The sequence below is a fragment of the Pseudarthrobacter sp. NPDC058362 genome, assembly GCF_042723515.1.
GTDB lineage: Bacteria > Actinomycetota > Actinomycetes > Actinomycetales > Micrococcaceae > Arthrobacter.
Window position 1 is genome coordinate 1 of sequence record NZ_JBHXIW010000010.1, and the last position, 56,583, is coordinate 56,583.

The 56,583-nt window shown below is 66.4% G+C and carries 53 protein-coding genes and 1 tRNA gene (1 of these 54 only partly in view); 38 read left to right on the forward strand and 16 right to left on the reverse strand.

What is annotated here, in order from left to right; all coding sequences use genetic code 11:
* Window positions 1-386: 386 nt before the first annotated feature.
* The 12 genes from ACFWIX_RS15280 (at window position 387) to ACFWIX_RS15335 (ending at window position 12,351) form a co-directional block, all read left to right on the forward strand.
* The gene (locus ACFWIX_RS15280; RefSeq protein ID WP_377216984.1) at window positions 387-2,063 is read left to right on the forward strand and encodes a hypothetical protein; all 1,677 of its coding nucleotides are present in this window, start codon (window positions 387-389) and stop codon (window positions 2,061-2,063) included.
* 3 nt (window positions 2,064-2,066) lie between these two features.
* Window positions 2,067-3,056 carry an HAD-IIA family hydrolase gene (locus ACFWIX_RS15285; protein ID WP_377216985.1) on the forward strand — a complete coding sequence of 330 codons (990 nt, stop codon included), beginning with the start codon at window positions 2,067-2,069 and terminating at the stop codon, window positions 3,054-3,056.
* A 9-nt stretch (window positions 3,057-3,065) separates the two neighbouring features.
* Window positions 3,066-3,347 carry a hypothetical protein gene (locus ACFWIX_RS15290; protein ID WP_377216986.1) on the forward strand — a complete coding sequence of 94 codons (282 nt, stop codon included), beginning with the start codon at window positions 3,066-3,068 and terminating at the stop codon, window positions 3,345-3,347.
* Window positions 3,347-4,162, forward strand: coding sequence for a TlyA family RNA methyltransferase (locus ACFWIX_RS15295; RefSeq protein WP_377216987.1), 816 nt, complete (start codon window positions 3,347-3,349; stop codon window positions 4,160-4,162). Before ACFWIX_RS15290 ends, ACFWIX_RS15295 begins: the two co-directional genes overlap by 1 nt.
* A gap of 13 nt (window positions 4,163-4,175) precedes the next feature.
* A complete protein-coding gene (locus tag ACFWIX_RS15300) occupies window positions 4,176-5,192 on the forward strand; it encodes an NAD kinase (protein WP_377216988.1) in 1,017 nt (338 codons plus the stop codon).
* A 4-nt stretch (window positions 5,193-5,196) separates the two neighbouring features.
* A complete protein-coding gene (gene recN / locus ACFWIX_RS15305) occupies window positions 5,197-6,936 on the forward strand; it encodes a DNA repair protein RecN (RefSeq protein WP_377216989.1) in 1,740 nt (579 codons plus the stop codon).
* A 134-nt stretch (window positions 6,937-7,070) separates the two neighbouring features.
* On the forward strand, window positions 7,071-8,831 hold the full coding sequence (locus tag ACFWIX_RS15310; RefSeq protein WP_377216990.1) for a CTP synthase: 1,761 nt from the start codon (window positions 7,071-7,073) through the stop codon (window positions 8,829-8,831).
* A gap of 25 nt (window positions 8,832-8,856) precedes the next feature.
* On the forward strand, window positions 8,857-9,519 hold the full coding sequence (locus ACFWIX_RS15315; protein ID WP_377216991.1) for an NUDIX domain-containing protein: 663 nt from the start codon (window positions 8,857-8,859) through the stop codon (window positions 9,517-9,519).
* On the forward strand, window positions 9,519-10,508 hold the full coding sequence (gene xerD, locus ACFWIX_RS15320) for a site-specific tyrosine recombinase XerD (protein ID WP_377216992.1): 990 nt from the start codon (window positions 9,519-9,521) through the stop codon (window positions 10,506-10,508). Before ACFWIX_RS15315 ends, xerD begins: the two co-directional genes overlap by 1 nt.
* Window positions 10,505-10,987: an 8-oxo-dGTP diphosphatase gene (locus tag ACFWIX_RS15325; RefSeq protein ID WP_377216993.1), complete on the forward strand. Its 483-nt coding sequence runs from the start codon at window positions 10,505-10,507 to the stop codon at window positions 10,985-10,987. The genes xerD and ACFWIX_RS15325 overlap by 4 nt, the downstream gene beginning before the upstream one ends.
* A 90-nt stretch (window positions 10,988-11,077) precedes the next feature.
* Window positions 11,078-11,467 (forward strand): RNA polymerase sigma factor, encoded by a 390-nt coding sequence (locus ACFWIX_RS15330; RefSeq protein ID WP_377216994.1) that lies wholly within the window; start codon window positions 11,078-11,080, stop codon window positions 11,465-11,467.
* 2 nt (window positions 11,468-11,469) lie between these two features.
* Complete coding sequence (locus ACFWIX_RS15335; protein WP_377216995.1) at window positions 11,470-12,351, forward strand: hypothetical protein; 882 nt, start codon at window positions 11,470-11,472, stop codon at window positions 12,349-12,351.
* Between the two features lie 66 nt (window positions 12,352-12,417).
* On the opposite strand, the gene ACFWIX_RS15340 is transcribed toward ACFWIX_RS15335, so the two are convergent.
* The 6 genes from ACFWIX_RS15340 to ACFWIX_RS15365 all read right to left on the reverse strand — a co-directional run bounded on the left by ACFWIX_RS15340 (window position 12,418) and on the right by ACFWIX_RS15365 (window position 19,218).
* Entirely contained in the window at window positions 12,418-13,557 is a 1,140-nt protein-coding gene (locus ACFWIX_RS15340; protein ID WP_377216996.1) for a bifunctional 2-methylcitrate synthase/citrate synthase, read from the reverse strand.
* 63 nt (window positions 13,558-13,620) lie between these two features.
* A complete protein-coding gene (gene prpB, locus ACFWIX_RS15345; protein WP_377216997.1) occupies window positions 13,621-14,523 on the reverse strand; it encodes a methylisocitrate lyase in 903 nt (300 codons plus the stop codon).
* A complete protein-coding gene (locus ACFWIX_RS15350; protein WP_377216998.1) occupies window positions 14,524-16,044 on the reverse strand; it encodes an MmgE/PrpD family protein in 1,521 nt (506 codons plus the stop codon).
* A 10-nt stretch (window positions 16,045-16,054) separates the two neighbouring features.
* Window positions 16,055-16,693: a GntR family transcriptional regulator gene (locus tag ACFWIX_RS15355; protein WP_377216999.1), complete on the reverse strand. Its 639-nt coding sequence runs from the start codon at window positions 16,691-16,693 to the stop codon at window positions 16,055-16,057.
* Window positions 16,694-16,879: 186 nt separating this feature from the next.
* On the reverse strand, window positions 16,880-17,596 hold the full coding sequence (locus ACFWIX_RS15360; RefSeq protein ID WP_377217000.1) for a response regulator: 717 nt from the start codon (window positions 17,594-17,596) through the stop codon (window positions 16,880-16,882).
* Window positions 17,593-19,218: an ATP-binding protein gene (locus tag ACFWIX_RS15365; protein ID WP_377217001.1), complete on the reverse strand. Its 1,626-nt coding sequence runs from the start codon at window positions 19,216-19,218 to the stop codon at window positions 17,593-17,595. Before ACFWIX_RS15365 ends, ACFWIX_RS15360 begins: the two co-directional genes overlap by 4 nt.
* A 152-nt stretch (window positions 19,219-19,370) precedes the next feature.
* Here ACFWIX_RS15365 and ACFWIX_RS15370 point away from each other — a divergent pair, with 152 nt between their 5' ends.
* The 10 genes from ACFWIX_RS15370 to ACFWIX_RS15415 all read left to right on the forward strand — a co-directional run bounded on the left by ACFWIX_RS15370 (window position 19,371) and on the right by ACFWIX_RS15415 (window position 28,959).
* Window positions 19,371-20,717, forward strand: a complete 1,347-nt coding sequence (locus ACFWIX_RS15370) for a cation:dicarboxylate symporter family transporter (RefSeq protein ID WP_377217002.1) — start codon at window positions 19,371-19,373, stop codon at window positions 20,715-20,717.
* 240 nt (window positions 20,718-20,957) lie between these two features.
* Window positions 20,958-21,857: a ParA family protein gene (locus tag ACFWIX_RS15375; protein ID WP_377217003.1), complete on the forward strand. Its 900-nt coding sequence runs from the start codon at window positions 20,958-20,960 to the stop codon at window positions 21,855-21,857.
* 7 nt (window positions 21,858-21,864) lie between these two features.
* A complete protein-coding gene (locus ACFWIX_RS15380; RefSeq protein WP_377217004.1) occupies window positions 21,865-22,689 on the forward strand; it encodes a segregation and condensation protein A in 825 nt (274 codons plus the stop codon).
* Window positions 22,686-23,345, forward strand: coding sequence for an SMC-Scp complex subunit ScpB (locus tag ACFWIX_RS15385; RefSeq protein ID WP_377217005.1), 660 nt, complete (start codon window positions 22,686-22,688; stop codon window positions 23,343-23,345). The genes ACFWIX_RS15380 and ACFWIX_RS15385 overlap by 4 nt, the downstream gene beginning before the upstream one ends.
* Window positions 23,346-23,455: 110 nt before the next feature.
* Window positions 23,456-24,640: a pseudouridine synthase gene (locus ACFWIX_RS15390; protein ID WP_377217006.1), complete on the forward strand. Its 1,185-nt coding sequence runs from the start codon at window positions 23,456-23,458 to the stop codon at window positions 24,638-24,640.
* A 3-nt stretch (window positions 24,641-24,643) separates the two neighbouring features.
* Window positions 24,644-25,753, forward strand: coding sequence for a prephenate dehydrogenase (locus ACFWIX_RS15395; RefSeq protein ID WP_377217007.1), 1,110 nt, complete (start codon window positions 24,644-24,646; stop codon window positions 25,751-25,753).
* The gene (gene cmk, locus ACFWIX_RS15400; RefSeq protein WP_377217008.1) at window positions 25,753-26,466 is read left to right on the forward strand and encodes a (d)CMP kinase; all 714 of its coding nucleotides are present in this window, start codon (window positions 25,753-25,755) and stop codon (window positions 26,464-26,466) included. The genes ACFWIX_RS15395 and cmk overlap by 1 nt, the downstream gene beginning before the upstream one ends.
* Before the next feature lie 31 nt (window positions 26,467-26,497).
* A complete protein-coding gene (locus ACFWIX_RS15405) occupies window positions 26,498-27,178 on the forward strand; it encodes a lysophospholipid acyltransferase family protein (protein ID WP_377217063.1) in 681 nt (226 codons plus the stop codon).
* A gap of 10 nt (window positions 27,179-27,188) precedes the next feature.
* Window positions 27,189-28,739, forward strand: coding sequence for a ribosome biogenesis GTPase Der (gene der, locus ACFWIX_RS15410; protein ID WP_377217009.1), 1,551 nt, complete (start codon window positions 27,189-27,191; stop codon window positions 28,737-28,739).
* 146 nt (window positions 28,740-28,885) lie between these two features.
* A tRNA-Pro gene (locus ACFWIX_RS15415) sits at window positions 28,886-28,959 on the forward strand.
* Between the two features lie 83 nt (window positions 28,960-29,042).
* Here the strand turns inward: ACFWIX_RS15415 and ACFWIX_RS15420 are convergent.
* Window positions 29,043-29,912 (reverse strand): Fpg/Nei family DNA glycosylase, encoded by an 870-nt coding sequence (locus ACFWIX_RS15420; protein ID WP_377217010.1) that lies wholly within the window; start codon window positions 29,910-29,912, stop codon window positions 29,043-29,045.
* A gap of 169 nt (window positions 29,913-30,081) precedes the next feature.
* Here ACFWIX_RS15420 and gcvH point away from each other — a divergent pair, with 169 nt between their 5' ends.
* The 5 genes from gcvH (at window position 30,082) to ACFWIX_RS15445 (ending at window position 33,166) form a co-directional block, all read left to right on the forward strand.
* On the forward strand, window positions 30,082-30,468 hold the full coding sequence (gene gcvH, locus ACFWIX_RS15425) for a glycine cleavage system protein GcvH (protein ID WP_377217011.1): 387 nt from the start codon (window positions 30,082-30,084) through the stop codon (window positions 30,466-30,468).
* A 152-nt stretch (window positions 30,469-30,620) separates the two neighbouring features.
* On the forward strand, window positions 30,621-31,094 hold the full coding sequence (locus ACFWIX_RS15430) for an FHA domain-containing protein (RefSeq protein WP_377217012.1): 474 nt from the start codon (window positions 30,621-30,623) through the stop codon (window positions 31,092-31,094).
* Between the two features lie 23 nt (window positions 31,095-31,117).
* Window positions 31,118-31,834, forward strand: coding sequence for a MerR family transcriptional regulator (locus tag ACFWIX_RS15435; protein ID WP_377217013.1), 717 nt, complete (start codon window positions 31,118-31,120; stop codon window positions 31,832-31,834).
* The gene (locus tag ACFWIX_RS15440) at window positions 31,834-32,337 is read left to right on the forward strand and encodes a bifunctional nuclease family protein (RefSeq protein ID WP_377217014.1); all 504 of its coding nucleotides are present in this window, start codon (window positions 31,834-31,836) and stop codon (window positions 32,335-32,337) included. The genes ACFWIX_RS15435 and ACFWIX_RS15440 overlap by 1 nt, the downstream gene beginning before the upstream one ends.
* A 235-nt stretch (window positions 32,338-32,572) precedes the next feature.
* Complete coding sequence (locus ACFWIX_RS15445; RefSeq protein ID WP_377217015.1) at window positions 32,573-33,166, forward strand: MerR family transcriptional regulator; 594 nt, start codon at window positions 32,573-32,575, stop codon at window positions 33,164-33,166.
* A gap of 95 nt (window positions 33,167-33,261) precedes the next feature.
* Here ACFWIX_RS15445 and ACFWIX_RS15450 read toward each other — a convergent pair whose 3' ends face one another.
* A complete protein-coding gene (locus ACFWIX_RS15450) occupies window positions 33,262-34,071 on the reverse strand; it encodes a ParA family protein (protein ID WP_377217016.1) in 810 nt (269 codons plus the stop codon).
* 315 nt (window positions 34,072-34,386) lie between these two features.
* Between ACFWIX_RS15450 and ACFWIX_RS15455 the strand changes: the two genes are divergently transcribed.
* Window positions 34,387-37,782: a pyruvate carboxylase gene (locus ACFWIX_RS15455; RefSeq protein WP_377217017.1), complete on the forward strand. Its 3,396-nt coding sequence runs from the start codon at window positions 34,387-34,389 to the stop codon at window positions 37,780-37,782.
* A 78-nt stretch (window positions 37,783-37,860) separates the two neighbouring features.
* Here ACFWIX_RS15455 and ACFWIX_RS15460 read toward each other — a convergent pair whose 3' ends face one another.
* On the reverse strand, window positions 37,861-39,678 hold the full coding sequence (locus ACFWIX_RS15460; protein ID WP_377217018.1) for an AMP-dependent synthetase/ligase: 1,818 nt from the start codon (window positions 39,676-39,678) through the stop codon (window positions 37,861-37,863).
* Window positions 39,679-39,856: 178 nt separating this feature from the next.
* Here ACFWIX_RS15460 and ACFWIX_RS15465 point away from each other — a divergent pair, with 178 nt between their 5' ends.
* Window positions 39,857-40,930 carry an ROK family glucokinase gene (locus ACFWIX_RS15465; protein WP_377217019.1) on the forward strand — a complete coding sequence of 358 codons (1,074 nt, stop codon included), beginning with the start codon at window positions 39,857-39,859 and terminating at the stop codon, window positions 40,928-40,930.
* 12 nt (window positions 40,931-40,942) lie between these two features.
* Here ACFWIX_RS15465 and ACFWIX_RS15470 read toward each other — a convergent pair whose 3' ends face one another.
* The 3 genes from ACFWIX_RS15470 to ACFWIX_RS15480 are packed head-to-tail and all read right to left on the reverse strand — an operon-like array spanning window position 40,943 to window position 42,991.
* Window positions 40,943-41,431 (reverse strand): hypothetical protein, encoded by a 489-nt coding sequence (locus ACFWIX_RS15470; RefSeq protein WP_377217020.1) that lies wholly within the window; start codon window positions 41,429-41,431, stop codon window positions 40,943-40,945.
* Window positions 41,418-42,206: an alpha/beta hydrolase gene (locus tag ACFWIX_RS15475; RefSeq protein WP_377217021.1), complete on the reverse strand. Its 789-nt coding sequence runs from the start codon at window positions 42,204-42,206 to the stop codon at window positions 41,418-41,420. Before ACFWIX_RS15475 ends, ACFWIX_RS15470 begins: the two co-directional genes overlap by 14 nt.
* A complete protein-coding gene (locus ACFWIX_RS15480) occupies window positions 42,203-42,991 on the reverse strand; it encodes an alpha/beta hydrolase (RefSeq protein ID WP_377217022.1) in 789 nt (262 codons plus the stop codon). Before ACFWIX_RS15480 ends, ACFWIX_RS15475 begins: the two co-directional genes overlap by 4 nt.
* A 112-nt stretch (window positions 42,992-43,103) precedes the next feature.
* On the opposite strand from ACFWIX_RS15480, the gene ACFWIX_RS15485 reads away from it, so the two are divergent.
* A complete protein-coding gene (locus ACFWIX_RS15485; protein ID WP_377217023.1) occupies window positions 43,104-43,832 on the forward strand; it encodes a lysophospholipid acyltransferase family protein in 729 nt (242 codons plus the stop codon).
* 62 nt (window positions 43,833-43,894) lie between these two features.
* Window positions 43,895-45,289, forward strand: a complete 1,395-nt coding sequence (locus ACFWIX_RS15490; protein WP_377217024.1) for a class II 3-deoxy-7-phosphoheptulonate synthase — start codon at window positions 43,895-43,897, stop codon at window positions 45,287-45,289.
* A gap of 45 nt (window positions 45,290-45,334) precedes the next feature.
* Here the strand turns inward: ACFWIX_RS15490 and pknB are convergent, their stop codons facing one another.
* Together pknB and ACFWIX_RS15500 are read right to left on the reverse strand one after the other, a co-directional pair.
* Window positions 45,335-47,323, reverse strand: coding sequence for a Stk1 family PASTA domain-containing Ser/Thr kinase (gene pknB / locus ACFWIX_RS15495; protein WP_377217025.1), 1,989 nt, complete (start codon window positions 47,321-47,323; stop codon window positions 45,335-45,337).
* Between the two features lie 92 nt (window positions 47,324-47,415).
* Window positions 47,416-48,786 (reverse strand): LysM peptidoglycan-binding domain-containing protein, encoded by a 1,371-nt coding sequence (locus ACFWIX_RS15500; protein ID WP_377217026.1) that lies wholly within the window; start codon window positions 48,784-48,786, stop codon window positions 47,416-47,418.
* Window positions 48,787-49,030: 244 nt separating this feature from the next.
* Here ACFWIX_RS15500 and ACFWIX_RS15505 point away from each other — a divergent pair, with 244 nt between their 5' ends.
* Window positions 49,031-49,384, forward strand: a complete 354-nt coding sequence (locus ACFWIX_RS15505; RefSeq protein WP_377217027.1) for an Rv2175c family DNA-binding protein — start codon at window positions 49,031-49,033, stop codon at window positions 49,382-49,384.
* Between the two features lie 76 nt (window positions 49,385-49,460).
* On the opposite strand, the gene ACFWIX_RS15510 is transcribed toward ACFWIX_RS15505, so the two are convergent.
* Together ACFWIX_RS15510 and ACFWIX_RS15515 are read right to left on the reverse strand one after the other, a co-directional pair.
* Window positions 49,461-50,555 (reverse strand): polyprenyl synthetase family protein, encoded by a 1,095-nt coding sequence (locus ACFWIX_RS15510; protein WP_377217028.1) that lies wholly within the window; start codon window positions 50,553-50,555, stop codon window positions 49,461-49,463.
* Complete coding sequence (locus ACFWIX_RS15515; RefSeq protein ID WP_377217029.1) at window positions 50,552-51,073, reverse strand: hypothetical protein; 522 nt, start codon at window positions 51,071-51,073, stop codon at window positions 50,552-50,554. Before ACFWIX_RS15515 ends, ACFWIX_RS15510 begins: the two co-directional genes overlap by 4 nt.
* A 140-nt stretch (window positions 51,074-51,213) precedes the next feature.
* Between ACFWIX_RS15515 and dinB the strand changes: the two genes are divergently transcribed.
* From dinB to ACFWIX_RS15545, 6 genes are all read left to right on the forward strand, one after another.
* Window positions 51,214-52,392 carry a DNA polymerase IV gene (gene dinB / locus ACFWIX_RS15520; protein WP_377217064.1) on the forward strand — a complete coding sequence of 393 codons (1,179 nt, stop codon included), beginning with the start codon at window positions 51,214-51,216 and terminating at the stop codon, window positions 52,390-52,392.
* Between the two features lie 267 nt (window positions 52,393-52,659).
* Window positions 52,660-53,034, forward strand: coding sequence for a DUF3040 domain-containing protein (locus ACFWIX_RS15525; protein WP_377217030.1), 375 nt, complete (start codon window positions 52,660-52,662; stop codon window positions 53,032-53,034).
* 379 nt (window positions 53,035-53,413) lie between these two features.
* Window positions 53,414-53,842 carry a division/cell wall cluster transcriptional repressor MraZ gene (gene mraZ, locus ACFWIX_RS15530; protein WP_009358613.1) on the forward strand — a complete coding sequence of 143 codons (429 nt, stop codon included), beginning with the start codon at window positions 53,414-53,416 and terminating at the stop codon, window positions 53,840-53,842.
* Between the two features lie 163 nt (window positions 53,843-54,005).
* Entirely contained in the window at window positions 54,006-54,995 is a 990-nt protein-coding gene (gene rsmH, locus ACFWIX_RS15535) for a 16S rRNA (cytosine(1402)-N(4))-methyltransferase RsmH (protein ID WP_377217065.1), read from the forward strand.
* Window positions 54,992-55,645, forward strand: coding sequence for a hypothetical protein (locus ACFWIX_RS15540; RefSeq protein WP_377217031.1), 654 nt, complete (start codon window positions 54,992-54,994; stop codon window positions 55,643-55,645). Before rsmH ends, ACFWIX_RS15540 begins: the two co-directional genes overlap by 4 nt.
* Before the next feature lie 42 nt (window positions 55,646-55,687).
* Window positions 55,688-56,583, forward strand: partial view of a peptidoglycan D,D-transpeptidase FtsI family protein gene (locus ACFWIX_RS15545; protein WP_377217032.1) — the 5' portion only. It continues 907 nt past the right edge of the window; the window shows 896 of its 1,803 coding nt (coding positions 1-896); it begins with the start codon at window positions 55,688-55,690; its stop codon lies beyond the right edge, outside the window.

A 56,583-nucleotide genomic window follows, 5' to 3' on the forward strand; every position in this document is an offset into this window, starting at 1 on the left:
GCACCCGGGAGGGTGTGGGAGAGTAGGTCACCGCCGGACACACACCTGGTCGAGGCCCCAACCACACGGTTGGGGCCTCCCACATTTAAACCCACACCCTCTCTCACATCCCGCAACGAATCAAATAAGCCTCCCGCACATTCCGCGCCCAGCCGGGCAACCCTCCCGCACATCTGTTGCCCTTCAGGGCAGTCCCAGCCATGTGAAGATGGCCACGATGCGGTCCCTGGCGTTCGGTTCGTAAGCCGCCGAGGGCGTGCTCCCCTAGAATTGATGGAGATGTACGGACTTCGAAGCGCTTGATTTCGGGTTGCGTAGGAAAACGAAACACGGATACGAGCGGCTGCAGTTGCGCCAGTAGTCGGCTCTCAACAGGAGGAATCCACATGGCTGAGCACAACGGCGGCAACCGCAGGAATGACCGCGGGCCCTTCCGCGACAACAACAACTCCGGCGGAGAGCCGCGTGGTTTCCGCGCACGCAACACCCGCGACGGATCCGACTCCGCGGGCCGGCCCGAGCGTGGCGGCAAGCCCTTCGGTGACCGTGACCGTAAGCCGTTCGGTGACCGGCCCCGTCGGGATGAGGGTGAGCGTCGTAGCTTTGGCGGCGGCGGCGGCGGCGGTGATCGTGACCGTAAGCCGTTTGGTGACCGTCCGCGCCGCGATGAAGGGGAGCGTCGTAGCTTCGGTGCGGGTGACCGTAAGCCGTTTGGTGACCGGCCCCGTCGGGATGAGGGTGAGCGTCGTAGCTTTGGCGGCGGCGGCGGTGACCGTGACCGTAAGCCGTTCGGTGACCGTCCGCGCCGCGAAGACGGCGACCGCCGGACCTTCGGTGCAGGGGAGAACCGGAAGCCTTTCGGCGACCGGCAGGACCGCGGACCCCGCAACTTCGACCGTTCCGCCGATCGTTCAGCTGACAGGGGCCCGGACCGTGGTTTCAGCCGCGGCCCCGCACGCGACGGTGACGGCCGGGACAACCGCTACTCCCGAGACAACACCCGTGACTCGGGCCCCCGCGGTTACGGCCGCCAGGAGGACCGCCCCGCACGGGTCCCCAACGTGCGTGACCTCCGCAGCGCCAACCGGCCGGACCGCGAGCGTTCGCCGGAAATCGATGAGGACGTCACCGGCAAGGAACTGGACCGCGCCACGCAGCACCAGATCAAGACACTCGAGGCGAAGAGTGCCGAATGGGTTGCCCGCCACCTGGTGATGGCCGGCCGCCTGATCGATGAAGAGCCTGAACTGGCCTTCCAGCACGCACTGGCCGCAAGCCGCCGTGGCGGCAGGCTCGCAGCCGTCCGCGAAGCCGTGGGCCTCACTGCCTACGCTGCCGGGCACTACGGTGAGGCGTTGCGGGAGTTCCGCACCTACCGGCGGATCAGCGGCTCCAACGTCCACGTCCCGGTGATGGCGGACTGCGAACGCGGCCTGGGCCGGCCCGACCGTGCGCTGGACGTGGCACGCTCGGAGGAAGCCCAGGACCTGGACGCGCCCGGCAAGGTCGAGCTCGCCATCGTGGCAGCCGGTGCCCGCACCGACCTGGGACAGCTGGACGCAGCGGTCGCCGAGCTGGAAATACCGCAGCTCGACATCAACCGGGCCTTCTCCTACAGCCCCCGCCTCTTCCGTGCCTACGGTGACGCCCTCGCCGCTGTGGGCCGCGAAACTGAGGCCGACAAGTGGAAGAAGCAGGCCGTCGTCGCCGAAAACGCGCTGGGCCAAGGCATCGACGAGGAACCCGACATCATCGACCTCGGTTGGGACGAGGAAGAGGAAGCACGGGAGGAAGCGGAACGTCGCCGGCTGCTGGCAGGTGCCAACAAGACGGCGGACACCCAGGCTGCGGCCCCCGCTGACGCAGAAGCAACGGACGACGCCGGCACTTCGGTAATTGCCGAAGCTTCCAGTGCCGCTTCACCGGCCGACGTCCAGGACGACAACATCGACGACGCCGAAGCCGACTTCTTCGTCTCCGATGACGCGGAGTCGGACCAGGATTCGGCGGAAGAGGACGAAGACCAGGACGACGCCTCCAACGCTGACCGCAACGAGGACTGAAAGATGGCGGACGTCCCCCTGATTGCCCGCTTCGACGCCCTGCTCGCGGACCTGGACGGCGTCGTTTACGCCGGCCCGCACGCCATCGCGGGTGCTGTGGAGTCCCTGCAGCAACTGTCAGGACTGGGCATCGGCCTGGGCTACGTGACCAACAACGCCTCGCGCTCTCCGGCGCAGGTGGCGGCACATCTGCGTGAGTTGGGCGCCCCGGCGGAGGACCAGCAGGTGGTCAGTTCCTCCCAGGCTGCTGCGGAGCTGCTGGCATCGCTGCTGGCGCCCGGCGCCCGCGTCCTCATCACCGGCAGCGCAGCGCTGGCGCGCGAAATAGAACTGGTGGGACTTTTGCCGGTCCACAGCCAGGATGAACAGCCGGTGGCCGTCGTCCAGGGCTTCAACCCTGAGCTCGGTTGGAAGGACCTGGCCGAGGCAGCCTATGTGGTCTCCGCCGGTGCCCTCTGGGTTGCCACCAACACGGACATGTCCATCCCGCAGGCCCGCGGGATTGCCCCCGGCAACGGAACACTGGTGGCTGCGGTCGCCGCCGCGACGGGGCAGCAGCCCAGGGTTGCCGGTAAGCCGGAAGCCCCGCTGTTCCACGCTGCCGCTAAACGCCTCGGGGCAGAACGCCCGCTGGTGGTGGGGGACAGGCTGGACACGGACATCCTGGGCGGTAACAATGCGGGCTTTGCCACCGTAGCGGTCCTGACCGGCGTCGACACCCGTGAGAGTATCCTCGCGGCCCGGGCGGCTGAACGCCCGGCGTACATCATCGAAAACCTGCCTGACCTGTACCGGCCGTACCCCGAGGTGACGCATGAGGACGGCACCTATTCCTGCGGTGATGCAACGGCCAGGGTCGCCAACGGCGCCGTCGGCATCATCGGCCGGCAGGATGACCTGAATGCCTGGCGCGCTGCCTGCGCTGCCTGGTGGGCAGCGACGCCGGACGCCACTGCGCCACACGCGCCCAAGCTGGCGTGGCTTGATCATTAGACTGGTTGGATGACTGAGCTGACCGAACCTGAAGATTCCGCAGCAGCCCAGCCGTCCCGGGAGTGGCCCGCAGCGGAGCGCGCCGGGCTTTCGGCCGGAGCAGGAGTGACAGACCAGGTGGTGGCCGAAGCCATCAAGCGACTGGAGGCAGTGCCGCATCTGCCGGTGGCGGACCAGGAAGCAGCGTATAACGAGCTTCACGACGACCTTCTGGCAGCCCTCAACGCGGACCCTGCCGACCCAGCCGATTCAACCGGCCCGGCCGGCACCGTCGCGGACGGCGGCGCCTGATGCCGCTCCGGCTCGACCAGGCACTGGTGGCCCGGGGCCTGGCCCGGTCACGGACCCACGCTGCAGCGCTGATCGCCGAAGGCAGGGTCAGCTCGGCCGGACAGATCCTGGCCAAGGCCTCCCTGCAGGTTGATGAGGCCAGGGACCTTTCCGTTCAGCACGACGATCAGGACACGTACGCCAGCCGCGCAGGACATAAACTGGCCGGCGCCCTTGACGCCTTCCCCGGGGTCTCTGCCGAAGGCAAGCGCTGCCTCGACGCCGGCGCGTCCACCGGAGGTTTCACCGACGTCCTCCTGAGGCGGGGCGCCGCGCACGTGGTGGCGGTCGACGTCGGACACGGCCAGTTGGTGGCCCGGCTGCGGGAAGATCCCCGCGTGGAAGTCCACGAGGGCCTGAACGTCCGCTACATGACGTCCGGGGACATCGGGGGCCCGGCGGAACTTACCGTGGCCGACCTCTCCTTCATTTCGCTGACGCTCGTGGTCCAGCCACTGGCCGACTGCACCCTGCCCGGCGGTGACCTGGTCCTGATGGTCAAGCCCCAGTTCGAAATCGGCAAGGACCGGCTGGGCCGTACGGGCGTAGTGACGTCGGAGCGGGAGCGCCGGCTGGCCGTTGAAAAGGTGGCCGGGGCGGCGTTCGATGCCGGACTGGACCTGTGCGGACTGGCGGCCAGTCCGCTTCCCGGCCAGGACGGAAACGTTGAATACTTCCTGTGGATAAGACGCAGGATGAGCCGGGACCTGCCTAAGATCGAAGAGCGGGAGGCAGCTGTGTCTGCTCTGCTTGGACGAATCTGGCCGAACCACTAGAGAGCGGAACCGAATGAGCAGGCGTGTACTGGTCCTTGCCCACACCGGCCGCGAGGAATCGCTGAAGGCTGCCTGGGAGGCGTGTGCCCTCCTGCATGCCTCCGGAATCGTGCCCGTGATGCAGGAGTCGGAGCTCCAGGACATGGAGCGGTTTTTTGGACACCTCGCGCAGCCGGTGGAGATCCTGCATGACCACGTCCGGCTTCCCGACGTGGAGCTGGTCATGGTGCTCGGAGGTGACGGCACCATCCTGCGCGCAGCGGAACTGGTCCGCGAGGTGGACGTCCCGCTCCTGGGCGTGAACCTTGGCCACGTGGGGTTCCTGGCCGAAAGCGAGCGGGCTGACCTTGCCCAGACGGTCGAATGGATTGCCAGCCGCGAGTACACGGTGGAAGAACGAATGACCATCGACGTCCAGGTGTGGGTGCGCGGCCAAAAGATCTGGCACACCTGGGCGCTGAACGAGGCAGCCATCGAGAAGGCCAACCGGGAACGGATGATCGAGGTGGTCACCGAGGTGGACGAGCGTCCGCTGACCTCCTTCGGCTCGGACGGCATCGTACTGGCCACGCCGACCGGTTCCACGGCCTACGCCTTCTCCGCCGGCGGCCCGGTGGTGTGGCCCGAGGTCGAGGCCCTGGTGATCGTCCCGATAAGCGCGCATGCCCTTTTCGCCAAGCCCCTGGTGGTCTCACCACGGTCAAAGCTGGCCGTGGAAGTCCTGGGCCGCACCGATGCGCAGGGCGTGCTCTGGTGCGACGGGCGCCGGTCGGTGGACCTGCCGCCGGGCTCCCGGGTGGAAGTCACCAAATCCGCCACACCCGTACGGCTGGCACGCACGCACCAGACGCCCTTCTCGGCCCGGCTGGTGCGCAAATTCGAACTCCCCATCCACGGCTGGCGCGGGCCAGTGCCTAAGGCCGAGGCCATTACCACCGGCCCCATCCCTGTGGTCCGGACCCCGCGCCCCATGCCCCCGCTGCAGGCCACCCACCCGGACGCAGACACCGACCCGTCAACCGCGAAGTGAACCAATGCTTGAAGAACTGAGAATCCGCGACCTGGGCGTCATCACCGACGCAACCCTTCCGCTGGGACCCGGGCTCAGCGTGGTAACCGGCGAAACGGGTGCCGGCAAGACCATGGTGGTTACCGCCGTCGGACTCCTGCTCGGGGCCCGTGCAGACGCCGGCGCCGTGCGCAGCGGAGCCAAGAGCGCCAGTGCCGAGGCGGTCGTAAAGCTCGAGGCGGGCCACCCCGCCGTCGTACGCGCCCTGGAGGCGGGAGCCGAGGCGGAGGAGTACGACGGCGCCGCGGAGCTGATCCTCGCCCGTCGCCTCGGTGCCGACGGACGCAGCCGGGCTTTCCTGGGCGGCCGCGCCGCGCCGGTGGGCGCCCTGGCGGAGGTGGGCGAATCGCTGGTGGTGGTTCACGGCCAGTCGGACCAGATCCGCCTCAAGGGGGCGGTGGCCCAGCGGGGTGCCCTGGACAAGTTCGCCGGGGACGCGCTGGCCGGGCACCTGGCTGCCTACCAGGAGCTGTACGCCTCCTGGAAGGCAAACCAGGCGGAACTGGACACGTTGCGCAGCGAAGCCCGGGACCGCCTTCGTGAGGCAGAGTCCCTTCAGGCGGCCTTGGCCGAAATCGACGAGGTTGATCCGCAGCCCGGCGAGGACGAACTCCTGAAGGCCGAAGCCGTGAAGCTGGCCAACGTGGAGGAGCTCCGGATCGCGGCGAGCACCGCCCATCAGGCCCTCATCGCCGAGGATTTCGGCGAGGCGGAGGACGCCACCACCCTCATCGACGCTGCCAAGCGCACCCTGGAGCACGTAGCGGAGCACGACGCCGAACTCGGTGCCGCTGCCGCGCGCCTCGCCGAGGTGGGCTTCCTGCTCAACGACATCGCCACCGAGCTGGCCAGCTACCAGGCCGGGCTTGACACCGAAGGCCCGGAGCGGCTGGCCGAGATCGAGGACCGGCGTGCCGCGCTGGCCAAGCTGGTCCGGAAATACGCGCCGAGCATTGATGAAGTGCTGGAATGGGCGGAGACCAGCCGTGCCCGGTTCGACGAACTGCAGGATGATTCCAGCCGGATCGAGGCCCTGGATGCGGAAGTGGTCCGGGCGGAAGCCGAGCTGAAAAAGCAGGCGGCGGCCATCAGCAAAATCCGGACGAAAGCCGCGAAGGACCTCTCCTCCCGGGTCAGCGCCGAGCTGACCGCCTTGGCCATGGCGGATGCCACGCTCGTGATCAACCTCGAACCGACGGGCCAGCTGGGCCCGCATGGCGCGGACGACATCGGATTCCTGCTGCAGCCGCATGCCGGGGCCCCCGCCAGGCCGCTGGGCAAGGGGGCGTCCGGCGGTGAACTTTCCCGCGTGATGCTGGCCATCGAAGTGGTGCTGGCAGCCGTGGACCCTGTGCCCACTTTTGTCTTCGATGAGGTCGATGCGGGCGTAGGCGGCCGGGCCGCCGTCGAAATCGGCCGGAGACTGGCCATGCTGGCGCGCCACGTGCAGGTGCTGGTGGTCACCCACCTTCCCCAGGTGGCGGCGTTCGCGGACCAGCACATCACCGTCACCAAGACATCTGTCCGGGGGGCCGACGGCGGCACCTCCAGCGGGTTCACCTCCAGTGATGTGCGCCTCCTCGACGGGCCCGAACGGGTCCGGGAACTGGCCCGCATGCTCGCCGGCCAGGAGGACTCGGAGTCGGCGCGGGCACACGCGCAGGAACTGCTGGACGACGCAAAACTCCTGCCACAGCGCGCCTGACCGGCCCGAACGTGGGTCCGCCGGTATCCGGATCGGCGAGCCCGCTGGGCGGGCGGCCCTTGCCCAACGCACGCCGGGCCTGCAGACTTGGACGTTTGGGGGAACAGTGTCCCCGTCCGTGGAAGGCTCATTTGATGATAGGCTCGAATTCCGTGGTGCAGCGATCAAATTCCCGTGTAAATTCCCGGTTCCCGGGCTCGTCCAAGACGACCAAGCACATCTTCGTAACCGGTGGTGTGGCGTCCTCGCTCGGTAAGGGGCTGACGGCTTCGAGCCTCGGCCACCTCCTGCGGGCGCGTGGCCTGTCTGTAACTATGCAGAAGCTCGATCCCTACCTCAACGTGGATCCCGGCACGATGAACCCCTTCCAGCACGGCGAAGTCTTCGTCACCGACGATGGCGCCGAGACTGACCTGGACATCGGACACTACGAACGCTTCCTGGACGAGAACCTCGAAGGCTCGGCCAACGTGACCACCGGCCAGGTGTACTCCACCGTGATCGCCAAGGAACGCCGCGGCGAGTACCTCGGGGACACTGTCCAGGTCATTCCGCACATTACCGATGAGATCAAGCGCCGCATGCGCCTGCCCGCCGAGGGCAAGAACGCCCCGGACGTCATCATCACCGAAATCGGCGGCACCGTGGGCGACATCGAGTCCCAGCCGTTTCTTGAGTCCGCCCGCCAGGTGCGCCAGGACATCGGCCGGACCAACGTGTTCTTCCTCCACGTTTCACTGGTGCCCTACATCGGACCGTCCCAGGAGCTGAAGACCAAGCCCACGCAGCACTCCGTGGCCGCGCTGCGCTCCATCGGCATCCAGCCCGAGGCCATCGTCATCCGTTCGGACCGTGAGGTACCCGACGCCATGCGCGAAAAGATCGGCCGCATGTGCGATGTAGACATCGACGCCGTGGTCAACGCCGCGGACGCGCCCAGCATCTACGACATCCCCAAGACCCTGCACACCCAGGGCCTGGATTCTTACATCGTGCGGGCCCTGGACCTCCCGTTCAAGGACGTGGACTGGACCAGCTGGGACCGGCTGCTGGAAGCAGTGCACAACCCCAAGCACCACGTGGAAATCGCGCTGGTGGGCAAGTACATCGACCTGCCCGATGCCTACCTTTCGGTCACCGAAGCGCTGCGCGCCGGTGGTTTTGCCAACGAGGCCAAGGTCAAGATCCGCTGGGTGCCCTCCGACGAATGCGAGACCCGCGAAGGCGCCATCAAGGCCCTGGACGGCGTGGACGCCATCTGCGTGCCCGGCGGCTTCGGCATCCGCGGCCTCGAAGGCAAGCTGGGCGCCCTCAAATTCGCCCGCGAAACCAAGCTTCCGGTCCTGGGCCTGTGCCTTGGCCTGCAGTGCATGGTCATCGAATACGCCCGCAACGTGGTTGGCCTGGAAGGTGCTTCCTCCAGCGAATTCGAGCCGGACTCCAAGTACCCCGTAATCGCCACGATGGAAGAGCAGCTGGAATTCGTCGAAGGCGGCGGAGACCTGGGCGGCACCATGCGCCTGGGCCTTTACGAAGCCAAACTGGATGAAGGCTCCGTCATCGCCGAAACCTACGGCAAGACCACGGTGAGCGAACGCCACCGCCACCGCTATGAGGTCAACAACAAGTACCGCGACCAGATCGCAGCCCAGGGCCTGGTCTTCTCCGGCACGTCGCCGGACGGCAAGCTCGTGGAGTTCGTTGAGTTGCCCGCCGACGTCCACCCGTACTACGTGGCCACCCAGGCCCACCCCGAACTGAGCTCCCGGCCCACCCGGCCGCACCCGCTCTTCGCCGGCCTGGTCAAGGCCGCCCTGGACCACCAGAACGGCACCGCCACGGCGGCCGCCGGCGCGTCCGGAGCCAAGGCATCGGGTAGCGTAGCGGCTAAGTAACGCACAACAGAAGAAGGACGGCGCGATGCCCGGTACACCTGAAACCAATCCTGCTGCAGGCCACGTTTCGGATGCACCGAGCACGCGCCGTCTTTTGTCTACCGAGAAGGTTTACGACGGCCGGATCTGGGATGTCGTCAGCGACACCTTCCAGCTGCAGGACTCCGGCCACGCCTTGACCCGCGACTACATCGACCACCCTGGCGCTGTGGCTGTCCTGCCCATGAACCAGTCCGGGGAGATCCTGCTGCTGAAGCAGTACCGGCACCCGGTAGGAATGGACCTGTGGGAGATCCCGGCAGGCTTGCTGGACGTCGAGGGCGAGGATTTCGTAACCGGCGCGGCCCGGGAACTCGCCGAGGAAGCGGACCTCGCCGCAGGCACCTGGAACGTCCTGGTCGACTTCTTCAACTCGCCGGGCTCGTCCAGTGAGGCCATCCGGATCTACCTGGCCCGCGACCTGACGGAGATTCCGCACCACGAGCGCCACGATCGCACGGATGAAGAAGCGGAGATCGAATTCCACTGGATCAGCCTGGACGATGCCCTCGCCGGCGTCCTGGCGGGCCGCCTGCACAACCCGAGTGCCGTCGTCGGAATTCTTGCGGCCGCCGCGGCCCGTGCCGACGGCTACGCCGGGCTCCGCCCCGCGGACGCCCCCTGGCCCGAACACCCCAGCCAGCGCTGATGGCCCCCTCGGCTGAAGCCGCAGAAGTCCGCGCCGCGGCACCACCCAACGCCATCGAGCGGGCCATCACCGATTACCTTCAGCACATGGGCGTCGAACGCGGCCTCGCCGCGAACACGCTGGCGGCCTACCGCCGCGACCTGGCCCGCTACGCCCGCTACCTCGCCGCTGCAGGCTGCTCCCGACCCGCGGACATCACCCGCCGGCATGTCACCGGCTACGTCCAGGCCCTTTCCGACGGGTCCGACGGCGGCTCCGTCCTGGGCGTGCGGTCCGCGGCCAGGACGGTGGTCGCGGTCCGCGGCCTGCATAAATTTTGGGCGCTCGAAGGACACACCCCGGCGGACCCCGCCAGTGAAGTGCACCCGCCCATGGCCGGCAAACGGCTGCCCAAGGCGATCAGCGTCAACGAGGTCACCCGGATCCTGGAGGCGGCCGGAACCGACACGGCCACAGGCCTAAGGGACCGCGCGCTGCTTGAATTCCTATACTCCACCGGTGCCCGGATCAGCGAGGCGGTGGGCCTGGACGTGGACGACATTTCCCTGCCGGAGAAGGATTCATCGGATGCTGGCCCCGCCATTGTGCGCCTGTTCGGCAAGGGCTCCAAGGAGCGGCTGGTCCCGCTGGGTTCCTACGGGGCCCGGGCCCTTGACGCGTACCTGGTCCGGGGCCGGCCGCTGCTCGCCGCCAAGGGCAAAGGCACTCCCGCGCTCTTCCTGAATGCCCGCGGCGGCCGGATCAGCCGGCAGAGCGCGTGGACCATCCTGAAGGCGGCCGCGGAGAAGGCCAACATCACCCGGGACGTTTCGCCGCACACCCTGCGGCACTCATTCGCCACTCATCTCCTGGAAGGCGGCGCCGATGTCCGCGTGGTCCAGGAACTGCTGGGCCACGCATCCGTCACCACCACCCAGGTGTACACGCTGGTTACCGCGGATACGCTCCGTGAGGTCTACGCGGCTGCGCACCCGCGGGCCCTCGGATGAGCGCCGCCGTCACCCTCTGCTTCCTGGTCCGGGACGGGCGCGCTGGCCGGGAAGTCCTGCTCGGTCTGAAGAAGACGGGTTTTGGGCGGGGCAAGATCGTTGGCCTGGGAGGGCATGTGGAGCCCGGCGAGACGGACGCGGAGGCCGCCTGCCGAGAGGTCTACGAGGAGTCGGGGGTGCTGGTCCGGCAGGAAGACCTCCGCGACGCCGGACTGGTGGTCTTCGATTTTCCGGCCCGGCCTGAGTGGAATATGAGCACTCGGCTGTTCGTCGCTGCGCAGTGGTCCGGTGAACCGGTCGAAACCGCCGAAATCCTCCCCGAGTGGTTCGGAACAGCCGCACTGCCCGTCGAGCGTATGTGGCAGGATGCGGCCCACTGGCTCCCGCTGGCCCTGGACGGAACCGTCCTCCGGCTGACCGTGGTCATGGACGACGACAACGAAAGCGTGCGGGAAGTCCTGGACTACACGTCCCGCTGAAAACGACCGCCCCAGGAACTGTAACCGTCCGGGCCTTGCCGGAAACTATACGGTTACATGCAGGTGGGCCACACGAAGTCAGGGGGGACCGTGCTTTCCGAGCGCGAGTGGGACGGCGCGGGACCCACCGAAGTTTCCTGGCTCCTGACCGTTACCCGCAACCTTATCGGTAACGCGTACCGGGCACGTGACCGGCACCGGGCGCTGCATGAAAGGCTCAGCCTCACGCCTGTCACCTCCCCGGCAGGGGAGGGCGACAGCGACATCACAGTCGTGGAAGATGCCATGGCGGCGCTGCGTGAAAAGGATCGCGACATCCTGCAGTTGGCCTACTGGGATGAGCTCACCATCTCGGAGATCGCCCAGGTCCTGAAATGCACGCAACCGACTGCAAAAGTGAGGCTGCATCGGGCAAGGGAAGCATTCCGCAAACTCGTCCCGACTCTTTGCGGCCACTTCGACCAGAAAGTCGGTGCCTAGCCATGGACCCCATCAGGAACCTCGTCGCCGGAGCCGACCCGCTGGGGCATGGCCCCGCCACCCCGGATCCCGAACATGCCCTCAGCGCAATGCTTTCGCGTCCCGATATTTTCGCCGACCGGCTGTCCGCGGACATTCCCACCCTCGCGGAGCGGAGAAGGGCCCGCGCCCGCGTGCTCGCCGCCGTGACCCTGGCTGCCGCCGCCGTGGCGGCTGGCATCCTGGTCGCCACCAGCCTTGAACCCATTGCCGCCCCCGCACCAGCCAGCGAGCCCGTGGCAACCCAGTCTGCTTCCGCCATTGCCAGTACCAGTGCCGCGCCGACACCCACGCCGGCCGGCTGGGAACGGTACTCGAACCAGTCCGCCGGCGTCGCCTTCGACCTGCCCCCCGGCTGGGCGGTCATCGAGCACAGCGTGGACGGCGCTGCGCCGTCCGTCCGTCTCGACGTACAGAACGAACAGGGGGCGAAAGTTGCCTCGATGATTCACGCGCAGCCGGGCGGTCTCGGCGGTGCCTGCGGGCCGGAAGCGGTTCCCCTGCTCACCCTTGATTCGGCGCCGGTAACCGTTCCCTACCGTGCCGCCGAGGGCGCGGCAGCGCCGGAGTTCAGCTATCGGGTACTGAACGGAACGGGAAGCGGCCTTGGGGTGAACGGCTCCGTAGGCCTCTCCCAGCCGGACCAGCAGGCTTCGGCGGCATGCATGTACTACAACACAGTGTCCTCGCCGGTTGGGACGCTGTCCTTCGCCTCGCAGTTCCAAGTGAATCTGGGGGGCGAGGGTATGGTGTTCGCCTCGGTTGCCGAAGCGAAGGCCTACGTGGCGACCGGTGAATACGCCCGGCTCAAGCGCATGATGGTATCCCTCGATCTGGACCTGTAGACAAGTGCGGCGGACCGGCCACCCAAGGTGGCCGGTCCGCCGTCGAAGGCTAACCCGAAGCCGGTGCTACGGCACGTGGCGTTCTTCCGCTCCGTTGTATTCGCTCAACGGGCGGATGAGCGAGTTGGACTCCAGCTGCTCCATGATGTGGGCCGTCCAGCCCGTGATCCGGCTGGCCACGAACAACGGCGTGAATGTGGGGGTGTCGAATCCCATCAGGTGGTACGTGGGTCCGGCCGGGTAGTCGAGGTTGGGCTTGATGGCCTTGGCCTCGTCCATGGCCTGCTCCAGACCGTTGTATAGCCCCAGCAGTTCCGGGCGGCCGTAGTGGGCGATCATCTTGTCCAGCGCGGCCTTCATGGTGGGAACCCGCGAGTCGCCGTGCTTGTAGACGCGGTGCCCGAAGCCCATGACCTTCTTCTTCTGCGCGAGGGCGTCCTCCATCCACGCCTTGGCCCGGGCGGCCGCTTCCTCCAAGGATTCCTCCTGGCGGATGCCGATCTCGTCGAAAGTGTGCATCACGGCCTCGTTGGCGCCGCCGTGCAGCGGACCCTTGAGCGCTCCGATGGCACCGGTCACGGCCGAGTGCAGATCGGACAACGTCGAGGTGATAACCCGGGCGGTAAATGTGGAGGCGTTGAAGGAGTGCTCGGCATAGAGGATCATCGAGACGTTGAACGCCTCCACCACCTCGGGCACCTGCTCCTCGCCGAAGGCCATCCACAGGAAGTTCGCCGAGTAGCCCAGGTCCTCCCGGGGCTCCACGGCTTCCTGCCCGTGCCGGCGGCGCTGGTCGTACGCCACCACGGCGGGCATGGCGGCAAAGAGGTCCACAGCCTTGGCCATGTTTGCCTCGCGTGAGGAGTCCTCTGCCAGAGGGTGCCGGGCGCCCATCACGGACGCGGCCGTACGGCACACATCCATGGGGTGGGACGTGGTGGGCAGCGCATCGATGACCTGCTTGACCACAGGATCCAGGGCGCGGCCGGCGCGCTCCCGGGCGGTGAATTCTGCGAGCTGCTCGGCGGTGGGCAGTTCGCCGTTCCACAGCAGGTACGCAACCTCCTCGAAGCTGCAGCGGGCTGCCAGCTCCTGTACCGGGTAACCCCGGTAGAGGAGGGAATTGGTCTCGGGATTAACCTTCGACACGGAGGTGTAATCCACCACGACGCCGGCGAGGCCCTTCTTGATGTCCTGTTCAGCCATGCTGAAACTCCTTTGTTCCTGTCGCCTGGTGGCCCGGACGGTGCCGGGCCGGGGTTTGCGGGTTCAGTTACCGGGTACCTGGAAGTTGAAGATCCCGGTATCGAAGCGGTTGTAGGCCTCGTAGTCCACGAGGTCATACAGCCGCGCACGCGTGAGCATGTTCCCGACCTGCGCCTGCTGGGTGCCGTCAGCCCTGATCGCTTCCAGCGTACGCTCCGCGGCGCCCATGGCACTACGGAGAAGCGTCACCGGGTAGATGACCATGTTCACGCCCACACCCTGGAGCTGGTCCACGGTAAAGAGTTCGCTCTTTCCGAACTCGGTCATGTTGGCCAGGATCGGCACGTCCACGGCGTCCCGGATGGCCCGGAATTCGTCCAGGGTGGCCATGGCTTCGGGGAAGATCGCGTCCGCCCCGGCATCCACCAGGGCCCGGGCCCGGTCCTGTGCGGCCGCGAGGCCGTCCACGGCGCGGATGTCGGTGCGGGCCATGATCAGGAAGTTCGGGTCGCGGCGGGCGTCTGCCGCGGCCCGGATCCGCTTGGTGGCTGTGTCCAGGTCCACCACGTTCTTCCCGTCGAGGTGGCCGCAGCGCTTCGGGTTGAACTGGTCCTCGATGTGCAGCCCGGCCAGGCCGGCGTTCTCGATTTCCTGCACGGTCCGGGCCACGTTCATCGGTTCACCAAAACCGGTGTCTGCGTCCACGATCGAGGGCAGGTCAGTCATCCGGGCAATCTGTCCGGCACGGGTGGCTACCTCGGTGAGGGTGGTCAGGCCGATGTCCGGCAGGCCCAGGTCGTTGGCCAGCACAGCGCCGGAAATGTAGACGCCCTCAAAGCCCTTTTCCTCGATCAGGCGGGCCGAGAGCGGATTGAACGCCCCGGGGAAACGTGCGGTGGTGCCGGCGGCGAGGAGTTCGCGGAACCGGACGCGCTTCTGCTCCGGCGTCACTTTGGAGTACAGCATCTAGAACAGGCCCTTCGGTGCCGCGTCCAGGTCGATGACGCCGGAGGCGGCAGCGATGTTCAGCTGGTCCAGTTCACCGGCGGCCAGCTCCGGGAGGCGTTCGACGGCGGCGAGGAACCTTTCGATTTCGGCTTCCTCCACGAGTCCGGCGGCGAGGGTGCGGAACTTGTTGACGTACTGTTCCCGTGCGAAAGGCCTGGCCCCGAGCGGGTGGGCATCGGCGACGGCGATCTGGTCCGTGATGACGGTACCGTCGGTGAGGGTGATCTCCACGGATCCGCCGAAGGCCTTCTCGCTGATATCCAGCGAGTGGTAGCGGCGGGTCCATTCCGGGTCTTCCTCGGTAGTGACCTTGTGCCACAGCTCCACGGTGTCCGGGCGGGCAGCGCGCTCGGGGGCGTAGGAGTCAACGTGGTGCCACGAGCCGTCCTGCAGTGCCACGGTGAAGATGTACGGGATGGAGTGGTCCAGGGTCTCCCGCGACGCAGTGGGGGAGTACTTCTGCGGATCGTTTGCGCCGGAGCCGATCACGTAGTGGGTGTGGTGGCTGGTCTTGATCAGCACCGATGCCACGTTGGCCGCGTCCGTGGCCTCGGGGTGCTCACGGTTGAGCTTGCGGGCCAGGTCGATCCAGGCCTGGGCCTGGTACTCCGCGGAGTGCTCCTTGGTGTAGGTGTCCAGGATGGCGCGCTTGGCTTCGCCGGGGGTGGGCAGCGGCACCATGTAGGACGCACCCGGGCCGTCCAGCATCCAGGCGATAACACCGTCCTCGCCTTCGTAGATGGGCACGGGGGACGTCTGTCCGCGCATGGAACGGTCGGCGGCCTCGACGGCCATCTTGCCGGCGAAGGCCGGGGCATGCGCCTTCCACGTGGAGATTTCACCCTTCCGCGACTGGCGGGTGGCGGTGGTGGTGTGGAGAGCCTGACCAACGGACTGGAAGATGGTCTCCACGTCCAGGCCCAGCAGGGTGCCGATGCCCGCGGCCGCGGACGGGCCCAGGTGGGCCACGTGGTCGATCTTGTGCTTGTGCAGGCAGATGGCCTTGACCAGGTTCACCTGGATTTCGTAGCCGGTGGCGATGCCGCGGACCAGGTCCGCGCCGCTGGCACCCGTGTGCTGGGCCACGGCAAGGATCGGCGGAATGTTGTCGCCCGGGTGGGAGTAGTCCGCGGCCAGGAAGGTGTCGTGGTAGTCCAGTTCACGCACGGCCACGCCGTTGGCCCAGGCCGCCCATTCGGGGGATACCCGCTCGTCGATGCCGAACACCTTGGCGCCCTTGCCGCCGGTGCTGGGGCCGTGCGTCAGTGCCTGGGCGCGGGCGGCGATGATGGGGGCGCGGTTCAGCGAGGCGATGGCAACTGAGGCGTTGTCGATGATGCGGTTGATGACCATGTCGGTGACCTCGTCGGTGACTGCCACCGGGTCCGTGGCCACCTGGGCGATCTTGTAGGCGAGCTGCTCCTCCCGGGGCAAGTTTTCCTCGCTCTTGTACACGCGGACGTGGTGTTCCTTGACCATGGTGCTCCTTCTAGGGGGTATGGGTGGCTTTGACGTGGGAGAGGCTGCGGTGCAGGTGGACGGTGGTCGCCGCCTGGGCCAGCCGCGGGTTGCCTGCCGCTATGGCTTCGGCGATCGCGGCGTGCTCCGCAGCGGCGGCGGTGAGCCGCTCCGCGTCGTCGGCGGCCAGCCGGCGGACCCGGACCAGATGGACCCGGAGGCTCCGCATGGCCTGCGCCAAATACGAGTTGGAGATTGCGGTGTCGATGGCAGCATCCAGCCGGGCCACCAGCGCGTAATAGGCCTGCCTGCCGGATTCGCTGCCGTCGATCAGCTGCGGGGCAACGGCCAGCTCCTGCCTGAGTTTTTCGAAGGTGGCGGGATCGCCGCGTTCGGCAGCCAGTGCGGCAGCCTTTCCTTCGAGCGTTTCGCGGAGTTCGAACAGTTCCCCGATGTCCTCCAGCGAAATTCCGGTGACGACGACGCCACGGCCGCCTGCCGCCGTCGTCAATCCTTCCGCGGTGAGGCGGCTGAGCGCCTCCCGGAGGGGCGTGCGGGAGACGCCGAGGCGTTCGGACTGTTCCACTTCCGCCAGGACGGTTCCCGGGCCGAGGCGCCATTCGATGATGTCATCGCGCAGTGCCGCGTATGCCCTGTCGCTGGCGCGCATCCCGGTCTCCTTCCCTCTCTGCACAACCCGCTCAGTGTATACATACTCCCGCGGATATTGCATTAGTTTGGATAAATGTCCGGTGTTACCGGCCCCCTTGTATACAAAAGCCTAGCCGCGTTGTGCCCTCCACCACCGATGACGCCGGAGTGATCCTCGACCTGGTCCAGATCCTGCGGCCGTGAGTCACTTCCCGTTCCAGCGGTATTCGTTCTCTGGCCGCCCCGGCGTGCCGTACCGCGCTGTACGCAGGGCAGTTCCGGCGTCGGCCAGGTACTCCAGGTAGCGCCGGGCTGTCACGCGGGACATGCCCAGGGCGTCCATGACCTCCGTTGCCGATACGGCGGCGTCCCGGTGTTTCCGGAGAAACTCCTGGACCGATCCCAGGGTGGCTGCCGAGAGGCCTTTCGGCAGCGGAAGTTCAGAGGGCGCCCGCAGGCTCGCGAAGGCCTGGTCCACCTCGCTTTGGGAGGCGCCGGCCCTGCCGGAACCGGACTGGCGGTCCGAAAGCTGCCGGCGGAAGCTGCGGTAGCTCTCCAGCTTGTCCGCAAACGTGGCGAACGTGAAAGGCTTGATCAGGTACTGGACCACGCCGATGGCCACCGCACTCCGGACAATCGCCAACTCCCGGACCGCGGTGATGGCAATGATGTCCGCGAGGATGCCGGAGGCCCGCATCCTGCGGGCAATGTCCAGTCCGTGCAGGTCCGGCAGGTTCATGTCCAGCAGCACCAGGTCGACAGGGGCTCCTGAACCGGCAAGCTCGCCCAGCAGCCGCAGCGCGGACTGGCCGTCGGCCGCGGTCCCTGCCAACTCAAAGCCCGGAATTCGCTGGATGTAGGCGGCGTGGGCAGCCGCGGCCACGGCTTCATCCTCAACGACGAGGACACGGATGGTGCTCACGGTTGTTCCTTCCCAAGGGGTGTGGCGGCGGGCAGGAAGACTTCGAATTTGGCGCCGCGGCGGCCATTGACCGTCAGCGTGCCGCCCAGGCGCCCGACTGACTGGCGGACCAGGGCGAGCCCGATGCCACGGGTACCGGTCTTGGTGCTGTAGCCGTGCCGGAACATGTTCTCTGCGGCGGCCGGATCGATGGCGGGGCCCGAATCATGGACGGTGATGTCAAGGCCCTCCTCGTCAGACTCTACTGTCAGCATGACATGCCGAGGCGGTGCGCCTTCGGCGGCCGCGTCGATGGCGTTGTCCAGCAGGTTCCCCAACACCGTCACCAGGTCCTGGACTGCGATGCCGGCGGCGCCTCCGGTGCCCAGCGCAGCCACGTCGAGCTGCACGCCGCGTTCATGCGCTTCGGCGGCCTTGCCCATCACCAGTGCCGCCAGGACGGGTTCGTCCACGGAACGCACCATGTCATCGGTCAGCTGCTGGCTCAGTTCCAGGTCCTTCGTCGCAAAGTCCAGCGCCTCCGCAGTCCGTCCCAGCTCCAGCAGCGAGACCACCGTGTGCAGGCGGTTGGCGTGTTCGTGGGTCTGGGCGCGGAGCGCATCAGAGAGCGTGCGCATCGTCTCCAGCTCGTTGCCGAGCGCCTCCACCTCAGTACGGTCCCGCAGGGTGGCCACAGTTCCGTACACGGGCGCGCGGCCACGAAAACCCGGGGAGGAGGGCGCCCTGGCCGGGGCCTGGCTGACCACCAGGATGCGGGGACCGGCCAGCATCATTTCGTCCCTCGCGGTGCGGCCTGACTCGAAGAGGGCACGGAGGTCTTCGTCCAGCGGAAGGTCCGCCAGCGCGGGGGCGTTTCGGGGATCGTTGCTGCCGCTGCGGGGATCAAGACCCAGCAGCTGCGCGGCCTGATCGTTGTACATCACCACGCGGCCCCTCGTATCGATCAGCACCAGCCCTTCGCGGACTGAATGGAGCACGGACTCGTAGTAGGCGAACAGCTGGGCCAACTGCTCCGGGCCCCAGCCGCGCGTAACTCCGCGGAGGTACCGGCCCAGCAGCCACGACGCCAGCGAACCGCCCACCAGCAGGGCTCCTCCGATCGCAGCCAGCGCTGGCAGCCGGCCGGCGAAGGCCACGTCCACGGTCCGGACGGTGACGCCGGCGGACACCAGAGCTTTCACGCTCCCTTCCGCGTCCTTCACCGGAACGATGGTCCGGACCGAGGGGCCGAGTGTTCCGGCGGTGACCTCGGTGAACACCTCACCGCGGAGCGCTGCATCGATGGAACCGATATAGGGCTGGCCGATTTCCTGAGTCCTGGGGTGCGTCCAGCGGGTGCGGTCCGGGGCCATGATCGTAATGAAGTCCGCAGGGGCGGAGGCCATGACCTCCTCGGCGTAGGGCTGCAGGACGGCCGAGGGATCCGCGGAGGCGGCGGCCTCCAGGACCACCGGCGCAGCCGCCACGGCCGCGGCAATGCCTGTCATGCGCGCCCCGGCCTCTTCATAGGCGCGGTCCCTGGCGTCCACGTAGGCGGCTGAACCCACGATCGCGATAAATGCCACCACGATCAGCAGGTTCGCCACGAACAGCCGCCGGGCAATGCTCCAGTGGTGGATCATCCCGCCTCCTTTAAGATGCCCGCTGCGACCAATATGAACGCAACGGTGAGCTGGATCACGGGATGGCCAATGATGGGTGTCACATCCCAAGGACGTCGAGCCCGGAAACTGCGCCGAAGCGTCTACCAAATTATCCATAAGGAGAGACACCCATGGCTTCTCAACGAGGAGAGTCCCCCGCTGCCGTGACGACGCGGCGCAAGGGCATCGACAAGTCGCATTACCTGTACATCGCCGTCATCGCCGCCGTTATCCTCGGCGCCCTGGTGGGCCTGATGTTCCCGGAGGTCGGCAAGTCCCTCAAGCCGCTCGGGGACGGGTTCATCAAGCTCATCAAGATGATGATCGCCCCGGTCATCTTCTGCACCATCGTCCTGGGCATCGGATCGATCGCGAAGGCTGCCACGGTCGGCAAGGTAGGCGGCATGGCGCTGGGCTACTTCGTCGCGATGTCGACGTTCGCGCTCGCCATCGGCCTGGTGGTGGGCAACCTGATCCACCCCGGTGAGGGCTTGAAGCTCGCCCCCTACGATCCCAGCAAGAAGGCAGAGGTCGACAGCACCGTCGCCTTCCTCCTTGGCATCATCCCGGGCGACATCCCCGTACTGCCCACCCTCTTTGCCGCCATCCTCGTAGGGTTCGCCCTCCAGAAGATGGGCCCGCAGGGCGCTCCCATCCTCAAGGCGATCGGCCACGGCCAGGTCCTGGTCTTCCGCATCCTGATCATGATCATGTGGCTTGCCCCCGTGGGTGCCTTCGGTGCCATCGCCGCCGTCGTGGGAGCTACCGGTTTCCAGGCCATTGTCAGCATGTTCACTCTGATGGCAGCCTTCTACATCACCTGCGCACTGTTCATCGTGGTCATCCTCGGAGGCCTGCTCAAGGTGGTTACCGGCGTCAACATCTTCAAGCTGATGAAGTACCTGGGCCGGGAGTACCTGCTGATCTTCTCCACGTCCTCCTCCGAAGCTGCCCTGCCCCGCCTCATCGCCAAGATGGAACACCTCGGTGTCTCCAAGCCGGTTGTGGGCGTCACGGTGCCCACGGGCTACTCTTTCAACCTTGACGGCACGGCCATCTACCTGACCATGGCCTCCCTGTTTGTTGCCAACGCCATGGGAACCCCGCTGGACCTCGGCGCGCAGATCTCCCTGCTGGTCTTCATGATCATCGCCTCCAAGGGTGCAGCCGGCGTCACCGGTGCCGGCCTTGCCACGCTCGCCGCTGGCCTCCAGGCCCACAAGCCCGAGCTGCTGGGCGGCGTGGGCATGATCGTAGGCATCGACCGGTTCATGTCCGAGGCCCGCGCCCTGACCAACTTCACCGGCAACGCCGTCGCCACCGTCCTGATCGGCACGTGGGTCAAGGAGATCGACGGCGGTCAGGTCAACCAGGTGCTCTCCGGCGAGCTGCCCTTCGACGAGCAGACCATGATTGCCGGCCACGGCGGTCCGGTCGTCGAGGAAACCGAAGCCCGGCGTGTTCCCGCAACCGTCTAGGCACCACGCCGGACATCAGTCCGGATAAACGCAGCAGCCCCCGCAGCCTTGGCCGCGGGGGCTGCTGCATGTCGGGAACGAACCAACCTTCGACCTCAGCTAGAGGGTCAAGGCTCAACAGGGACCGAATGTCAAGTTCCCTCGAATGCCGTGTCGGTCGCTGTAACCTTGGGAAGAAGAAGGAACGGCGCTGGCAATCAGCGGCAGGAAATCACCGTCATCGAAAGTGTGGATAGATACGTGAGCAGCGAACAGGGTTCAGCAACTCTGGAGGGCACGGAATTTGACCTGGACAACGCGGTGATGGGCCCCACCGGGCGCCCATACCGCGAGTTCCCGGAACCCGCGCCGCTGTCCTCCCACGGTCCGGCCCGGGTCATCGCCATGGTCAACCAGAAGGGCGGCGTCGGCAAGACCACCTCGACGATCAACCTCGCCGCTGCGTTGGCGGAATACGGCCGCCGCGTCCTCTTGGTCGATTTCGATCCGCAGGGTGCGCTGTCCGCAGGCCTCGGCGTGAATCCCCACGAACTGGACCTCACTGTCTACAACGTCCTGATGGACCGCAAGGTGGACATCCGCCAGGCCATCCACCAGACCGGCGTCGAGAACGTCCACCTGCTGCCGGCCAACATCGATCTTTCCGCGGCCGAAGTCCAGTTGGTCAACGAAGTTGCCCGGGAACAGGTCCTGGACCGGGCACTCAAGAAAGTTGAGGACGACTATGACGTCGTGCTCATCGACTGCCAGCCGTCCCTTGGCCTGCTGACCGTCAACGCCCTGACCGCCGCACATGGCGTCATCATTCCCCTGATCTGTGAGTTCTTCGCCCTGCGTGCAGTCGCCCTGCTCGTGGAAACCATCGACAAAGTCCAGGACCGGCTGAACCCCGGCCTGCAGGTGGATGGCGTACTGGCCACCATGTACGACGCCCGCACCCTGCACAGCCGTGAGGTGATCACCCGGCTCGTGGAGGCATTCGGCGACAAGGTGTTCGAAACCGTCATCAAGCGCTCCATCAAGTTCGCGGACGCCACCGTGGCTGCGGAGCCCATCACCAGCTATGCCGGCAACCATGTGGGCGCGGACGCCTACCGCCGCCTGGCCAAGGAACTGATTTCGCGCGGCGGCGCGCCCTAGCAATCCCGTGGCAGAGGCCAAAGCAGATACCAAGCCGGGTTTTGAGGTACGACTGGCCAACTTCACCGGCCCGTTCGACCTCCTCCTGGGCCTGATCGCCAAGCACCAGCTGGACATCACCGAGGTGGCCATCGCCACCGTTACCGACGAGTTCATCAAGTACATCCGTAAGCTCCAGGAGCTCGGGGAGGAATGGGCGCTGGATGAAGCCAGCGAATTCCTGGTCATCGCCGCCACGCTGCTGGACCTGAAGGCCGCGCGGCTGCTGCCGTCCGGCGAAGCGGTTGATGACGAGGACATCGCACTGCTTGAGGCCCGCGACCTCCTGTTCGCCAGGCTGCTGCAGTACAAAGCCTTCAAGCAGGTGGCCGCCATCCTGGATGACACCCTCCACCGGGAGGCGCGCCGCTTTCCCCGGCAGGTGGCACTCGAGGAACACTTTGCCGCCATGCTGCCGGAGCTTGTCTGGAAGCACACGCCGGAACAGTTCGCCCGGCTGGCCGAAAGCGCACTCCGGCCTAAACCCGCTGCGCCCACCGAAGTGGGCATCGCCCACCTTCACGGCAGCGCAGTCAGCGTGCGCGAGCAGGCCGCGCTGCTGGGCCTGCGCCTGCAGCGTGAATCGCCGCAGCCGTTCCGTTCCCTGATAGCGGACGCCGAATCCACGCTGGTGGTGGTGGCCCGCTTCCTGGCACTGCTGGAGCTGTTCCGCGATACCGCGGTGTCCTTCGACCAGCTGTCCCCGCTGGCGGACCTCACCGTGCACTGGGCGGCGGGGGACCGGGACTGGACGGCGGAAAACGTCAGCGAAGAGTACGAGGAGCAGCCATGAGCGGCACGGACCAGCGCGAACACCAGGAACACCAGGACCTGGCCGGCCTGCCGGGCGGAGCCAGGGCTGCATTGGAAGCCGTCCTCATGGTGGTGGACCAGCCGGCCACGGAGGAGGAGCTGGCCGCGGGACTGGGCCTGACCGTGGACACTGTCCGCGGCCTGCTGGCAGAACTGGAGCGCGAGTATAACGGGTATACTGTTAACGCCCCGGACATGGAGAACGCCAGCACCGCTGGTTTCGGCTCCAGCCCCCGGGGTTTTGAATTGCGGAATATCGCTGGCGGCTGGCGGATCTACTCCCGGACGGAGTTCGCCGACATCGTGGGTAAGTACGTGTTGGAGGGGCAGACTGCCAGGCTAACGCAGGCTGCCTTGGAAACACTCGCGGTCATTGCGTACCGCCAGCCCGTATCGCGGGCCAGGGTGTCTGCAATTCGCGGAGTCAACGTGGACTCTGTCGTCAGGACACTTGCCCAGCGCGGGCTGATCGAGGACGCAGGGACAGATCCGGAGTCCGGTGCCATCCTCTACCGCACCACCTCCTATTTCCTCGAACGGATGGGGATCGGTTCTGTGGCGGAACTGCCGCAGCTCTCCCCCCATCTCCCGGGGCTGGACGGGATCGCCGAGTTCTATGACGACGAACGCATGTAGGCGGGGAGACCCCGGCTGCGAAAGATTTTTATCAGGGCAGATTATTTCTGCAGTGCTGGCTAGGGTTGTCTGTGGACATCTTTGCTGGCCAAAACATTGAAGGACGGGTCATGACACAGGCGGGACGCCAGGGTTCACCACGTAACGGTTCGGGGCGCAACAACTCCGAACGCTCACCACAGCGCAGCGGTTCCAAGGGCGGCAGCTTCGGCGGCGCCAACCGGGGTTCAGGGTTCGGCAGCGGCCGGCCGCAACGGGCCCAGAAGCCACGCGAAGAACGCTTCGTGGACCCGGACCTCGCCGGGGACCAGCAGGACCGTGGGGCCGGCGCCCGTGCTGCCAAGCCGGCGTCGCGCAAGCCTGCCACCCGTAAGCCGGGCTCGAAAAAGGCCCCCGGCACGCCCGGCGCCCCAAAGGCCAAGCCTCGCACCGGAGCCCCCGGCGCCGCTGCCTCCAAGGCGTTCGGCAGCGAGCGTTTCGGCCAGAACCTGGGCCCCGTCCGCCGGCCTTCGCGCAGGAAGGGCCCCCGCGGCGACGTTCCCCAGTCCGAACTGCATGACGCCGACGGCGTGCGCCTGCAGAAGGTCATGGCCTCCGCCGGCGTTGCTTCCCGTCGCGTCTGCGAGGAGATGATCGCTGAGGGCCGCGTTGAGGTCGATGGCCAGGTTGTCACCGAGCTCGGCGTGCGCATCGATCCCAAGACGGCGGTCATCCACGTTGACGGCCTGCGCATCCAGCTCGACGAGAACCTGGTGTACATGGTCTTCAACAAGCCGAAGGGCGTGGTGTCCACCATGGAGGACCCGGACGGCCGCCCGTGCATCAGCGACTTCCTGAAGAACAACAAGAACAAGGGCGAGCGGCTCTTCCACGTGGGGCGCCTTGACGTCGCCACCGAAGGTCTCCTGCTCCTGACGAACGACGGCGAACTCGCCAACCGCCTGACGCATCCTTCGTATGAGGTGCCCAAGACGTACCTGGTCCAGGTCCGCGGACCCTTCCCGCACGGCGTCGGCGCACAGCTGAAGGCCGGCGTCGAGCTTGAAGACGGCGTGGCCGCCGTCGACTCATTCCGGCTGGTGGACTCCACTCCCGGGCACGTGCTCATCGAGGTGGTGCTGCATTCCGGAAAGAACCGCATCGTCCGGCGCATGTTCGACGCCGTCGGCTTCCCCGTCCAGCGCCTGGTCCGCGTCAAGGTGGGGCCCATTGGGCTGGGCGACCAGCGCCAAGGCAGCATCCGCAACCTGGGCAAGCAGGAAGTCGGCCACCTGCTGGCAGCAGTAGGTCTCTGAGGCATGGCCGCCTTCCACAGCGCCGGCCGCGGCCACCTGGACGGTCCGGTTGTGGTCCTTGGTACGGGCCTGCTCGGAACCAGCATCGGGCTGGGCCTGCGTGGCCGGGCAATCCCGGTCTTCCTGTCAGACCCGTCGCCCACCAACCAGGCGGTGGCGGTGGACATCGGCGCAGGCCGGCCGCTGGCCGAAATAGGCGACGCCATGCCGCAATTGGTCGTCGTGGCGGCCCCGCCGGATGTCACTGCTGACGTGGTCGCCGGTGCCCTGGCGGACTATCCCGCCGCGGTGGTGGTGGACATCGCCAGCGTCAAGGCGGAGATCCTGGCGGACCTGCAGGGCATGGAGGCTGACCTGACCCGGTACGTGGGGACCCACCCCATGGCCGGCCGCGAGAAATCCGGCCCGGTCGCTGCCCGCGGGGAACTGTTCACCTCCATGCCGTGGGTGCTGTGCCCCGGTCCGGAGACCTCTCCCGAGGCGCTGCAGACCGCACGGTCGCTCGCGATGGACCTCGGCGCCGTCGTCTCCCAGTTCACACCTGAGGAGCACGACGAAGCCGTGGCCCTGGTATCCCACCTGCCGCAGGTCATGTCCTCGCTCCTGGCCAGCCGGTTGCAGGGGACCCCCCTGCACGCGCTGTCCCTCGCCGGCAACGGCCTGCGGGACGTGACCCGGATCGCTGCCAGCGACCCCACGCTGTGGGTCCAGATTCTCGGGGGCAACGCCGGAAAGATCGTCGAGATCCTTTACGGCGTGCGCGAGGACCTCAATCGCCTGATCAACACCCTCGAGGACCCCACCGCCCCCGGAGCCCGCCTGGACCTTGCCCAGCTGATCAGCGAAGGCAATGCCGGCCAGGCCCGGATCCCGGGCAAGCACGGCGGGCCCCCGCAGGCGTATGCGTGGCTCACGGTCCTGGTGGACGACAAGCCCGGCCAGATCGCGCGCCTCCTCACGGAGATCGGTGAAATCGGCGTGAACCTCGAGGACCTCCGGCTGGACCACTCGGCCGGCCAGAACGTCGGCATGGTGGAAATTTCCGTCCTGCCGAACAAGCACGACCACCTGATTGAAGCCCTCAACGACCGCGGATGGCGGGTACTGCAGTAATGACACAGGAAGTTCTCGACACCATGCCCGCTTTGCGCATTGGCCGGCCCCTGGTGGTCGCCATTGACGGTCCTTCCGGCTCCGGCAAGTCCAGCGTGAGCAAGGAAGTGGCCCGGAGGCTGCGCCTCGCCTACCTGGACACCGGCGCCATGTACCGCGCCCTGACCTGGTACTGCCTTTCCAACGGTATCGACCTCGAAGACGGCGCCGCCGTGGAACAGGCCTCGCGGGACTTCGTGCTGGACCAGAGCACGACTCCCCAGGAGGAATACGTCCGCGTGGGCGGCGTGGATGTCACCGACGCCATCAGGGAACCGGCCATCTCGGCCGCTGTCAGTGCGGTGGCCACGACCCTCGGCGCCCGGACTGAGCTGATCCGGCGCCAGCGGGAACAGATCGAAAAGCACCACCGCCGCATGGTGGTTGAAGGCAGGGACATCACCACCGTCGTCGCGCCCGGCGCAGAGGTGCGCATGCTGCTGACCGCAAGCGAGGAAGCCCGCCTGCGCCGGCGCGGCATCCAGTTGGGCGGAACGCAGAACGCGGCGGAACTCGCGGCGCAGGTCACCCACCGGGACGCTAAGGATTCAACGGTGGTGAACTTCACCCAGGCCGCGGACGGTGTGGTGACCCTCGACTCCTCGGACCTCGACTTCGACCAGACCGTGGACGCGGCCCTGGTGATCGTCACCAAGGTCCTCAACCGTGACTGACCGCGCGGCCGGCCTCCCCGGAACGTGGACCATGGCATGGAGCCGGCCGGTGGGCTGGATCCTGGACAACCTGGTGTACCGGACCACCGTCGCCGGCAGGTCCAACGTGCCCACGGGCGGTCCGGTGATCTTCGCCGGAAACCACATCAGCTTCCTGGACGGTCCTGTCATGTTCGGAGCCGCGCCGCGGCCTATGCATATCCTGGTCAAACAGGAGATGTTCCGCGTCTTCCTGGGCGGCGTGCTCACCGCAGCCGGCCAGCTTCCGGTGGACCGCCGGGGCGGCCGGGCAGCGCTGCAGCGCTGCAGGAACGTGCTCGACGCCGGCCGGTGCGTGGGCATTCTTCCCGAAGGGACCCGGGGGAGCGGTGACGCCTCCGGAATCAACGGCGGGGTGGCGTGGCTTGCCCTCCAGACGGGCGCGCCCGTGGTTCCCGTCGCAATCCTTGGTACCCGCCAGGGCAGCGAACACCTGGACAGCGTGCCGCGTCCGGGCCGCCGGCTCCACGTGAACTTCGGCAGGGCGCTGACCCTCGCCGCCCATGCAGGCGAAAGCGGCCGTGCTTCAATGGACAGGGCGGCGCAGGAGATCCGCGCTGCACTGGCCGGGCATGTCCAGGACGCCATTGAACTCAGCGGGCAGCGGTTGCCCGTATCCAATGATCCGCAAGATGTAGCAGCAGTAGCCGGGACGCCGGCAGATGACCACTAAGGACAGTGCAATGAGCGATACCACGCAGACTCCCGGCCACTACGGCGCCGGGGAAGACGAATACACGCCCGCGGGCACGGACCAGGTGGCCGAACGGCTGGCGGCAATCGACGACGACGAGGCGGAGCTCCGCGCGGCCTCGCTCCGGGCGGGCCTGGAGGACTACGACCTTGACGAGGAAGACGCCGCGCTGCTGAGCGGGGAGTACGGCGACGAGGACTTCGACGGCCCGGTCAAGCTTGACCCAGTCCTCGCCATCATCGGCCGGCCAAACGTGGGTAAGTCCACGCTGGTCAACCGCATCCTGGGCCGCCGCGAGGCCGTGGTGGAGGACACCCCCGGCGTCACCCGTGACCGCGTCATGTATTCGGCGAACTGGAACGGGCGTAACTTCACGCTGGTGGACACCGGCGGCTGGGAGCACGACGCCCGCGGCATCCACGCGCGCGTGGCCGAACAGGCCGAGATGGCCGTGGAACTCGCAGACGCCGTGCTCTTCGTGGTGGACTCCGCCGTGGGCGCCACCGCGACGGATGAAGGCGTCATGAAGATGCTGCGCCGCAGCAAGAAGCCGGTCATTATGGTCGCCAACAAGGTGGACGACTTCGCCCAGGAAGCGGACTCGGCCACACTCTGGGGGCTGGGCTTCGGTGAGCCCTACCCGGTCTCGGCCCTGCACGGCCGTGGCGTGGCGGACCTCCTGGACCACGTCATGGACGTGCTGCCGGAGTTCTCCACCATCGAGGGAGTGGAGCGTTCCGGCGGCCCGCGCCGCATCGCCCTGATCGGCCGCCCCAACGTGGGCAAATCCTCGCTGCTGAACAAGCTGGCAGGATCCGAGCGGGTGGTGGTGGACAACACAGCAGGAACCACCCGCGACCCCGTTGACGAATTCATCGAGCTCGGCGGCCGCACCTGGCGCTTCGTGGATACCGCAGGTATCCGCCGGCGGCAGCACATGGCCCAGGGCGCAGACTTTTATGCCTCCCTGCGGACGCAGGCCGCGCTCGAAAAGGCGGAAGTCGCCGTCGTACTCCTCGCAGTGGACGAGGTCCTCAGCGAACAGGATGTGCGCATCCTCCAGCTGGCTATTGAATCCGGCCGCGCCCTGGTGCTGGCGTTCAACAAGTGGGACCTGCTGGACGACGAGCGACGCCGCTACCTGGAGCGTGAAATCGAACAGGACCTGGCCCACGTGGAATGGGCCCCCCGGGTAAACATCTCGGCCAAGACCGGCTGGCACAAGGACCGCCTGGTTCCCGCACTGGACCTGGCCCTGGAGAACTGGGACAAGCGCATCCCCACCGGACGCCTCAACGCCTTCCTCGGCGAACTCGTCGCAGCCCATCCGCACCCGGTCCGCGGCGGCAAGCAGCCCCGCATCCTGTTCGGCACCCAGGCGTCCAGCCGGCCTCCGAAGTTCGTGCTGTTCACCACCGGGTTCCTGGACCCCGGCTACCGCCGTTTCATCACCCGACGGCTGCGCGAAACATTCGGCTTCCAGGGCACGCCCATCGAGGTCAGCATGCGTGTTCGGGAAAAGCGCGGCAAGAAGCGTTAATTGCGACACACCGCGCCACTGATTCCCGGAAAGTGTCACGAGCACCCTCTGGAATCGTGTAAGCTCTTCTAGGTGGTTCGGCCGGACTGCTGGTGGAAACCATGGAGAAATCCGGGTTCACGCGCAGCGGAGAACGGCGGAACTAACGGGCTGTAGCGCAGCTTGGTAGCGCACTTGACTGGGGGTCAAGGGGTCGCAGGTTCAAATCCTGTCAGCCCGACCGAAAAAGCGGAAGCGCCGGAGATCAACTCCGGCGCTTCCGCTTTTTCGTGCCCTCCCGGTGGCGCTGTTTGCGGCGGTGGCCTATTTGAGGAATTTCGACGTTCTGCGGTCTGCCAGGATCTTGCCGTGGGTTTGGCAGGTGGGGCAGTACTGCAAGGCCGAATCGGCGAACGACACCTCGCGGACGGTATCCCCGCACACCGGACAGGGCTCGCCGGTGCGTCCGTGCACGCGCAGATGGCTGCGCTTAACGTCCTTCAGGTCCTGCGGCGGTTTCCCCGCTGTCTCTGCCAGGGCGTCGCCCAGCACGCTGTGGATGGCATCGTAGAGGACCTGGACGGTGGCGCGGTCCAGCGACTTTGCCGGCGCAAACGGTGAGATCCGGGCCGCATGCAGGATCTCGTCGCTGTAGGCGTTCCCGATCCCGGCGATGACGCTCTGGCTGCGCAGGAGGCCCTTGATTTGCTGCGGACTGCCGCCAAGGATCTCAGCCAGCATGGCGGCGTCGAACGCTTCCGTGAACGGATCCGGGCCCAGCGCAGCGATGCCGGGCACGTCCTGCGGGTCACGCACCACATACAGGGCGAGGCTTTTCTTGGTGCCGGCTTCGGTAAGGTCGAAACCGCGCCGCCCGTCCGGGCCCGTGAAGGCCAGCCGGGCGGCGATGTTGCCCTTGCCCATCCGGAGGGGCCGGTCCGTGGGGGAGTCGGTGAAACGGAGCCAGCCTGCGCGGGCCAGATGGAAGACCAGCGAAACCCCGCCGGCATCTATACAGATGAACTTGCCGAAGCGCCGGACACCGGTCACCGCCCGGCCCTCCAGGTCGCTGTAGGGCGGATCGACGGTCTTGAGCACAGCAAAGGAAACAACCTGTAGTTTTGCCAGGACGGTTCCCCGCAACTGTTCGTCCAGGTAGCGCGCCAGCCCGGCCACCTCGGGAAGTTCCGGCATGGGCGTTACCTGGCCGGGCCGGGAAGGCCTGCAACGGTGCGTAAGCTCATGGCTCCCATCTTGGCAGAAACGCGGGCAGGCGTCCCGGCAGTTGTGCCTATACTTTCAGCGGCGGCCAGTTTTCGTGGCCCCGTTGACATTGGTGTTCGACCCCGATGAAAGGCCCCTGATGAGCAACATTCCCGAAGACCTGTCCTACACCGCCGAACACGAGTGGGTCACTGCTCCCAATGCCGACGGTGTGGTCCGTGTGGGTATTACCGACTTCGCGCAGGATGCCCTGGGCGACGTGGTCTACGCCCAGATGCCGGAAGTCGGGACAACGGTCACGGCCAATGACGTTGTCGGCGAGGTCGAGTCCACCAAGAGCGTCAGTGACATCTATGCCCCGGTGAGCGGCGAAGTGGTGGCACGCAACGAGTCGCTGGACACCGATTCTGCCCTCATCAACTCGGACCCGTACGGCGACGGCTGGCTCATCGAGATCAAACTGGCCGAGCCGGACGCTGTGGACTCGCTGCTCAGTGCATCCGAGTACGAACAGCAGGTAGGCTAAAGCTAACCGGTAATTCCGGTCCGGCCCACGGCCACGGCAGTACGTTTTCGCACGTCACCGCCGCGGCCGGGTGCCGGAAGCGGGCCTGCGGCGCAGGCCCGGAGTGTAATTGTTGCCGTGGCCCGGTGCCGCGGCGGGAAGAGGAGGAATCCATGGCTGGCCACACACACAACCCTGCCGACGGGGAACACGGCACGGGTGCGGCCGGGGCGTCGGAGACCACTTCCATCCACCTCACCCCGGTTCGGGAAGAACCCACCATTGCTCCCAAGCTGTCCGTCGAGGAACGCAGTTCCGTTGAGGCGCTCCCTGCCGGCTCCGCACTGCTGGTGGCGCACAGCGGCCCCAACGCCGGAGCTCGCTTCCTGCTGGACTCGGACGTCACTACGGCCGGCCGCCACCCGGACGCGGACATCTTCCTCGACGATGTCACCGTCTCGCGGCGCCACGTCGAGTTCCGCCGCACTGCCCGCGGGTTCGAGGTAGTGGACATGAACAGCCTCAATGGGACCTACGTCAACCACGACCGCGTGGACTCCGTGGAGCTGAAGTCCGGCAGCGAGGTGCAGATCGGCAAGTTCCGCCTCACCTTCTACCTCAGCCCTGCCGGCGCGGGCCGCAGCTGATCCGGGGACCGCTGCCTGTGGCAATGGCACAACCGGACCGCCGGGCACCCCAGGTCCTGAACATCGGGGAAGTCCTCGCCCAGCTCAGCGGAGACTTTCCCGGCATGACCGCGTCCAAGATCCGGTTCCTTGAGGAAAAAGGATTGATCAACCCGCGGCGCACCCCGGCCGGGTACCGCCAGTACGCCGAGAGCGACGTCGAACGGTTGCGTTTCGTCCTGGCCCTGCAGCGCGACCAGTATCTCCCGCTGAAAGTCATCAAGGACTACCTTGATGCCATCGACAGGGGAGACCGCCCCGAAAACCTGCCGCCCGGTGTCGTGGTTTCCCCACGGATCGTCTCTGACGAGCTCGCCGCAGAACTGCAGAACCGCGGCCGGAAACTCTCTGAAGAGCAGCTGCGCGCTGAGTCCGGCGCCAGCGTTCCGCTGCTGCAGTCGCTGCTTAGCTTTGGCCTCATCAGCCACACCAACGGCAAATTCGACGAGCACGCCCTCCAGGTTGCCCGCGCCTGCGTGCAGCTGGAGAGCCACGGCCTCGAACCCCGCCACCTGCGGCCCTTCCAGGCTGCCGCGGAGCGGGAGTTCGGCCTGGTGGAACGCGTCGTGGCGCCCTTGGCGTCCCGGAAGGACTCCGCCTCCCAGGCGCGGGCTGCCGAGGCCGCCCGCGAAATCAGCGACCTTTGCCTCACCCTGCACCGCGCCCTGGTGCAGGACCACATCTCACGCATGGACATCTGATGATTGAAGTCGAGATTGTTGGCGTCCGGATCGAACTGCCGTCCAACCAGCCGCTGGTCCTCCTCCGGGAGCTGCACGGCGAACGGCATGTTCCCATCTGGATCGGCACGCCCGAGGCCAGCGCCATCGCACTGGCACAGCAGGGCGTGGTCCCGCCGCGGCCCATGACCCACGACCTCCTGGTGGATGTAGTGGAGTCGCTCGGCCACTCGGTGGTCAGCGTCAACATCGTGGCCGTGGAGGACAACATCTTTTACGGGCAGCTGCAGTTTGAGAACGGCACCACGGTCAGCTCCCGTGCGTCCGACGCCCTGGCCGTGGCGCTCCGGGCAAAGTGCCGGATCTGGTGTGCGGACTCGGTGATGGAAGAGGCCGGTGTGAGGATCACGGAGCACGATGAGGGCGAGGATGCCCAGCCCAGCCCCACCGTGGATGAAGAACGGGAACTGCGGCGGTTCCGCGAGTTCCTGGACGACGTTGAGCCGGAAGATTTCGACGGCTAAGGTCACGTTAAGGTTAAAGTTCAGCCTGAAAGTTTCGACACGCCACAACGAAGCCGCCAAGGTCTTTGACCTGGAGCCCGGCCGGCCCTAACGTCGAAGTATCAAGTTCCCATTGCTTACGGCAGCCGCGCAAGTCACACTGGAAAGTGCGCCCCGCGAAAATTACACGCATGGTCTTCGGGCCGGACAGGCTGTTGCAATTGATCCCCGGGAGCTTAGGACAAGGAGGATCCCCGTGAGTCCCAAAGGCGAAGCAGGCGGGCTGAAGCAGCCCACAGGCGGTGTTGCTGTGCCCGCGAGTGGTGCCCAGGGCCTACTGTTCACGGAAGACCTTCCCGTCTTGGACGAGGACGCCGGCTACCGGGGCCCCACTGCCTGCAAGGCGGCTGGCATTACGTACCGCCAACTCGATTACTGGGCCCGCACCGGACTGGTCGAGCCCGCGGTCCGCGGCGCAGCCGGTTCGGGTTCGCAGCGGCTCTACGGGTTCCGCGACATCCTGGTCCTCAAAGTGGTCAAGCGGCTCCTGGACACCGGGGTTTCGCTCCAGCAGATCCGCTCCGCGGTGGAACACCTCCGGGAGCGCGGCGTAGAGGACCTCGCGCAGATCACCCTGATGAGCGATGGTGCCAGCGTGTACGAATGCACCTCCGCAGACGAAGTTATCGATCTGGTCCAGGGTGGCCAGGGCGTGTTCGGGATTGCTGTCGGCCGGGTGTGGCGTGAGGTGGAAGGCAGCCTCGCCTCCCTGCCCAGCGAGCATGCAGCCGAGCAATCCTTCCCCGACGATGAACTCAGCAAGCGCCGGGCGGCTCGCAAAATCAGCTAGGCCCGAACCAGGACTGAAACGGCGAAGGCCGCCCTCCATCAGGAGGGCGGCCTTCGCCCGTTGGGGCAGCCAGGCGCTCCGGCCGGCGCGCCTGGCTACCGGGTCCGGGGGCGGAGGCCGCCGGCAGCCATGACGTTTGCCAGCAACTGGTCGAAAAGCGCCGCCGCCGTCTTGGCCGACTCGCCCGGCCAGTGGTGGACAGGATGGGCGGCGCCCTGGATCTGCTGCCAGTTGGCCTGCTCCGGGATTCGGGGGTCCAGGAGCAGGTCCCCGAACATTGCCTCCATTTCCGCGAGCCGGTATGTGTGTTCGGATGACCCGGTCCTCACCCTGTTGGCGACGATGCCGGCGGGGGACAGGTTGGGGGCGAACTCCTGGCGGAACAGTTGGATGGCACGCATGGTCCGCTCGGTTCCCGCCACGGAAAACAGGCCGGGCTCGGCCACCAGGGCAACTTTATCGCTGGCCGACCAGGCCATGCGGGTGAGCCCGTTGAGGGAAGGCGGGCAGTCAACGAGGACCAGGTCGTAGCTCCCTGCGCCGGCGAGCACCGCAGAAAGCCGGCGGAGGTCGCGCCGGCCCAGGTCCGGCCGGTCGTAGATCCCGGTGAAAGCGGAGCCGACGGCGACATCGAGGACGGCGGGTCCGTGTCCGTTCCGGTGGGAAGTCCAGCTACTGCCCACCACGTTGTCTGCGAGCTTCGCCTTGCGGGGGTTCTTGAGCATGCGGCCGATATCCAGCTGGCCACCGGGCTGGACGCCGAGCGCGGTGGTGGCGTCCGCGTGCGGATCCAGGTCCACCACCAGCGTGCTGATTCCCGCGGCCAGCGCCGCAGACGCCAGTCCTGTGGTGACGGAAGTCTTGCCGACTCCACCCTTGAGGCTGCTGATGCTGACTACTTGCACTTGAGAGACCAAAACCTAACGCCGGATGCCGTGTTCGGGGTAGTGTTTGCTCCGGCGGTGCCGAAGCCGGACGGCGCTGCCGCCCCACCCATCATATGTTGATGCGCCGGGGAAACCCGCCTTGGGCGGGCTCCGGCATGGCACCGGGGACGCGTGCAGGTGCTGCTCCAGCGGGCGCCCGTCTGCGGTCCGGGCTGCCGCTGTTCTGGAGATGACGGGGAAATTTGTGATGGCTGACACAAAGATTTGTGTTTGCCCTTGGAGGTCCTAGACACTGTGACCACCCGTTCCACCCCGCAATGATGCAGGAGAAGTATGTTTTCCAAAGTTCTGGTGGCCAACCGCGGCGAAATCGCGATCAGGGCCTTCCGCGCCGGCTACGAGCTGGGCGCAAAGACCGTTGCCGTGTTCCCCCAAGAGGACAGGAACTCCATTCACCGGCAGAAGGCGGATGAGGCGTACCTCATCGGTGAGGAAGGCCACCCCGTCCGGGCTTACCTGGATGTGGCCGAGGTCATCCGGGTGGCCAAGGAATCCGGGGCTGATGCAATCTACCCCGGGTACGGCTTCCTCTCGGAAAACCCCGACCTGGCACGAGCGGCCAAGGAAGCGGGCATCACGTTCGTGGGGCCGCCTGCAGAGGTGCTTGAACTCGCCGGCAACAAAGTTGCGGCACTGAAGGCAGCACGGGACGCCGGGGTACCCGTCCTCAAGTCCAGCGCTCCGTCCAAGGACCTCGACGAACTCGTGGCTGCCGCGGACGAGATCGGATTCCCCGTCTTCGCCAAGGCCGTGGCCGGCGGCGGCGGCCGCGGCATGCGCCGGGTTGACACCCGTGAAGCACTCCCGGAGGCACTCCAGTCCGCCATGCGTGAGGCGGACGCTGCCTTTGGTGATCCCACCATGTTCCTGGAGCAGGCCGTCCTGCGCCCCCGCCACATCGAGGTACAGATCCTGGCGGATGCAGAGGGCAACGTCATGCACCTCTTTGAGCGCGACTGCTCCATCCAGCGCCGCCACCAGAAGGTCATCGAAATAGCCCCCGCACCCAACCTGGATGAGGGTATCCGGCAGGCCCTGTACCGGGACGCGGTCAAGTTCGCGAAGGCATTGAACTACGTGAACGCCGGCACGGTCGAGTTCCTCGTGGACACCGTGGGTGAGCGCGCGGGCCAGCACGTCTTCATCGAAATGAACCCGCGCATCCAGGTGGAGCACACCGTCACCGAAGAAGTCACGGACGTGGACCTGGTGCAGGCCCAGATGCGCATTGCCTCCGGCGAGACCCTCGCGGACCTCGGACTCTCCCAGGAGACCGTAAAGCTGCGCGGCGCGGCCCTGCAGAGCCGCATCACCACCGAGGATCCCGCCAACGGCTTCCGGCCCGACGTCGGGAAGATCACCGGCTACCGCTCTGCCGGTGGCGCGGGCGTCCGGCTCGACGGCGGCACCGTGTACTCGGGTGCCGAAATCAGCCCCCACTTCGACTCCATGCTGGTCAAGCTGACCTGCCGCGGCCGGGACTATCCCGCCGCCGTGGCACGTGCCCGGCGTGCCCTCGCCGAGTTCCGCATCCGCGGCGTGTCCACTAACATCTCATTCCTGCAGGCGGTGCTCGACGACCCCGACTTCATCGCCGGAGACGTCGCCACCAACTTCATCGACGAGCGTCCCCAGCTGCTCAAGGCCAGGGTGTCGGCGGACCGCGGCACCAAGCTTCTCACCTGGCTGGCCGATGTCACCGTTAACAAGCCCAACGGCGAACTGACGGTCCAGTCGAACCCCGCGGACAAACTGCCCAACGTCAAGGACCGGCCCGCGGCCGCAGGTTCCCGGCAGCGGCTCCTGGAGCTTGGCCCCGAAGGATTTGCCCGGGCGCTGCGGGAGCAGACCGCCGTCGCCGTCACGGACACCACCTTCCGCGACGCGCACCAGTCGCTCCTGGCCACCCGGGTGCGGACCCGCGACCTCGTGGCTGCAGGTCCCGCCGTCAGCGCCCTGATGCCGGAGCTGCTGTCCGTGGAGGCCTGGGGCGGCGCCACCTACGACGTTGCACTGCGCTTCCTGGGCGAGGATCCGTGGGACCGCCTCGCGGCCCTGCGTCAGGCCATGCCCAACGTCTGCCTGCAGATGCTGCTGCGAGGCCGCAATACCGTGGGCTACACGCCCTACCCCGAAGAGGTTACGGAAGCCTTCGTGAACGAGGCCGCCGCCACCGGCATCGACATCTTCCGGATCTTCGACGCGCTCAACGACGTCAACCAGATGGCCCCCGCCATCCGCGCTGTCCGTGCCACGGGTACCGCCCTCGCTGAGGTGGCGCTGTGCTACACCGGCGACATGCTGGACCCGGCTGAGAAGCTGTACACGCTGGACTACTACTTGGAGCTGGCCCAGCGGATTGTCGACGCCGGCGCCCACATCCTTGCCATCAAGGACATGGCCGGGCTGCTTCGGCCTGCTGCCGCAGCCAGGCTGGTGTCCGCACTGCGTGAACGCTTCGATCTCCCCGTCCACCTGCACACGCACGACACCGCGGGCGGCCAGCTGGCCACCCTGCTCGCTGCCGTGGATGCCGGCGTGGATGCGGTGGATGTTGCTTCCGCATCTCTGGCCGGTACCACCAGCCAGCCGTCGGCCTCCGCATTGGTTGCTGCCCTGGCCCACACCCCGCGGGACACCGGCCTGAGCCTGGACGCTGTCAGCTCCCTGGAACCGTATTGGGAAGCCGTGCGCCGCGTGTACGCGCCGTTCGAGTCCGGGCTGCCCGGACCCACCGGCCGCGTGTACAAGCACGAAATCCCGGGTGGCCAGCTGTCCAACCTGCGGCAGCAGGCCATGGCGCTGGGACTGGGGGAGCGCTTCGAAGCCATCGAGGACATGTACACCGCCGCGGACCGTATCCTGGGCCACCTGGTGAAGGTCACGCCGTCGTCCAAGGTGGTGGGTGACCTCGCCCTGCACCTGGTGGGCCTGAACGCGGATCCCGCGGACTTCGAAGCCAACCCGCAGAACTACGACATCCCCGACTCGGTGATCGGGTTCCTCTCCGGCGAGCTGGGCGACCCTCCCGGCGGCTGGCCGGAACCCTTCCGCACCAAGGCCCTGCAGGGCCGGAGCGTGAAGGTCCGCGACGTGGAGCTCAGCTCCGAGGACAGCGCCGCGCTGAAGGCCGATTCGAAGACCCGCCAGCAGACGCTGAACCGGCTGCTCTTCGACGGTCCCACCAAGGACTACCTCAAGAGCGTGGAAACGTACGGCAACATCTCGGTGCTGGACACCCGTGATTACCTGTACGGCCTCCAGCGGGGTCAGGAGCACGAGATCCAGCTGGAGCGGGGCGTCCGCCTGATCGCGTCCCTGGAAGCGGTCTCCGAGCCGGATGAGAAGGGCATGCGCACCGTCATGTGCACCCTGAACGGCCAGTCACGCCCCGTGGTGGTCCGTGACCGGTCGGTGGTCAGCAACGTCAAGGCCGCCGAGAAGGCCGATCCCGCCCAGCCGGGCCACGTTGCGGCCCCCTTCGCGGGCGCCGTTACGGTCACCGTCAAGGTGGGCGACACCGTCAACGCCGGAGACACCATCGCCACCATCGAGGCGATGAAGATGGAAGCATCCATCACGACGCCGGTGGGCGGCAAGGTGGCACGCCTCGCCATTTCTGCGGTGGAGCAGGTGCAGGGCGGGGACCTGCTCCTGGTCATCGAGTAACCCTTAAAGCGAAGCGGGGTCGCTCTCCGCCGAATAACAGTGCGTTATCCGGCGGAGAGCGACCCCGCGTTCCTGTTTCTAGTTGGTGTCAGGGCGCTTGGCGCTGTACATATCCTCGATGACGCCCTCAAAGTCCTTCATCACTTGTGCTCGCTTGACCTTCATGGACGGGGTGAGGTGGCCAGACGCTTCCGTGAAGTCCGCGGGCACGATCCGGAAGGACTTGATGGCTTCAGCCTGGGACACGGAGGCGTTGGCTGCGGTGATGATGTCCTGGACAGCCGCCTTGACCACCGGGTTCTGGGCCGCCTGCTCCAGCGTCATGTCACCGGGCAGGCTGTGGCGCTGCAGCCAGCCCGGCAGGGCCTCCGGATCCAAGGTGACCAGGGCGCCGATGAACGGGCGGTTATCGCCGACCACCAGTACCTGCGACACCAGGGCGTCGGCCCGGATCTGGTCCTCGAGCAGCGCCGGAATGACGTTTTTGCCGCCGGCCGTCACGATAATTTCCTTCTTGCGGCCGGTGATCCAGACGAACCCGTCGTCATCGAGCCTGCCGATGTCCCCGGTACGGAACCAGCCGTCGTCGAACGTTTCGTCGGTGAGGTCCGGGCGCTTGTAATAGCCGCGCATCACGCTGACGCCCCTGGCGAGGATTTCGCCGTCCCCGGCGATCCGGACGGCGTTGCCGGGCAGCGGCTTGCCGACCGAACCGATCTTGATCCTGGCAGGCGTATTAACCGAGACCGGCGCGGTGGTTTCCGTCAGGCCGTAGCCTTCCAGCACCTGCAGCCCGATGCCCTGGAAGAAGTGGCCCAGGCGTTCGCCGAGCGGACCGCCGCCGGAGACCGCATGCGAGACGTTGCCGCCCATCGCTGCCCGCAGCTTGCCGTAGACCAGCTTGTCGAAGAGGGCGTGCTTGAGTTTCAGGCCCAGTCCCACGTGTCCGTCCTGCCGTGCTTTGGAGAAGGCAATCGCGGTGTCAGCGGCCTTGTGGAAGATGGCGCCCTTGCCGCCGTCCTCGGCCTTGGTCAGCGCTGAGTTGTAGACCTTTTCGAACACGCGGGGCACGGCGAGGATGAAAGTGGGGCTATAGCTCTGCAGGTCGCCCAGGAGGTTCTTGATGTCCGGCGTGTGCGCCACCGTGGTTCCTGCTGCCATGGCCAGTACCGAGATAAAACGTGCGAAGACGTGGGCCAGAGGCAGGAACATGATGGTCTTGGCGCCTTCGTGGACGATGTCCCCGATGATGCCAAGGGCGTTCTCCGACAATTCCACGAAGTTGCCATGGGTCAGTTCGCAGCCCTTGGGCCGGCCGGTGGTTCCGGAGGTGTAGATAATAGTGGCCAGATCCTGCAGGCCTGCGGCCGAGCGGCGGGCCTCGAGCTCCTCATCGGTCACGCCTCGGCCTGCCTCCCGCAGGGAATCCAGGCCGGCCCCCTCCAGTTGCCAGACGTGTCGGAGGTCCGTGAGGCCCTCGTTGGCTACTGCCTGCCGGATGATGTCCTCATGGTGTGCTGCCTCGCCGAAAGCCGCGACGGCTCCGGAGTCGCCAAGGTTCCAGGCGACCTGGGATGGGGACGAGGTTTCATAGATGGGCACGGACACTGCACCGGCGAACCAGATGGAGAAGTCCACGAGCGCCCATTCATACCGGGTGCGCGACATGATGCCCACCCGGTCGCCGGCGCCCACTCCGCTGGCGATCAGGCCTTTGGCCAGGGCGCTGACGTCGGCCAGGAAGTCGGTGGCGGAGATGTCCTGCCAGGCGCCGGCCGGATCGAGCCGCGAGAACAGCGCCGGGTTGCTGGCCTTGCCCGCCTGTCGCAGAACCAGGTCGGTGATGTTGGTTTCCGGGGGAACAACAACCAGGGGCGGAACACTGAATTCGCGCACTATAGCTCCTTTGATATCCGTGGCCCAAGCAGGGGCATGCCTAAAGACTAGTACGGCTCCTGCGGGCTGTGCAGTACCTAAAGTTACTGGCGAGTAACTTAGTCGTCAATCCCCGTCCATTTGACACGATCAACACCAGTCACATCCGGAAGGACCGCCGGTCCTAGAATGGGGCACTATGTACGCTGCGCCTGCCGGTGCGTCCACCGGTCTCCTGAACACCAGCACGCCCTGGCGGAAGCTGCGTGCTTCCCGCCCTCCCCGGCTGCGCAGCGGAGGCTTTCAGGGCCGGCTGCGTCCTGCCCGCCGCGGACTGGCGATCGGGATCGACATCGGCGGTACCAAGGTGGCCGCAGGTGTGGTGGACCCGGACGGCAGGATCCTGAGCGAAGCGCGGCGCAGCACCCCCGGCAGCGATCCGCGGGCGGTGGAAAGGGTGATCGTGGAGCTGGTGGAAGAGCTGGGCCGCGGCCGCCGGATCCGTTCCGTGGGCATAGGCGCGGCTGGCTGGATGGATATCGACGGCGGCACGGTGCTGTTCAGTCCGCACCTCGCCTGGCGCAACGAGCCCCTCCGCGACAACCTCCAACAGCTGCTGCGCCGCCCGGTTTTTCTTGTCAATGATGCCGATGCCGCGGCATGGGCGGAATGGCGTTTCGGCGCTGGCCGGGGCGAGAGCCGCCTGGTGTGCATCACTCTGGGCACGGGCATCGGCGGCGCCATGGTCATGGACGGGCGCCTCGAGCGTGGGCGTTATGGCGTTGCGGGTGAGTTTGGCCACCAGGTCATCATGCCCGGGGGACACCGCTGCGAGTGCGGCAACCGGGGCTGCTGGGAACAGTACGCCTCGGGAAACGCGCTGGGACGGGAGGCCAGGGTACTGGCTGCGGCCAACTCCCCGGTAGCACAGGATCTCCTGGCCGCAGTGGCAGGTCGGGCCGAGACTATCACCGGAGCCACCGTCACGGAGTTGGCTCTGCGCGGGGACGGCGCATCGCGCGAACTGCTCGACGAAGTGGGCGAATGGCTGGGGCTGGGGCTGGCGAACCTCGCGGCGGCCCTGGATCCGGGACTGTTCGTAATTGGCGGCGGCCTGTGTTCAGCCGGGGACCTCTTGGTGGAACCGGCGCGCAAGGCCTTTGCCAGGAACCTGACCGGGCGCGGGTTCCGGCCGGCGGCGGACATCGAGTTGGCCGCACTGGGACCCAACGCCGGGCTCATCGGGGCGGCGGACCTCTCCCGTATTCGCTGAGGCCTGGTTGGGCTAAACCCGGGCGCCGTCGTCGTCCTCGTCTTTTTCCTGCGGAAGCTGCATGATCAGGTACACCGTGCCCAGGACGAAAGCCGCCACGATGCCAAGGATGGCGGGCAGGGGTGCGGAGCGCCAGAACATGACCGCGAAGAGCAAAGCCACCGGACCGCCCACCGCGGCGAGCCAGGCAAGCATGGTGAGCGGCTCTGTGCCGGCCAGGCTGGGTGGCTCTTCGGGGATGAACCGGCCTTCGTCGTCGTCCACCGCATAGTCACGCGGACCCGGCGCGCCGGGATCCGGCTCAGGCGGGCCTGCGAGTCCGAGGGGGTCGAAGTCGCGGAACGTGGCACGGGGCGTGGCGTCCCCGGCGCGGGACTCTGCCGGGGACGGCGTGCCGGAGTCCTGCCGGCCCCCTTCCAGGCGTGCCACGAGGTCGAGCCAAACGGCGTCCTCGTCCTGGTTGGCGCCCTGGTCCGGCGACTCCGGGTCAGGCCTGTTCATGGCGGGCTTCCTCTCGGGGAGTTTGGGGCTGCAGGCGCCGGATGAAGTCCACCGAGCCTTGGAAGATCTTTTCGGCATCGTGGTCCAGCGTGGCGACGTGGTAGCTGTTTTCCAGCGGCACCAGCTCCAGCGGTGCATGCGTGAGGCCGCGGCGCAGCACCCGGATGCTGGCATCCGAGACCACGTGGTCGCGGGTTGACCGGTACACCTGGACGGGCGCGCCGATCCGGGGGAGCCGCCGGACGGTGTCCTTGAACATCTTGTTCATTTCATGCGCGGCAGCCACGGGAGTCCGGGCGTAGGCAGCCTCATCCATGCCGGGCTTCAGGATGTCATTGGCGATGGCCGGAGTGCTCTTCATAACCAGTTTAAGGATGCCGGCCAGCGGGGCGCGGACATCGTCCACCACCAGTGCCGGGTTCACCAGGATTACTCCGGCTACGGGGCGGGTGGCGGCAACCCGCAGGGCGAGTGCCCCGCCCATGCTCAGGCCTGCGGCAAACACCTGCTCGCATTCGGCATCCAGCTCATGCCAGGCCTGGTCCAAAGCATCATGCCACTGCTGCCAGCGGGTCCGGGACAGGTCCTGCCAGGTGGTGCCGTGCCCGGGCAGCAGCGGCATGCGCACGGCGAAGCCGGCCTCTGCCAGCGCCTCGGCCCAGGCCCGGAGTCCGTGCGGGCTGCCCGTAAAGCCATGGGAGAGGACCACGCCGGTCCGGGGGCCGCGGAGGCCGGCAGGACTGCGGAACGGGCTGTGGTCCGGAACGGACGTCATGGAGTCTCCAGGGCGTTGGTGTGGCGTGCGTAGGCGTGGAAGAACGCGCTTGATCCCGCGAAGACCAGGGGCGCATCAACGTCCAGCGTAGCCACATGACCGCTGCCGGCAAGATCCACCACTTCGGTGATGTGCGCGCCCAGGCGCCGCTGCAGGAGGGCCAGGGAGGTTGGCGGGACCACGGCGTCGGTCCGCGACTTGAAGACCTGGACCGGGGCGTCTATCCGGCCAAGACCCCGGGCGGCCGCGCCGAAAAGCTTCTTGAGCTCATGTACTGCTGCCAGGGGCGTGCGGGAATAGTCGCCATCGTAGGTGGCGGCCGCCGTCGGCTGCTCTTCCTCAATGGGAAGCGTGGTCCGCTGGAAATACTTCAGGACACCGATCACCCGTATGCGGCGGTCGTAGAAGCTCAAAGCGGGGTTTACCACGGATACTCCGGACACCTGGTGCCGAGAGGCGGTCAGGAGCGCCACCGCTCCGCCCATGGAAAGGCCGGCAGTGAAACAGGAGTCGGTCCGGCTCCGAAGGTCCAGGAAGGCGGCTTCGTAACTGCGGTACCAGTCGCGCCATCCGGTCCGTGCCAGCTGCTGCCAGTCCGTGCCATGGCCGGGGAGAAGCGGAACGGACACCGCATACCCCTGGGCGGCCAGGTGCTCCGCCCACGGCAGGACGCTGAGCGGGCTCCCGGTGAAGCCATGGCAGATGGCTATTCCGGTGCGGGCGTTGATACCGTGCCCGGGATAGCTGAAAGCCGCAGGTCGGGGCGGAACGCTGCTTTCGGTCATGCGTCCATCGTGTCACTCTTCCGGACAATTCTCACTAGAGTAGGGTTGCATTGAGCTGCCCCCAGGCCTGAGCAGAAGGCCTTGAAAGCTGCCGTCCGGAGAGGTTCGCCACGTGTTTTATTGGGTCATGAAAAGGATCTTCCTGGGTCCGGTGATCAAGCTGTTGTTCCGCCCTTGGGTGAAGGGCCTGGATAACATTCCGGCCCACGGCGCAGCCATTATCGCCTCGAACCACCTGTCATTCTCCGACTCCATCTTCATGCCGCTAATGGTCCGCCGTCCCGTGGTATTCCTCGCAAAGTCCGAATACTTCACCGGCACCGGCATCAAAGGCCGGCTTACCGCGCTGTTCTTCCGGCTCACCAACCAGCTGCCCATGGACCGCTCCGGCGGCGCGGCGTCCGCGGTTTCGTTGAACGCAGGGATGGAAGTGCTCACCCACGGCGGCCTGCTGGGAATCTACCCGGAAGGTACCCGAAGCCCGGACGGACGGCTCTACCGGGGCAAGGTGGGCGTTGCCAGGCTGGCACTTCAGGCGGGAGTCCCGGTGATTCCGGTGGCGATGATCGGAACGGATAAGGTACAGCCCATCGGAAAGCGCCTGCCCAACATCCGGCGGATCGGCATGATCTTTGGCGAACCGCTGGACTTCAGCCAATACCGGGGCCAGGCGGAGGACCGGTTGGTGCAGCGCCAGGTCACAGACCAGATCATGTTCGAGCTGATGCGCCTTTCCGGGCAGGAGTACGTCGACGAATACGCTGCCGCGGTCAAGCTCCGGCTGGCCGCGGAGTCGGCAGAACGCAAAGAGCCCGGCGCGGCAGCGTCCGGGGGCGTGTGACGCGCAGGGTCCACAGCGTGACAGGACAGTGTCGGGGACCGGAACACGGGCGCTAGTCTTAGATGGTGACTGAGCTATCTGCAAAACCCGCCTTTTCCCTGTCCAGCACCGCCCAGAGCGGAGCGGCCGACTATCCAGGCCTCGACGACTGGCGGAACCTGCCCATCTCCCAGCAGCCCACCTGGCAGGACAAGGCCGTTTTTGACGCCTCCGTGAAGGAACTTTCCGTTCTCCCGCCCCTGGTCTTCGCCGGTGAAGTGGACGTCCTCCGGGAACGGCTCGCGGCCGCCGCGCAGGGCAAGGCCTTCCTGCTCCAGGGCGGTGACTGTGCGGAAACCTTCGAAGCCGCCACCGCTGACAAGATCAGCGCCCGTGTCCGGACCATCCTCCAGATGGCCGTTGTGCTGACGTACGGTGCCGCGATGCCGGTCATCAAGATGGGGCGTATGGCCGGCCAGTTCGCCAAGCCCCGCTCCTCGAACGATGAAACGCGCAACGGTGTCACGCTGCCGGCCTACCGCGGCGACATCGTCAACGGTTACGAGTTCACCCCGGAATCGCGCGGCCACGACGCGGCGCGCATGCTGCGCGCATACCACACGTCCGCTTCCACCCTGAACCTGATCCGTGCCTTCACGCAGGGCGGCTTCGCGGACCTGCGTTCGGTGCACCAGTGGAACAAGGGATTCACGGAAAATCCCGCACACGCCCGTTACGAATCCCTGGCACGGGACATTGATCGTGCCATCAAATTCATGGACTCCTGCGGCGCCGACTTCGAAGCCCTTAAGCGGGTGGAATTCTTTGCCAGCCACGAGGCGCTACTGCTGGACTATGAGCGTGCACTCACCAGGATCGATTCCCGCACCGGGTTCCCGTACGACACCTCGGCACACTTCCTGTGGATCGGGGAGCGCACCCGCGAACTGGACCACGCCCACGTGGACTTCCTCTCGCGCGTCCGGAACCCGATCGGCGTGAAGCTTGGCCCCACCACCACCGGCGACGATGCCCTGCGCCTCATCGACAAGCTGGACCCTGAGCGCGAGCCCGGCCGCCTGACCTTCATCACCCGCATGGGGGCGGGGAACATCCGCGAGAAGCTGCCCGCCGTCGTCGAAAAGGTCACCGCCTCCGGTGCCCAGGTGCTGTGGGTCACCGACCCCATGCACGGCAACACCGTTACCTCTCCGAACGGCTACAAGACCCGCAATTTCGACGACGTCATCGACGAGGTGCGCGGGTTCTTCGAAGTGCACCACGCGCTGGGCACGGTCCCGGGCGGCCTGCATGTCGAAATGACCGGTGACGATGTGGCCGAGTGCCTGGGCGGCGCAGACCCCATCGACCAGGAAGCCTTCCTTGACCGGTACGAATCCGTCTGCGACCCCCGGCTGAACCACATGCAGTCGCTGGAGATGGCCTTCCTCGTGGCAGGCGCACTCGCCCGGCGCTGATCCGCGGATCCCCGCAGTGGCGGTGGTGCGGGCGGAGCGTTCCGCCTACACCACCGTCAGGGTGATGACCGAGCCTTCAGGGACCGAGGTATCCACCGGGTCCTGGTCGCGGACCGTCCCGAAGAAACCGCCCAGGATGTTGTTCACCCGGACCTCGAATCCGAGCGCTTCCAGGGCCTTGCGCGCGTCCGCAGCCTGCTTGCCGATGTAACTGGGGACGTCAACCATCCGGGGGCCCTTGGAAAGTGTCAGGGTAACCGTCCCGCCGCGCGTCAGCGTTCCGTTGGAGGGCGACTGGCTCACCACCGCCCCCTTGGGTACCTTGCGGTCGAAGACCTCCTGGGCGGCAACTTCCGCAGACAGTCCCGCATCCTCGATCGCCTTCACCGCGTCGCTCCGGTCCCGGCCCACCACTGAGGGGACAGGGATGGGCCTCGGTCCCTTGGAGACCACGAGGGCAACGGGAGTACCTCGGCGGACGTCAGTTCCTGCCGCCGGATTTTGGGAAAGGACGACGCCGGCTGCGACGTTCTCGTCGAAGCGTTCGGTGACGGGGCCCATCGCCATTTCAGCGCGCTTCACTGCGGCCCGGGCTTCAGCCAGGGTTTGGCCTGCCAGTTTCGGCAGTGGGAACAGCTGAGGTCCCTTCGAAACAAACAAGGACACCGGCTGCAGCTTACGGACCTCCTGGCCGGCATCGGGGTCGCTGCCCACCACCAGGCCCGCGGGGACGTCGTCGTCGAAAACATCACTCGTGCTGGAACGGAATCCCGCCTGTTCCAACACCTGCTGGGCCTGCGCTACGGTCTTGTTGGCGACGGCAGGAACCGTCGCCGCCGAGCCTGGCCCCATGCCGAAGAACCACCCCGCCCCGGTGGCGAGCAGGGCGAGGAGGACCAGCAGTACCACCCACAGGGCCCCACGCCGCCGCGGGTTACCCTCGCGCAGGCTCCGGGCGGGGGTGGCGGCGGCCCGGGCGCGGGCCTGCTCCTCTTCGCGTGCCGCCTTCTTCAGGGCGCGCTTGCCCGGCGTGGCGGGAACGTGGGCATCCGGGCGCCGGCCGAACGGCATCGCGGCAGTGGGGTTGGCCGCCCGGGAGATGATTTCGGTGGGGGCGCTGCCTGCCGCCGCGGGGGCTGGCGGCGCGTCTCGGTGGTGTGCGGCGGGCGGGTGGAGGTCCAGTTCAGCGTCGCTGAGGTTCGTTCTGATGTGGCGCAGTTCCTGCAGCAGGGCGGTTGCATCGACGGGCCGGTGCTCGGGGTCGTTGGCCGTGCACCATTGCACCAGCTCGTCAACCTCGGCGGCCAAACCGGGGACCACATCCGAGGGTGGCGCCACCGTTCCGTTGACGTGCTGGTACGCCACCTGGATGGGCACTTCGCCTTCGAACGGCTGGCGGCCCGTGAGCATTTCATAGAGCATGATGCCCACGGAGTAGACGTCGCTGCGGGCATCGGCCGGATTGCCCAATACGAGTTCGGGGGAAACATAGGCGACGGTGCCGATCAGGGTGCCGGTGCTCGTGGACGCCGTGACGGCGCGGGCCAGGCCGAAGTCTCCTACCTTGATCCGGCCGTCGTCTGCGATGAGCACGTTTTCGGGTTTAACGTCCCGGTGGATGAATCCGGCCTCGTGCGCAGCAGCGAGTCCCTCCACCACCGGATCAATGAGCGCCAGCGCAAGACGCGGCGGCAGGGCGCCCTTCTCGTTGATGACATCGCGCAGCGTGTGGCCCGGGATGTACTCCATGACCAGGTATGCCGTCCGGCCGTCGATGCCCTGATCCAGGACACCCACCACGTGGGGGTGCGAAAGCCGGGCAGCCGCCTTGGCCTCCCGGGCCAGCCGGTCCAGGAACGAATCGTCCGCGGCCAGTTGGGGATGCAGGACCTTCAGGGCGACATCCCGGTCCAGCCGTCGGTCCGTCGCAAGGTAGACCGTTGACATGCCGCCTCCGGCCACCCGCGAGCGGACAGCGTAGCGGTGGTCCACGAGCGTTCCTACGAAGGGGTCTGCGGCAGGTTCGGTCACCATACGATCCTAATCGGCAATGAAACGGGTCCGGACCGTTACCGGTCCGGACCCGTCGGCGTGTGTCGCAGCCGCCCGCACAGAAGCGGTGGTGGTCAGCTGAAGTTTTTCTGATGCGCCTTGATGGCGGCGACGTATGCCTTCGTGTCCCTGTACATTCCGTATTTGCTGACCGAATACTGCCCCTGGTAGTAGCCGGCGATGGCCAGGTCCTTGGTCTTGCTGGTGGCAAGGAGCTGTCGAATGATGGCAACGCCAGCCGTCACATTGTCCTGCGGGTTGAGCAGGTTCAGCTTCCGGCCCACAAGGTCGGAGGCCCATTCGCCCGAGCTCGGGATCACCTGCATGGTGCCGATGGCGTTGGCAGGCGAGACCGCGCGCTGGTTGAACCCCGACTCCTGGTAGGCGAACGCCAGCGCGAGGGACGGCTCGACGCCCATCCTGCGGGCGGTGTCTGCCACGATGGCCCGCATCTGATCCCTCGTGGGCACCGGAGACGCGTTGAGCAGGGCCTTGTTGGCATTGGCCGAGCTCACGACGGCCGGGGGATAGGTGAACCCGAGGAAAGTACTCGGGACCAGGGGCTTGGTTGCAGCTGCCGGCTGAAGCGGGGATGTGGTTGCGGCACCCGGGATGGCCAGCTTGTTGCCCGGGTAGATAATGGAGCTCATGCTCAGGCGGTTCGCAGAGAGCAGGGCGGAGAGTTTGACCCCGTGCCGCGATGCGATGGCGGAGAGTGTGTCGCCGGCCCTGACCGTGTAGGAGCCGGCGGAGGCTTTAGGCCTTGCTGCTTTCACGGGTGCCGGGGCAGGAGCGGATGCCCGGGCAGGCGCAGCTTTGCCGGTACCGATCTTGATCTTCTGGCCCGGGTAAATGATCGAACGGGCCGACAGGTTGTTCCAGGCGAACACGTCGGTAAGCCTCACGCCATGCCGGGCAGCGATGGCACCCAGGGTATCGCCGGCCCTGACGGTGTACTTGGCCCCGGGCGCTGCGACCGAAGGGCGGGCCGCCGGAGCTGCGGCCGCCTTGCGTGGCGCCGGGGCGGCAGCTGCCTTTCCGGACAACTTGATCTTCTGCCCGGGGTAGATGATCGTACTGGCCTTTAAGCCGTTCAGCCTGAGGATCTCACCTGTGTTCAGCCCGAACCGCCTGGCGACAGCGCTGACGGTGTCTCCGCGGGCGATGGTGTAGCTAGCGGGCGCTGAAGGCCGTGCGGGCTGCAGCGCAGAGGGGATGGCGGCGGACACCGCGGCGGCGGGAATGACCGGCGCAGCTGCCTGTGCTGCCTGTGCCTTCATGGCTGCCGTTAGGGTCGCGGGTACGGCCCGGGTGGGCTTCTCCGCCGCGGCAGGCTCGGCGAGGGCCAGGGAAGACAACACGACTGCCGGCAGCGCCGCCGTGGTTGCGGCGATCATCGGCAGACTCGGCCTGGGGTACTGCTTAGGCGAGTGGGACGTCGTCATGGAAGGAATCCTCTTCTCAACTGCGGAGCGGTCCGGCATCGGGGTGCTTGTCCGATACTAGTGTGACTTAAGTGAATAGTGTTATGACTGTGATCATTGTGAATCTCTCATGAATTTGCAAATAGCACAAGAATTCCCGCATTGACGGCAATAGGAATTGTGCGGAGTGTCCATCAAACGGCGGCACCGTCCTCCAGACACCGTCGACTAGGCGGCAGGCCGGGCGGCGTGGCAACCTTGGTCAGTGAGCAATGTTGAGAACCTTGTGGGCGAATGGCTGCCCCTGCCCGATATCGCCCGGCTGCTGGATGTTTCCATTACCCGGGTGCATAGCCTGATCGACGAAAGAGCGCTGGCCGCCGTCCGCGTGGGCGAACGCAAAATCCGGTGCGTCCCGGCGGAATTCATCCAGGACGGCCACGTGGTCGACAGCCTTAAAGGCACCATTATTGTCCTTGCCGATGCGGGCTATTCTGACGAGGACCTGATTGTTTGGTTGTTCACGGAGGATCCATCCCTGCGGGGACGGCCCATCGACGCCCTTCGTGAAGGGCGGAAGACTGAGATCCGCCGCAGGGCGCAGACTTTGGCCTGGTAAGGCCATAAATGCAGAGGAGCGGAAAGGCCGGAACCCGAAAGCGGCCTGGCCATTCCGCTCTTTGTGCCTGCCGCCGTCAGGCGGCCCGGCTGACTGCTGCCTCCGCGAGCCGGTGCAGGGCCGTCTTCGGAAGATCCTCCAGCGGCAACGCTTCCAAAGCGTCGAAGGCGCGTGCGCCGAATTCGGAGATGAGTACCTCCGTGGCCTGAAGCGCTCCTGAATCCTCGATGATCCGCCGAATTTCGACGATGTCCCCGGCCGATAGGTCCGGACTGCCCAGCCTGGCATCGATGAAGGCGGACTCCGCGGGTGACGCATGGTCCAGGGCAAGTGCCACGAGAACCGTGCGCTTTCCTTCACGGAGGTCATCGCCGGCCGGCTTGCCGGTGGTCATCGGATCGCCGAAAACGCCCAGGACGTCATCCCGCAGCTGGAACGCCTCGCCCAGCGGCAGCGCGAAGGCCGAATAACCCCGCAGCAGGTCGTCAGGCGCCCCTGCGAGTGCCCCGCCCAAGGCAAGTGGATGCTCAGTGGAATACTTGGCGCTCTTGAACCTGATGATGGAATGCGCCCGGTCCACGGCGCCGGCGCGGTCGCGTACCGGACCGGCCACTTCCTCAAGGATGTCCAGGTACTGCCCTGCCATCACTTCGGCACGCATCAGATTGAAAATGAGGCGGGCGGGGCCGCCGGCAGCAGCCCGCTCGCCGATGTCGGTAAACGCTTCCTCGCTGAAGGACAGGCAGAGGTCTCCGGCCAGGATGGCGGCGGCATGGCCGAAACGTTCGCTGTCGAGTGCCCACCCCTGCGCCTCATGGAGTTGCGTGAACCGGCGGTGGACACTGGGCCCGCCGCGGCGCGTGTCAGACCGGTCGATGATGTCATCGTGGATGAGCGCTGCAGCCTGGAACAGCTCCAGCGCGGCTCCGGCGGTGATCACTTCCGGGGCGCCGGATTCCCCGCCTGCACCGCGCCAGCCCCAGTAGCACATGAGGGCCCGGAGGCGTTTCCCGCCGGTTACGAGGTTGGCAATGGACCCCATGATCGGTTCGATGTCGGGCGAGATGGACGCCATGACGGCCTGCCTCTGGGCGAGGAACCCGTTCAGCTCCCCGGCGACGGCCGCGACGAAGCCGGCCTGTTCATTCCTTAACTGCTCCGCCGCCGTCACTTGGCAGACTTCGCTGCCACGTTGGCGCCTATGGTGAATGTGGCCACGCCACCGGACGTGACGACGGAGACATTGACTGTTTCGCTGTCCCCCCGTACGAAGTCCTTGGACGCAACGCTTCCGACGGCGTCTCCGGGAACAGCCTTGAACCCCTGTCCGGTGAGGGACTTGGTGTAGAAGGCCAGGACCGCGGCCGGTGTGGCGTTGGTAGTGGCGACCAGGGCGGCCGTCGCCGGCGAGGTGGTCTTGTCGAAGCTGCTGGAAACCACCGTGGCGCCCGGCATCAGGGGCAACAGCTTTTGCGGAAACCCCGGCACAAGACCGCCCACGGTGGCGGTCGTCCCCGGTGAAGCAGACGGGCTAGGGCCGGCCGGGGCCGCGGAAGCGGTGGCGGCTGCCGGCGACGTGGATTCCGGCGAGGCGGAAGGGGCAGGGTTGCTGCATGCCGCCAGGGCGACGACAGCCGCCGCTGCGAGGGCCGCCAGGCCAGCCTGCCTGGGATTTCCAAAGACCGTCACAGGGACATTCCTCCTGGGGTTGATGCCGGATTCAGCCTCCAGTTTAGTCAGTAGCTGCCGATAGGATTGCAGCCGTGGGGCCAGAAGGAATAAACCAGCCGGTGCCGGCACGGCCATCCCGCCGCCGGCCCAAGTGCATCATGCACGTGGACATGGACGCCTTTTTCGTCTCCGTGGAGCTCCGCACCCGCCCCGAGCTCCGGGGTAGGCCGGTCATTGTCGGCTTTCCTGCGGACCGCTCGGTCGTGCTTTCTGCGTCGTATGAGGCCAGGGCATTCGGGGTCAAATCGGCCATGCCCATGGCCGTCGCCTACAGGCTCTGCCCGCAGGCGGTGGTTATCGAACCGCGCCACTCCCTCTATTACGACGTCTCCCGGCAGCTCATGAAGATTTTCGAATCAGTAACCGAATTGGTCGAACCGCTGAGCGTGGACGAGGCCTTCCTTGATGTCAGCGGAGCTCTTCGCCGGCTGGGGCCGCCGCAGGCGATAGGGGAGTTGATCCGGCGGCGCGTGGCTTCGGAACTGGATATCACGGCATCCGTGGGGATCGCAGAAAGTAAATTCGTGGCCAAGATCGCTTCCACCCGCTGCAAGCCGGACGGCCTGCTGATGATCACGCCGGACGAAACGGTGCCCTATCTCCACAGCCTCCCCGTCGGGGCGCTATGGGGTGTCGGGGCCAGGACAGGCGAAGTGCTCGCCCGGATGGGTATCCGCACGGTGGCTGATGTTGCTGCTACTCCGGTGTCCACCCTTAGGAAAATCCTGGGCGCTGCCGGCGAGCATGTACATAACCTGTCCTGGGGCATCGATCCCCGGGCAGTGACTCCCGTCCGGACGGAGAAAAGCATTGGAGCGGAGGAAACCTTTTCGGTGGACACTGCCGATGACGCCCTCCTGCATCGCGAATTGCTCCGGTTGTCGCACCGGACCGCCGGCCGCCTTCGTGCGGCGGGGATGGTGGCCCGGACGATTGCCCTGAAGCTGCGGTTCGCAGACTTTTCCACCATCACCCGCAGCAGGACCGTCCAGACCCCCGTCGACAGCGCGCAGTTGATCTATGCTGTGGCCGTGCAGCTCCTTGGCTCAGTGGGGGAGCGGAGCCAGACCGTGCGGTTGGTGGGAGTCCGGGCGGAACAGCTCGAGGAGTCGGCCACCACGTCGCTGCAGCTGAGTTTCGACCGACGCGACGAAAACTGGCGGGCGGCGGAGAAGGCGCTTGACCAGGTGACACGGAAATTCGGCAGCAAATCGGTACTTCCTGCACGGCTGATGGAGCCGGGCCGCGGCGGCGACGGCAGCCCGGCAGGTGGCTGAATTCCGGGTCGCCGGCGGCTATTGCCAAAGCCATTGGCGTCTTTCAGAACGGCCCGCGACAAACTATCCTTAGAGGTACATAGTTTATGAGCGAATGGACTTACTGCCGGACCCTCTTGGACATGCTCCCGCTCCCGCGGCTGCGTGCCTGGTTTCCGTTTTTGCCAGAACCGGCACTGCGGGAACCTCTTAGGTATCACAGCCGTTAATGGTGCAGAAGTCGTGGCTGGGACCAGCCCGGACGTTGGCCTACCAAAGGAGGTCGTGATGCCGCTGTCGGAGCACGAACAGAAGCTGTTGGAGCAGCTGGAAAAGCAGCTTCACGAGGACGACCCGAAGTTTGCGAATTCGATGGGTTCCGACCCAGGGCGCTCGTGGTCCACCAGGCATGTAGTGATTGGCGTCCTGTGCGCCCTGGCCGGCGTGTTCCTGCTCCTGGTTGGGGTGACGTTCCAAAACATATTCGTAGGCGTCCTGGGCTTTATCGTCATGGGCGGCGGCGTGTATTTTGCCACAATGCGAAGCAGTGCGGCCGCGGCCAAGTCCGGAAAATCCCGAAAAGGAAAGCCCGGTAAACAGCGTGGATCGTTTATGAGCAATCTTGAAGAGCGGTGGGACGAACGCCGCCGCGGAGAACCCTAAACCTGTTCTTCCTCCACTCCGCTCCCCGAAGCAGCTTCGGGGAGCAGGGCAACACTGAAAGACCCGCTTCGGCGGGTCTTTTTTTTTGCGCCCGGTGCGGCTGCTCCTCGGGGCCCGGGTTTGCCCCTGGGCCTACAAGGTGTGGCTTCGCTATTCCGGGCTGCCGGTGTACCCAGCCGCCCGGCCTTCGGGCTTTTCCCTCCACTTTCCACCACCGGCGAAAAACCGCGCAATTCTGCGCCCGACTTTGGTGAAAATCACCATCCCGAAGGCGCGTTTGCGTTGACTGTGGTGGAAAGTGGAGTAATGTGGAGGACATAAGAGGGTGGTTGCAACACAGGGGATGTGCAGTTCCTGACAGCAGACGGGCGGTGGGCCAGTGTTTCTGGGGACCCACTCGCCGCGTCTGGATGAAAAGGGGCGGATCATCCTCCCCGCGAAGTTCCGGGAGGAACTTGCCAGCGGGCTGGTGCTCACGAGGGGCCAGGAACGTTGCATCTACGTCTTCAGCGAGAAGGAATTTGCGCGGGTCCACGAGCAAATGCGGGAGGCACCAATCTCCTCCAAACAGGCACGTGACTACATCCGCGTCTTTCTCTCTGGAGCCTCGGACGAGGTACCTGACAAGCAGGGGCGCGTGACCATACCACCGGCGCTCCGGGAGTATGCAGGTCTCGGCAGGGAGCTGGCCGTCATTGGCGCAGGTTCCCGGGCGGAGATCTGGGACGCCCAGGCTTGGAACGAGTATCTGGCGGAGAAGGAAACAGCCTTCTCCGAGACGGACGATCCCATCCCCGGCATTCTCTGAATGGCGGACGGGACAGCGGCAGTTTCTTGGATGAGATCTCCAGCCGGCCCACCGGCCGGCCAACCTGGCTCACTTCCCCGGAGCCAGGCGGGCCCGGTAGGCGCGGATGGGGATCTGGTCCAAGAACAGGACAGGCACCAGCAACGGCGGAAAGGACCACGGCATGGAGGAGCGCAAGCCCACGTCTGAACGCCATGTGCCGGTCCTCCGTGACCGGTGCATCAATTTGTTGGCGCCCGGATTTGAGGCGGCGAGGCGCCGGGGCGAAACTCCGATTGCCATCGACGCCACCTTGGGTATGGGTGGCCATTCGGAGGCCATGCTGCAGCGGTTCCCGGACCTGCACCTGATCGGTATCGACCGGGACGAAGAAGCGTTGGCCCTGGCCGGGGAACGGCTTGCTCCATTCGCCGCCCGTACCGACCTGGTTCACGCCGTCTACGAAGAAATCCCCGATGTCCTCGAAGACCTGGGAGTCTCCGAGGTGCACGGCATCCTGATGGACCTGGGTGTTTCTTCCCTCCAGCTGGACGAAAGGGCACGCGGCTTCGCCTACTCCTTCGACGCTCCGCTGGACATGCGGATGGACACCAGCCGCGGCCAGACCGCAGCAGACGTTGTCAACGGCTATACCGAAGAAGAGCTGGTCCGGATCATCCGGAAATGGGGCGAGGAGAAGTTCGCCGGCCGCATCGCCAACCGGATCGTCACTGCCCGGGCCACCAAGCCATTCACCACCACAGGTGAACTGGTGGAGCAAATCCGTGCAGTGGTCCCGGCCGGTGCCGCCAAGTCCGGTGGCCATCCGGCCAAACGGACTTTCCAGGCCCTTCGCATCGAAGTCAACGAGGAGCTCGACGTGCTGGAGCGTGCCGTTCCGGCGGCCGTGGACGCCATTGGGCTGGGTGGGCGGATCGTCGTCATGTCATACCACTCCCTCGAAGACAAGATCGTGAAGGGCGTTTTCCAGGCCCGCTCCAAGTCATCCGCGCCGCTCGGGTTCCCCGTGGAGCTTGAAGAACACAAGCCGGAATTGAAGACCCTCACTAAAGGCACCGAGGTGCCAACCGCCGTCGAAATTGCCGAAAACCCCCGCGCTGCGTCAGCCAGGCTGCGCGCTGTGGAACGAATCAGAGCCAGGAGAGCCGAATGAGCACAGCAGCCGCCAAGACGTTTCCGGTCGTCCCGGGCACCTCGGCCACTGACGTCAACGTTCCCGCCGGCGCGCCGGGAGCGGCAAGGAAGGCGCGCACCCCGCTGTCTGTGGTCCGCACTGCCCCCAGGAAGCGCCGCGCTCCCTTCGTTGTCCTGTGTTTCGCCATGCTGGCTGTGGCTCTGGTGACCGTGCTGGTCCTGAACATCTCGGTGTCAACGGCCCAGTACGAACTCGTCACCCTTAAAGCGCGGCAGAGTACCCTTACCAAGCAAAACCAGGACCTGACGCAGCAGGTGCAGAATTTCGAAGCGCCGCAGAACCTGGCCGCCAAGGCCACGGAACTTGGCATGGTTGCCTCAACCGTTAAAGGCCAGATTGACCTGTCCAACCTCTCCGTGACAGGCAAGGCGGTCCCGGCTGTCGAAGGCGGGGCAGTTGGCTCGGTTATTCCCGCACCGGCCGTCCCCGGCCAGCTGATCGTGGTGCCGCCGGCAACCAAGGGCGAACCCCTGGCAGGACGGAAAGCCGCGAAAGCCACTACCGCAGCGCCGGCCAGGAAAAAGGTTGCCGCCGCGCCGAAAAAGCCGGCGGTGGAGCTCCACGGTGGATCTGTTCCCGTTCCGGAGCAGAGGACCCCGGAGCAGTAGTACGGACTGAAGCAGGACAACCGAGCAGCAAGGAATATCACGGTGGCGCAGAAGACCGACAAGCCGCGGAACGCGAAAGAACCTGACGCCACCAAACGGCTCCGCTTGGGCCTCGGCATCATGCTCACCCTGCTGCTGGTGGTGGGCGGCAAGCTCTTCCTCGTCCAGGGCCTCGACGTCGGCGGCATGGCTGAGGCGGCGCTCAACAAACGCATGATGCAGACGGCCCTGCCGGCTGAGCGGGGCAGTATCCTGGACAGCCGCGGAACGGTGCTGGCCAACAGCGTGATCCGGTACAACGTGGTGGTGGACCAGCGCGTCAATACCAAGACGGACACCTTCAAGCGGCTTGAGACCGTGGACGGGCAGGACCAACTGGTGGACGTCAGCCGCGACCAGGGACATGCCGATCTGGCGAACGTGTTAGGCATGGACCGGGAAACCATCCGGGATGCGCTCACCGGGGAGCAGCCCTATTACGTGGTGGCCAAGAACGTCAAGCCCGATGTCGAAGACCGGATCGCCAAGCTGCAGATACCCGGCATCGTCACGCAGGGCGTGAGCAAACGCGTCTACCCCAACGGCTCCATCGCCGGGGGCATTATTGGCTTCCTGGAGGACGGCAACACCGGCCAGGCCGGGATCGAGCAGACGCAGGACGGGCTGCTACGGGGCAGGGACGGCGAACGGCGCTTCGAAATCGGGGCGGATGGACTCCGCATTCCGGTAGGCGTGGATGAGCTGACGCCGCCGGAAGACGGCAAGGACGTGAAGCTCACCATCAATTCCGACCTCCAGTATTTCGCCCAGCAGGCCATCCAGAGCCAGTCGGAGAAACTGGGTGCTGAGTGGGGGGTGATTATCGTCATGGACGTTAAGACCGGAAACCTGGTCGCCATGGCGGACACCAATGCGCCGGATCCGAACAACCCCGGACT

Bases quoted from the DNA above. Each gene is read 5' to 3' on its own strand.
- ACFWIX_RS15280 (WP_377216984.1), top strand. From the start codon at position 387: ATGGCTGAGCACAACGGCGGCAACCGCAGGAATGACCGCGGGCCCTTC.
- ACFWIX_RS15285 (WP_377216985.1), top strand. From the start codon at position 2,067: ATGGCGGACGTCCCCCTGATTGCCCGCTTCGACGCCCTGCTCGCGGAC.
- ACFWIX_RS15290 (WP_377216986.1), top strand. From the start codon at position 3,066: ATGACTGAGCTGACCGAACCTGAAGATTCCGCAGCAGCCCAGCCGTCC.
- ACFWIX_RS15295 (WP_377216987.1), top strand. From the start codon at position 3,347: ATGCCGCTCCGGCTCGACCAGGCACTGGTGGCCCGGGGCCTGGCCCGG.
- ACFWIX_RS15300 (WP_377216988.1), top strand. From the start codon at position 4,176: ATGAGCAGGCGTGTACTGGTCCTTGCCCACACCGGCCGCGAGGAATCG.
- recN (WP_377216989.1), top strand. From the start codon at position 5,197: ATGCTTGAAGAACTGAGAATCCGCGACCTGGGCGTCATCACCGACGCA.
- ACFWIX_RS15310 (WP_377216990.1), top strand. From the start codon at position 7,071: ATGATAGGCTCGAATTCCGTGGTGCAGCGATCAAATTCCCGTGTAAAT.
- ACFWIX_RS15315 (WP_377216991.1), top strand. From the start codon at position 8,857: ATGCCCGGTACACCTGAAACCAATCCTGCTGCAGGCCACGTTTCGGAT.
- xerD (WP_377216992.1), top strand. From the start codon at position 9,519: ATGGCCCCCTCGGCTGAAGCCGCAGAAGTCCGCGCCGCGGCACCACCC.
- ACFWIX_RS15325 (WP_377216993.1), top strand. From the start codon at position 10,505: ATGAGCGCCGCCGTCACCCTCTGCTTCCTGGTCCGGGACGGGCGCGCT.
- ACFWIX_RS15335 (WP_377216995.1), top strand. From the start codon at position 11,470: ATGGACCCCATCAGGAACCTCGTCGCCGGAGCCGACCCGCTGGGGCAT.
- ACFWIX_RS15340 (WP_377216996.1), bottom strand. From the start codon at position 13,557: ATGGCTGAACAGGACATCAAGAAGGGCCTCGCCGGCGTCGTGGTGGAT.
- prpB (WP_377216997.1), bottom strand. From the start codon at position 14,523: ATGCTGTACTCCAAAGTGACGCCGGAGCAGAAGCGCGTCCGGTTCCGC.
- ACFWIX_RS15350 (WP_377216998.1), bottom strand. From the start codon at position 16,044: ATGGTCAAGGAACACCACGTCCGCGTGTACAAGAGCGAGGAAAACTTG.
- ACFWIX_RS15355 (WP_377216999.1), bottom strand. From the start codon at position 16,693: ATGCGCGCCAGCGACAGGGCATACGCGGCACTGCGCGATGACATCATC.
- ACFWIX_RS15365 (WP_377217001.1), bottom strand. From the start codon at position 19,218: ATGATCCACCACTGGAGCATTGCCCGGCGGCTGTTCGTGGCGAACCTG.
- ACFWIX_RS15370 (WP_377217002.1), top strand. From the start codon at position 19,371: ATGGCTTCTCAACGAGGAGAGTCCCCCGCTGCCGTGACGACGCGGCGC.
- ACFWIX_RS15385 (WP_377217005.1), top strand. From the start codon at position 22,686: ATGAGCGGCACGGACCAGCGCGAACACCAGGAACACCAGGACCTGGCC.
- ACFWIX_RS15390 (WP_377217006.1), top strand. From the start codon at position 23,456: ATGACACAGGCGGGACGCCAGGGTTCACCACGTAACGGTTCGGGGCGC.
- ACFWIX_RS15395 (WP_377217007.1), top strand. From the start codon at position 24,644: ATGGCCGCCTTCCACAGCGCCGGCCGCGGCCACCTGGACGGTCCGGTT.
- cmk (WP_377217008.1), top strand. From the start codon at position 25,753: ATGACACAGGAAGTTCTCGACACCATGCCCGCTTTGCGCATTGGCCGG.
- ACFWIX_RS15405 (WP_377217063.1), top strand. From the start codon at position 26,498: ATGGCATGGAGCCGGCCGGTGGGCTGGATCCTGGACAACCTGGTGTAC.
- der (WP_377217009.1), top strand. From the start codon at position 27,189: ATGAGCGATACCACGCAGACTCCCGGCCACTACGGCGCCGGGGAAGAC.
- ACFWIX_RS15420 (WP_377217010.1), bottom strand. From the start codon at position 29,912: ATGCCGGAACTTCCCGAGGTGGCCGGGCTGGCGCGCTACCTGGACGAA.
- gcvH (WP_377217011.1), top strand. From the start codon at position 30,082: ATGAGCAACATTCCCGAAGACCTGTCCTACACCGCCGAACACGAGTGG.
- ACFWIX_RS15430 (WP_377217012.1), top strand. From the start codon at position 30,621: ATGGCTGGCCACACACACAACCCTGCCGACGGGGAACACGGCACGGGT.
- ACFWIX_RS15435 (WP_377217013.1), top strand. From the start codon at position 31,118: ATGGCACAACCGGACCGCCGGGCACCCCAGGTCCTGAACATCGGGGAA.
- ACFWIX_RS15440 (WP_377217014.1), top strand. From the start codon at position 31,834: ATGATTGAAGTCGAGATTGTTGGCGTCCGGATCGAACTGCCGTCCAAC.
- ACFWIX_RS15455 (WP_377217017.1), top strand. From the start codon at position 34,387: ATGTTTTCCAAAGTTCTGGTGGCCAACCGCGGCGAAATCGCGATCAGG.
- ACFWIX_RS15465 (WP_377217019.1), top strand. From the start codon at position 39,857: ATGTACGCTGCGCCTGCCGGTGCGTCCACCGGTCTCCTGAACACCAGC.
- ACFWIX_RS15470 (WP_377217020.1), bottom strand. From the start codon at position 41,431: ATGAACAGGCCTGACCCGGAGTCGCCGGACCAGGGCGCCAACCAGGAC.
- ACFWIX_RS15475 (WP_377217021.1), bottom strand. From the start codon at position 42,206: ATGACGTCCGTTCCGGACCACAGCCCGTTCCGCAGTCCTGCCGGCCTC.
- ACFWIX_RS15480 (WP_377217022.1), bottom strand. From the start codon at position 42,991: ATGACCGAAAGCAGCGTTCCGCCCCGACCTGCGGCTTTCAGCTATCCC.
- ACFWIX_RS15490 (WP_377217024.1), top strand. From the start codon at position 43,895: ATGGTGACTGAGCTATCTGCAAAACCCGCCTTTTCCCTGTCCAGCACC.
- pknB (WP_377217025.1), bottom strand. From the start codon at position 47,323: ATGGTGACCGAACCTGCCGCAGACCCCTTCGTAGGAACGCTCGTGGAC.
- ACFWIX_RS15500 (WP_377217026.1), bottom strand. From the start codon at position 48,786: ATGACGACGTCCCACTCGCCTAAGCAGTACCCCAGGCCGAGTCTGCCG.
- dinB (WP_377217064.1), top strand. From the start codon at position 51,214: ATGCACGTGGACATGGACGCCTTTTTCGTCTCCGTGGAGCTCCGCACC.
- ACFWIX_RS15525 (WP_377217030.1), top strand. From the start codon at position 52,660: ATGCCGCTGTCGGAGCACGAACAGAAGCTGTTGGAGCAGCTGGAAAAG.
- rsmH (WP_377217065.1), top strand. From the start codon at position 54,006: ATGGAGGAGCGCAAGCCCACGTCTGAACGCCATGTGCCGGTCCTCCGT.
- ACFWIX_RS15540 (WP_377217031.1), top strand. From the start codon at position 54,992: ATGAGCACAGCAGCCGCCAAGACGTTTCCGGTCGTCCCGGGCACCTCG.